44 protein-coding genes, 2 tRNA genes, 3 pseudogenes and 1 riboswitch (1 of these 50 running past the window's edge) are annotated in these 57,671 nt (G+C 60.5%); of the genes and pseudogenes, 27 read left to right on the top strand and 22 right to left on the bottom strand.

The window, feature by feature from the left end:
- Positions 1–631: the final stretch of an ABC-F family ATP-binding cassette domain-containing protein gene (locus LKG04_RS02445; protein ID WP_291759664.1), read on the top strand. It extends 1,493 nt beyond the left edge of the window; the window shows 631 of its 2,124 coding nt (coding positions 1,494–2,124); the start codon falls outside the window, past its left edge; its stop codon occupies positions 629–631.
- Between the two features lie 217 nt (positions 632–848).
- Here the strand turns inward: LKG04_RS02445 and ilvN are convergent, their stop codons facing one another.
- The 7 genes and pseudogenes from ilvN to coaD all read right to left on the bottom strand — a co-directional run bounded on the left by ilvN (position 849) and on the right by coaD (position 6,928).
- Positions 849–1,403: an acetolactate synthase small subunit gene (gene ilvN / locus LKG04_RS02440; RefSeq protein WP_291759662.1), complete on the bottom strand. Its 555-nt coding sequence runs from the start codon at positions 1,401–1,403 to the stop codon at positions 849–851.
- Between the two features lie 103 nt (positions 1,404–1,506).
- A pseudogene (locus tag LKG04_RS02435) lies at positions 1,507–3,435 on the bottom strand (acetolactate synthase large subunit); the annotation flags it as partial.
- Between the two features lie 293 nt (positions 3,436–3,728).
- Positions 3,729–4,637: a ribonuclease III gene (gene rnc / locus LKG04_RS02430; RefSeq protein ID WP_291759659.1), complete on the bottom strand. Its 909-nt coding sequence runs from the start codon at positions 4,635–4,637 to the stop codon at positions 3,729–3,731.
- An 89-nt stretch (positions 4,638–4,726) separates the two neighbouring features.
- Positions 4,727–4,921 (bottom strand): 50S ribosomal protein L32, encoded by a 195-nt coding sequence (gene rpmF, locus LKG04_RS02425; protein ID WP_291759656.1) that lies wholly within the window; start codon positions 4,919–4,921, stop codon positions 4,727–4,729.
- A 99-nt stretch (positions 4,922–5,020) separates the two neighbouring features.
- Positions 5,021–5,659, bottom strand: coding sequence for a YceD family protein (locus LKG04_RS02420; protein WP_291759653.1), 639 nt, complete (start codon positions 5,657–5,659; stop codon positions 5,021–5,023).
- 4 nt (positions 5,660–5,663) lie between these two features.
- Positions 5,664–6,434 carry a cell division protein gene (locus LKG04_RS02415; RefSeq protein WP_291759650.1) on the bottom strand — a complete coding sequence of 257 codons (771 nt, stop codon included), beginning with the start codon at positions 6,432–6,434 and terminating at the stop codon, positions 5,664–5,666.
- Positions 6,434–6,928 carry a pantetheine-phosphate adenylyltransferase gene (gene coaD / locus LKG04_RS02410; protein ID WP_291759647.1) on the bottom strand — a complete coding sequence of 165 codons (495 nt, stop codon included), beginning with the start codon at positions 6,926–6,928 and terminating at the stop codon, positions 6,434–6,436. The genes LKG04_RS02415 and coaD overlap by 1 nt, the downstream gene beginning before the upstream one ends.
- A gap of 694 nt (positions 6,929–7,622) precedes the next feature.
- Here coaD and LKG04_RS02405 point away from each other — a divergent pair.
- Positions 7,623–7,922 (top strand): DUF3039 domain-containing protein, encoded by a 300-nt coding sequence (locus tag LKG04_RS02405; protein WP_291759921.1) that lies wholly within the window; start codon positions 7,623–7,625, stop codon positions 7,920–7,922.
- A 70-nt stretch (positions 7,923–7,992) separates the two neighbouring features.
- Here LKG04_RS02405 and LKG04_RS02400 read toward each other — a convergent pair whose 3' ends face one another.
- Positions 7,993–9,345, bottom strand: coding sequence for a nicotinate phosphoribosyltransferase (locus LKG04_RS02400; protein ID WP_291759645.1), 1,353 nt, complete (start codon positions 9,343–9,345; stop codon positions 7,993–7,995).
- 194 nt (positions 9,346–9,539) lie between these two features.
- Between LKG04_RS02400 and LKG04_RS02395 the strand changes: the two genes are divergently transcribed.
- Positions 9,540–10,235 (top strand): non-canonical purine NTP pyrophosphatase, encoded by a 696-nt coding sequence (locus tag LKG04_RS02395; protein ID WP_291759642.1) that lies wholly within the window; start codon positions 9,540–9,542, stop codon positions 10,233–10,235.
- A 52-nt stretch (positions 10,236–10,287) separates the two neighbouring features.
- Here the strand turns inward: LKG04_RS02395 and LKG04_RS02390 are convergent, their stop codons facing one another.
- A complete protein-coding gene (locus LKG04_RS02390; RefSeq protein WP_291759918.1) occupies positions 10,288–11,289 on the bottom strand; it encodes an AEC family transporter in 1,002 nt (333 codons plus the stop codon).
- Positions 11,290–11,637: 348 nt separating this feature from the next.
- Here LKG04_RS02390 and LKG04_RS02385 point away from each other — a divergent pair.
- From LKG04_RS02385 to cydC, 6 genes are all read left to right on the top strand, one after another.
- Positions 11,638–11,721 (top strand) — tRNA-Leu (locus LKG04_RS02385).
- Between the two features lie 423 nt (positions 11,722–12,144).
- Positions 12,145–13,320 carry an NAD(P)/FAD-dependent oxidoreductase gene (locus tag LKG04_RS02380; protein ID WP_291759639.1) on the top strand — a complete coding sequence of 392 codons (1,176 nt, stop codon included), beginning with the start codon at positions 12,145–12,147 and terminating at the stop codon, positions 13,318–13,320.
- 130 nt (positions 13,321–13,450) lie between these two features.
- Positions 13,451–14,956 (top strand): cytochrome ubiquinol oxidase subunit I, encoded by a 1,506-nt coding sequence (locus tag LKG04_RS02375; protein WP_291759636.1) that lies wholly within the window; start codon positions 13,451–13,453, stop codon positions 14,954–14,956.
- Entirely contained in the window at positions 14,953–15,984 is a 1,032-nt protein-coding gene (cydB, locus tag LKG04_RS02370) for a cytochrome d ubiquinol oxidase subunit II (protein WP_291759633.1), read from the top strand. Before LKG04_RS02375 ends, cydB begins: the two co-directional genes overlap by 4 nt.
- A gap of 476 nt (positions 15,985–16,460) precedes the next feature.
- Positions 16,461–18,428 (top strand): ABC transporter ATP-binding protein/permease, encoded by a 1,968-nt coding sequence (locus tag LKG04_RS02365; protein ID WP_291759630.1) that lies wholly within the window; start codon positions 16,461–16,463, stop codon positions 18,426–18,428.
- Positions 18,409–20,223, top strand: a complete 1,815-nt coding sequence (cydC, locus tag LKG04_RS02360; RefSeq protein ID WP_291759628.1) for a thiol reductant ABC exporter subunit CydC — start codon at positions 18,409–18,411, stop codon at positions 20,221–20,223. Before LKG04_RS02365 ends, cydC begins: the two co-directional genes overlap by 20 nt.
- Here the strand turns inward: cydC and LKG04_RS02355 are convergent, their stop codons facing one another.
- Positions 20,224–21,189, bottom strand: coding sequence for a polyprenyl synthetase family protein (locus LKG04_RS02355; RefSeq protein WP_291759625.1), 966 nt, complete (start codon positions 21,187–21,189; stop codon positions 20,224–20,226).
- Positions 21,190–21,410: 221 nt separating this feature from the next.
- Between LKG04_RS02355 and LKG04_RS02350 the strand changes: the two genes are divergently transcribed.
- On the top strand, positions 21,411–22,445 hold the full coding sequence (locus LKG04_RS02350) for a YdcF family protein (RefSeq protein WP_291759622.1): 1,035 nt from the start codon (positions 21,411–21,413) through the stop codon (positions 22,443–22,445).
- Positions 22,446–22,592: 147 nt separating this feature from the next.
- Here the strand turns inward: LKG04_RS02350 and LKG04_RS02345 are convergent.
- A tRNA-Thr gene (locus LKG04_RS02345) sits at positions 22,593–22,668 on the bottom strand.
- A gap of 178 nt (positions 22,669–22,846) precedes the next feature.
- Here LKG04_RS02345 and LKG04_RS02340 point away from each other — a divergent pair.
- Positions 22,847–23,995, top strand: coding sequence for a mannose-1-phosphate guanylyltransferase (locus tag LKG04_RS02340; RefSeq protein WP_024464394.1), 1,149 nt, complete (start codon positions 22,847–22,849; stop codon positions 23,993–23,995).
- Between the two features lie 155 nt (positions 23,996–24,150).
- Positions 24,151–25,848, top strand: coding sequence for a glucose-6-phosphate isomerase (gene pgi / locus LKG04_RS02335; protein WP_291759615.1), 1,698 nt, complete (start codon positions 24,151–24,153; stop codon positions 25,846–25,848).
- A 188-nt stretch (positions 25,849–26,036) separates the two neighbouring features.
- Here pgi and LKG04_RS02330 read toward each other — a convergent pair whose 3' ends face one another.
- Complete coding sequence (locus tag LKG04_RS02330) at positions 26,037–27,707, bottom strand: ABC transporter ATP-binding protein (protein WP_291759915.1); 1,671 nt, start codon at positions 27,705–27,707, stop codon at positions 26,037–26,039.
- Positions 27,708–27,917: 210 nt separating this feature from the next.
- Complete coding sequence (locus LKG04_RS02325; protein WP_291759613.1) at positions 27,918–29,675, bottom strand: ABC transporter permease; 1,758 nt, start codon at positions 29,673–29,675, stop codon at positions 27,918–27,920.
- A gap of 584 nt (positions 29,676–30,259) precedes the next feature.
- Positions 30,260–30,417: riboswitch (M-box (ykoK) riboswitch) on the bottom strand.
- 303 nt (positions 30,418–30,720) lie between these two features.
- On the opposite strand from LKG04_RS02325, the gene rplS reads away from it, so the two are divergent.
- From rplS to LKG04_RS02295, 6 genes are all read left to right on the top strand, one after another.
- Complete coding sequence (gene rplS, locus LKG04_RS02320; protein WP_291759610.1) at positions 30,721–31,086, top strand: 50S ribosomal protein L19; 366 nt, start codon at positions 30,721–30,723, stop codon at positions 31,084–31,086.
- A 405-nt stretch (positions 31,087–31,491) separates the two neighbouring features.
- A complete protein-coding gene (gene lepB, locus LKG04_RS02315; protein ID WP_291763206.1) occupies positions 31,492–32,289 on the top strand; it encodes a signal peptidase I in 798 nt (265 codons plus the stop codon).
- 118 nt (positions 32,290–32,407) lie between these two features.
- A complete protein-coding gene (locus tag LKG04_RS02310) occupies positions 32,408–33,172 on the top strand; it encodes a ribonuclease HII (RefSeq protein ID WP_291759909.1) in 765 nt (254 codons plus the stop codon).
- A 236-nt stretch (positions 33,173–33,408) separates the two neighbouring features.
- Positions 33,409–34,524: a LacI family DNA-binding transcriptional regulator gene (locus LKG04_RS02305; RefSeq protein WP_291759906.1), complete on the top strand. Its 1,116-nt coding sequence runs from the start codon at positions 33,409–33,411 to the stop codon at positions 34,522–34,524.
- Between the two features lie 297 nt (positions 34,525–34,821).
- Positions 34,822–36,240, top strand: a complete 1,419-nt coding sequence (locus tag LKG04_RS02300) for a polysaccharide biosynthesis tyrosine autokinase (RefSeq protein ID WP_291759606.1) — start codon at positions 34,822–34,824, stop codon at positions 36,238–36,240.
- A 195-nt stretch (positions 36,241–36,435) separates the two neighbouring features.
- Entirely contained in the window at positions 36,436–37,860 is a 1,425-nt protein-coding gene (locus LKG04_RS02295; RefSeq protein WP_291759602.1) for a hypothetical protein, read from the top strand.
- A gap of 46 nt (positions 37,861–37,906) precedes the next feature.
- On the opposite strand, the gene LKG04_RS02290 is transcribed toward LKG04_RS02295, so the two are convergent.
- The 6 genes from LKG04_RS02290 to LKG04_RS02265 form a co-directional block, all read right to left on the bottom strand.
- On the bottom strand, positions 37,907–39,193 hold the full coding sequence (locus tag LKG04_RS02290) for a hypothetical protein (RefSeq protein WP_291763203.1): 1,287 nt from the start codon (positions 39,191–39,193) through the stop codon (positions 37,907–37,909).
- 482 nt (positions 39,194–39,675) lie between these two features.
- Positions 39,676–40,851 carry a pyridoxal-phosphate-dependent aminotransferase family protein gene (locus tag LKG04_RS02285; protein WP_291759599.1) on the bottom strand — a complete coding sequence of 392 codons (1,176 nt, stop codon included), beginning with the start codon at positions 40,849–40,851 and terminating at the stop codon, positions 39,676–39,678.
- 745 nt (positions 40,852–41,596) lie between these two features.
- On the bottom strand, positions 41,597–42,376 hold the full coding sequence (locus LKG04_RS02280) for an energy-coupling factor transporter transmembrane component T family protein (RefSeq protein ID WP_291759596.1): 780 nt from the start codon (positions 42,374–42,376) through the stop codon (positions 41,597–41,599).
- The gene (locus tag LKG04_RS02275; protein ID WP_291759593.1) at positions 42,373–44,385 is read right to left on the bottom strand and encodes an ABC transporter ATP-binding protein; all 2,013 of its coding nucleotides are present in this window, start codon (positions 44,383–44,385) and stop codon (positions 42,373–42,375) included. The genes LKG04_RS02280 and LKG04_RS02275 overlap by 4 nt, the downstream gene beginning before the upstream one ends.
- 113 nt (positions 44,386–44,498) lie before the next feature.
- Positions 44,499–45,050 carry an ECF transporter S component gene (locus tag LKG04_RS02270; RefSeq protein WP_291759591.1) on the bottom strand — a complete coding sequence of 184 codons (552 nt, stop codon included), beginning with the start codon at positions 45,048–45,050 and terminating at the stop codon, positions 44,499–44,501.
- Between the two features lie 587 nt (positions 45,051–45,637).
- On the bottom strand, positions 45,638–46,369 hold the full coding sequence (locus LKG04_RS02265) for an MIP/aquaporin family protein (protein ID WP_291759588.1): 732 nt from the start codon (positions 46,367–46,369) through the stop codon (positions 45,638–45,640).
- A gap of 298 nt (positions 46,370–46,667) precedes the next feature.
- Here LKG04_RS02265 and LKG04_RS02260 point away from each other — a divergent pair.
- The 6 genes and pseudogenes from LKG04_RS02260 to LKG04_RS02235 all read left to right on the top strand — a co-directional run.
- Positions 46,668–46,817: pseudogene (locus tag LKG04_RS02260) on the top strand (LacI family DNA-binding transcriptional regulator); the annotation flags it as partial.
- Positions 46,818–47,000: 183 nt separating this feature from the next.
- On the top strand, positions 47,001–47,771 hold the full coding sequence (locus tag LKG04_RS02255; protein ID WP_291763212.1) for a LacI family DNA-binding transcriptional regulator: 771 nt from the start codon (positions 47,001–47,003) through the stop codon (positions 47,769–47,771).
- Positions 47,772–48,018: 247 nt separating this feature from the next.
- Positions 48,019–49,296, top strand: a complete 1,278-nt coding sequence (locus LKG04_RS02250) for an extracellular solute-binding protein (protein ID WP_291759581.1) — start codon at positions 48,019–48,021, stop codon at positions 49,294–49,296.
- A 5-nt stretch (positions 49,297–49,301) separates the two neighbouring features.
- The gene (locus tag LKG04_RS02245) at positions 49,302–50,219 is read left to right on the top strand and encodes a carbohydrate ABC transporter permease (protein WP_291759578.1); all 918 of its coding nucleotides are present in this window, start codon (positions 49,302–49,304) and stop codon (positions 50,217–50,219) included.
- Between the two features lie 14 nt (positions 50,220–50,233).
- Complete coding sequence (locus LKG04_RS02240; RefSeq protein WP_291759575.1) at positions 50,234–51,115, top strand: carbohydrate ABC transporter permease; 882 nt, start codon at positions 50,234–50,236, stop codon at positions 51,113–51,115.
- Positions 51,116–51,129: 14 nt separating this feature from the next.
- On the top strand, positions 51,130–52,320 hold the full coding sequence (locus LKG04_RS02235) for a glycoside hydrolase family 1 protein (RefSeq protein ID WP_291759572.1): 1,191 nt from the start codon (positions 51,130–51,132) through the stop codon (positions 52,318–52,320).
- A 251-nt stretch (positions 52,321–52,571) separates the two neighbouring features.
- On the opposite strand, the gene LKG04_RS02230 is transcribed toward LKG04_RS02235, so the two are convergent.
- The 3 genes from LKG04_RS02230 to trxA form a co-directional block, all read right to left on the bottom strand.
- Positions 52,572–53,270: an SDR family NAD(P)-dependent oxidoreductase gene (locus LKG04_RS02230; protein ID WP_291759569.1), complete on the bottom strand. Its 699-nt coding sequence runs from the start codon at positions 53,268–53,270 to the stop codon at positions 52,572–52,574.
- Between the two features lie 138 nt (positions 53,271–53,408).
- Positions 53,409–54,434, bottom strand: a complete 1,026-nt coding sequence (locus LKG04_RS02225; RefSeq protein ID WP_291759566.1) for a G5 domain-containing protein — start codon at positions 54,432–54,434, stop codon at positions 53,409–53,411.
- Between the two features lie 379 nt (positions 54,435–54,813).
- Positions 54,814–55,188, bottom strand: a complete 375-nt coding sequence (gene trxA / locus LKG04_RS02220; protein ID WP_291759563.1) for a thioredoxin — start codon at positions 55,186–55,188, stop codon at positions 54,814–54,816.
- A 300-nt stretch (positions 55,189–55,488) separates the two neighbouring features.
- On the opposite strand from trxA, the gene LKG04_RS02215 reads away from it, so the two are divergent.
- The 3 genes and pseudogenes from LKG04_RS02215 to LKG04_RS02205 form a co-directional block, all read left to right on the top strand.
- Positions 55,489–56,115 (top strand): NUDIX hydrolase family protein, encoded by a 627-nt coding sequence (locus LKG04_RS02215; RefSeq protein ID WP_291759560.1) that lies wholly within the window; start codon positions 55,489–55,491, stop codon positions 56,113–56,115.
- A 172-nt stretch (positions 56,116–56,287) separates the two neighbouring features.
- Positions 56,288–57,187 (top strand): alpha/beta fold hydrolase, encoded by a 900-nt coding sequence (locus LKG04_RS02210; protein ID WP_291759557.1) that lies wholly within the window; start codon positions 56,288–56,290, stop codon positions 57,185–57,187.
- Positions 57,187–57,671 (top strand): annotated as a pseudogene (locus tag LKG04_RS02205) (hypothetical protein); the annotation flags it as partial. The gene LKG04_RS02210 and the pseudogene LKG04_RS02205, both read left to right, overlap by 1 nt.

Below are 57,671 nucleotides of genomic sequence, written 5' to 3'. Positions count from 1 at the left end.
AGCGCAGCTGATGACGCCGATCGGCGACCTGTCGGGCGGCCAGAAGCGACGCATGCAGCTGCTTCTCATCCTGCTCGACGAGCCGAACGTGCTCATCATGGACGAGCCTGGCAACGATCTGGACACCGACATGCTCGCCGTGATGGAAGACTTGCTTGACACCTGGCCGGGCACGTTGATCGTAGTTTCGCACGACCGGTATCTGCTCGAACGCGTCACCGACCAGCAATTCGCGCTCATCGGCGGCAAGGTGCGCCACCTGCCCGGCGGCGTGGACGATTATCTTGCGATGATCGAGGCGGCGCAGGCGGGTTCTGACGCGAACGCTTCTGCGGCCGGCCAATCGTCGGGGAATGCGGGAATTGACGATGTGCCGGGCGATGAGAATGGCGAAGGCGATGAGAAGCTCAGCGGCAGGGCCTTTCACGACGCCACCAAGCGCATTTCGGCCATCGAGCGACGGCTGGCCAAGCTCGAAGAGAGCAAAGCCGACATCGAAAGTCTCATGGCCGCACATGACCCCAGCGATTTCCAAGGGCTCAACGAACTCAATGGGCAACTGGGCGACGTGCGGAACGAGACTCAATCTCTGGAAGACGAATGGATGGAGCTCTCCGAGCAGGTCGAGTAGTCGCGTTGTTGCATGACGTATTTTTCGTTGTGTGACGTTGTCAGCGGAACAGGAATGCCGGGTTTTCAACGTTTCTTGTTTTCTGAATACGTCGCACAACGGATCAAAACGTCATTCGGCGACCGAATGCGTCACGCGATGACGAAACGAATGCGGGCTTCGGGCTGGATCTCGGCTCGTCGAAAGAGACGGGAGCGTGAGCGCGCCACGACTCGGTCTATCGCCCGGTGATCTCCGAGCCGATGACCTTCTCGCTCAGCGCGCGCGGGCCGCGCGTCACGGCAACAGCGCCCGAGCGGACGAGCTCGATGACGCCGTATTGGCCCAAAAGGCCAAGCAACGCGTCGATCTTGCCTTCGGCCCCGGTCGCTTCGATGGTGAGCGATTCGGTGTGCACATCGACCACGCGCACGCGGAAGAGACGCACGATCTCGAGCACGTCGGAACGGCTCGACTCGTCGGCGGCCACTTTGATAAGCACCAGTTCGCGCTCGACAGTGGTGTCCGAATCAAGATCGACGATCTTGAGCACATGCAGCAGTTTGTTGAGCTGCTTGATGATCTGCTCAAGCGGCACGGCTTCCACATCCGCGGTGACCGTGAGCCGGGAGATGTCGGGGCGCTCGGTGGGGGAGACCGACAGCGAGTTGATGTTGAAGGACCGGCGGGCGAACAGCCCGGCGATGCGGGCGAGCACGCCCGGGCGGTTCTCCACCAGCACCGAAAGCGTGTGGCGCTCGGGACCGGGCTGCGAAGCGGGATAATTAGCCATGGTATATGCTCCTTGTCGCCTAATTGCGCGCAACCGGTTTGGCGCTGCGGACGGTATGTGCGGAATCCTTGCCGCTGTCGGCAGCGTGCGCAGGACCTGGCTGGGCGGCGGAAGACTGGGCGGCGGCGGCCCGATCATCGCCAACCCGCGCAGTCCCTGACGCAGCCGTGTCGGCACCCTCGCCGCTGTTTTTCAGCGGCGTGATGCCGGGCATATACACCACTTCGTCATTCGAAGTACCGGCGGCGACCATCGGCCAGACCATCGCATCCTTCCAGACGCGGAAATCGATGAGCACCGGCCGATCATGAGTCGCATTCGCCTGCTTGATCGCCGCGATCGCCTCATCCTTGGTGTGTGCGCGCAAACCCACGCACCCATAGGCTTGCGCGAGCGTGACAAAGTTGGGAACATCGTCCTCTTCGGGTATATCGTCGCCGTCGAACAGGTCGGTCTGCGAATAATGCTGTTGGTAGAACAGCGTCTGCCATTGGCGTACCATGCCAAGCGTCGAATTGTTGAGGATCGCGATCTTCAACGGCATGTGCTCAAGGAATGCGGTGGCCAGCTCCTGCGGATTCATCTGGAAGCTGCCGTCGCCGTCAATGAGCCAGACGGGCTTCTTCCCTTCGAAATCGCGTTCCGAGCCGACGCATGCGCCGAGGGCCGCAGGCAGTCCATAGCCCATCGTGCCCAAGCCGCCGGAGGATATCCAGGAATGCGGGTTGCAGAAATCGATGAACTGCGAAGCCCACATCTGATGCTGGCCGACGCCGGAGACCCAGATGGTCTGCTCGCTGGCCTGCGCTGAAATCTGCTCAATGACCCATTGCGGCGCCAGCGAGCCGTCGGTCGGCTTGACGTATGTGCTCGGGTATTCCTCGAGCCACTGGTCGAGCTGCCGCCACCACGAGGCGCGTTCCGGCCGGCCTTGGATGGCTTGCGTGCGTGCTATCTCGGGGATCAGATCCTCCAGCACGGTGCTCACATCGCCGACGATAGGCACATCCGGCTGGCGGTTCTTGCCGATTTCCGCCGGATCGATATCGATATGGATCACATGCGCGCTCGGCGCGAAGGCATCGAGGTTGCCGGTGACGCGGTCGTCGAACCGTGCGCCGATGGCGACTAGCAGATCGGAACGTTGGATCGCGCCGGTCGCCGCGATCGTGCCATGCATGCCCGGCATGCCCAGCACTTTCGGATCGCGGTCGGAAACAAGTCCGCGTGCCGGCAGCGTCGTGACGATAGGCGCATCGGTCAGCTCGGCAAGCGCCTTGACCTGCGCTCCGGCGTTCGATCGGACCGCGCCGCCGCCCACATACAGCACCGGTCGATACGACTGGGCGAAAAGCTTCGCAGCCTCGGCGAGGACATGGCCGTGAGCCTTGGTGACTGGATTGTAGCCGGGCAGGATCATGCGTTGCGGCCACGAGTAGAACATCGTTTCGCGCTGCGCGGTCTTGGTCACGTCCACGACGACAGGGCCGGGCCGGCCCGAGCCGGCGATGTAGTGCGCCTCGGCAAGGACGCGAGGAATGTCTTGCGCGCGGGTCACGAGGAAGGAGTGCTTCGCGACCGGGTAGGTGATGCCGACGATATCGGCTTCCTGGAAGGCGTCCGTGCCGATCGCATCCACATTCACCTGGCCGGTGATGACCAGCAGCGGCACCGAATCCATGTTCGCATCGGCTATGGCGGTGACGACATTGGTCGCGCCCGGACCCGACGTGACGATGCACACGCCGACGCGGCCGGTCGCAATGGCATAGCCTTCGGCCGCATGCCCTGCGGCTTGCTCGTGCCGCGTGAGAACGAAGCGGAAGCCGGTGTGATCGTTAATCGCGTCGTAGACGGGCAGGATCGCGCCGCCTGGTATGCCGAAAACGTCTTGGACGCCGAGATCCTCCAGAGAGCGGACCAGCGCTTGGGCGCCGGTCATCTTCTCCCCGTCGACGATGGTCTGCTGGCGCGCGGGCGAATCCGCCTTGGGCACACCGCTGAATGCTTGGAGAGGCGTTGGAAGCACCATGATCCCTCTTACATGCTCGTATCTGTTCACAATCTCGGCCTTGGCGACGCTGGGTCGCGTCGCGAGCCGGACAAAAACACGTCGAGCCGCGCGGGCGCTTGTGGCGTCGTAGCGACAGGACGTGATTGCCATCATGGTAACGGTAGGCTATGGCAAAGGCTTGTGTTTCGCCCACATGGTGGCGGATGATGCCGGCGCTGTCCTCGATCCGGCGTGACCGGCACGGTATTGCCACGTAGCAGCCGCTCGATCCTGCAGCCGTTCAGCTTCGCAGCAGCCCGCCTTTTGACGGCTCAGCCTGCTGAACCGTCGCGGTGATGCCCGCCGTGACGCCCGTGCTTGTCGGAATCGCGCGCATCCAGGGTCTCCCACGCCTCCTGCGCCGCGGCGAGTTGCGCCTTGCGCTTGCTGGTGCCCGAGCCGGTGCCCAGCACCTCGTCGCTGCTAGGCAGCACTGCGCGTGCAGTGAACGTCTGCGCGTATTCCGGCCCGTCCACCGCCATGCGGTAGCGCGGATCCTCCAAACCCATATCGTGGGCCTTGACCGTCAGCGAGGTCTTCCAATCGAGGGCGGGGCCTTCATGCGAAACCTCTTCGAGGGTATCGTCGATCAGGCGATGGACCACCGGCCGCGCGCCCTCGATGCCATGCTCGACGAATGTCGCGCCGATCAACGATTCCACGATGTCGCACAGGATCGAGCTTTTGCTCGACCCGCCGCCTTCGGTTTCGCCATGGCCTAGGAGAATATACGGTCCGACGTGCAATTTTTCGCGCGCGATCTGCGAAAGCGCCTCCTCGGATACGGCCTTGGCCCGCATCTTGGCCAGCTGCCCTTCGTTCATGTCAGGATGCAGCCGATAGAGCGTCTCGGTCGCGATGAGCTCAAGCACCGCATCGCCGAGGAACTCCAGCCGTTCATAGTTCAGCGCACCCGGATGCTCGTGCGAGAACGAACGGTGGGTGAGCGCCTGCACGAGGATTTCCGGGCTGAGTGTCGTGCCAAGCGCGGCGAGCAGCTCGTCGGCGGGCGTGCCTGGGCTGAGTGCGGGGCTGGAGGAATGGTCGGCCGCGTGGCCGGCGGCGTCGCACGGCCCGGCCGGGTGTCCCTCGGGACTGGAGCTGGGGAGCCGGGCGGGCTCAGTGGTTGCGGGGCCGGCTGCTGGCGCAGCGGAAGCATGGTTCTTGGCGGTGAAGGTCATCGCGCAGGTCCTTTCTGAATACACAAAGACCCCGCCACCCGTCGATGGCAGGGTCTTCATTTTTCGAGACTATTGACGTCCGGAGCCGATCACTTGGTGTGATTGGCCTGGATGGCCTCGCGGTAGACGCGGCCGCGGAAGGATCCGCAGCTCGGGCAGGCCATATGCGACAGCGTCGGAGCGCCGCAATTCGGGCAGGCGAAGGTCTGCGCCGCTTGCGCCTTCCAATTCGCGCGACGCGAATGCGTGTTGGCGCGCGAAGTCTTGTACTTAGGCAATGCCATGATAATTCCTCTGTTTCGTTCGAACGATTGAGCTTAAGCGTCCTACATATTAACGCGACCACCATACATTGTCCATTGTGTGGCGTCGTCTTGCGGATGTTAGGACTGGGCAGAAGCTTTCCGGCCATTTTCTTCCTGCTCCAACTGTGCTTTCAGCCCGGCCAGAGCGGCGAAACGGATGTCGGTGATGTCGTGGCGGTGGTCCGGATGCTCGTTGAGATTCAATCCGCATTGCGGGCACAGCCCGCGGCAGTTGGGCCGACACAGCAGCTGCAGCGGCAAGTGCTCTGCCAGCGCATCGCGCAGCAGCACCTGGATGTCGGCGAAGGCGCCGTCGGGACTCAGCGGGTAGGAATCCTCGGTCTCTTCCTCGCCTGCGACAATCTCCACCTCCTCTTCCGCGGCGGCACGCGCGTTGTGGTGCATGGCGCCCTCGCGCTTGGGGGAGTAAGGGAAGAAGGCCGTTGCCTGGACGTTCCAGTCGCGCCTGACGGGCGTAAGGCAGCGGGTGCATTCCGCGTGCAGCGGGGCGGTGACGCGGGCTTGGAAGATCAGCCCGTCAACAATGGAATCGAAGGAGCCTTGTACGTGCAGGCCCGTGCCTTCCTTGACCCCCACCACCGCGTCTCCGATGCCGTCCGGCGCGGGGAACCGCGCATCGACGTCCTTGTGCTGCCCTGCGCGCGATGAGAGCTGCGCGACGGGGATGGCCCACAGGGAATCTTCTGGACGTGACATGCTATCAGCCTTCCGGGTAATCATTGCGTTCAAGATGGGGCAGCTGCTCGTCGGCGTCTTGGCGACGTTCGTCCAGCACATTGAGGCCGGCCTGCACATCGCGTCCGAGCTTGTCGAGCTGCTCTTGCAAACCGCCCATTATAGCGGCGCAATATTCGTTCGCGCCCTGCGTAAGCTTGTCGGACTTCGCCTGCGCCTGATCGAGGATGGCATGGGCCTTCTGCCTCGCCAGCTCGGTGACGTTCTCCTGGCCGGCCAGGAATTGTGCCTGCTCCTGCGCGTCCTTGACCATCTGCGCGGCGCGGCTCTGGGCCGAGGCGATGATCGCATTCGACTGGCTTTGCGCACTTTCCAAGCGCCGTTCCGACTCGCGCATCAATGACGATGCGCGCTCTAGTTGGACGGGAAGCTTGTCTTTGAGCTCCTCGATACGATCTTCGAATTCCGCGCGGTCGATTTTCACCGTAGCGGGGGAGAATAGGCTGCCCTTGGCCTCGTGCAGCGCCTGTTCGAGATGGTCGAGAATGTCGTAGACCGTGGTGAACTCGGCCCTGCTTTTGCTTTCCGCGGCAGTGGCGTCCTGCGATCCTTCGCGCAGATCCGGCATCGCAGTCATCGGAAAAAGCTCGTGCACGCGCCCCGGCGCCGGCGCATCCTGGGCGGTGGCGTTGATGACCGGCTGCCCGCCCGCATGCTGGACTGCCGAACTCGCAGTATCGTCGTCAGACTCGGCCGTGTTCCTGGTGTCGTTCTCGGCATATGGTGCATCGGGCATTATCGACTCTTTTCTTGGTTAAGGGCGTTGGCCAGCATCGGCACGACATCATCGGGGACCATGCCGGTCACGTCGCCGCCGTGACGTGCCACATCCTTGACGATGGAGCTGGAGATATGTTCCAGCACAGGGTCGGCGGGCAGGAACAGCGTTTCCACATGGGCGAGTTTGCGGTTGACGAGCGCCATGCCCAGCTCGGCTTCGTAGTCGCCGTTCTGTCGCAGCCCCTTGACGATCACGGTCGCGCCGACCTTTCGGCAATAATCCGTGATCAGCCCGTCGGTGGAATCCACCTGGACCTGCGTGCAACCATCCTTGTCCAGCGCGCGGCGGATCACATCCACCCGGGTGTCGACGGAAAACATCGGCGTCTTCGCCGCATTGACAGCCACCACCACATGCACCTGCTCGAAAAAGCACGCGCAGCGCTCGATCACATCCAAATGCCCGGCGGTCACGGGATCATACGATCCGGGGCACACTGCGATAGTCATAGCCTCTAGGGTAACTCGCCGAGCAGTCAAGTGCCGCGGCTGATCCCGTCGCCGTTTCACAACGAATGCTCAGGAACCACATAACTGACCTGTATTATCGTGTGCCCGTTTATCTTCGTGCGACATATTCGCCAAGTCAGGAATGGCAGAATTCCATGGTTTCCTGTTTCCGCAAACCGCGCACAACAATATTTACGGCACACGACGAAGTACAACGTCACACGACGAAGAGGCTGGCGCTCCGCACTAGGTGGAAAATCCGCACTACGTTCCCGGCCGTCCGCTCCGTGCCCTTGGCGGGCGCTCGCTTCGCCGGCGGAAGCCCAAAGGGCCTTCCGCTTAATGGCTCGGCAGCGGAGATTCTGCGCCGAAAGCGTGCGTCAGGGCGTGTTCGGCCTATCGTCTCCTATGATGGTGCGTACATACGCCGCGCCGTTGGCGTGACATTGCCGGCATGACCGCATGGCGACGAATGCCGCCTCGGGCGCGGCGCGCAAGGCGCGGCGGCTGCAATACGCGGCGGCACAGGCCGCGAAGACGGTATCCACATTGAAGGACGGACACTATGCTGGGCGAACTGACGGATGCGTCGCACGACACGCAAGACAGCCGTGCAATCGTGCGAGGGTGGGCAACGCGTGAACAGGCAATGAGCGAACAGGTCATGCCGGGGCAGGTCGCGCGTGGACGGATAATGCGAGACGCGGCGCGCAACGAGACCGATCCAGTCTCCCCGCTCTCCAATCCGGATGCCAATACCGGCACCGCCGTCCTGGAACGTTCGCAGACCGAAGAGCAGACGAGCAAATCGGATGACGGCGACGCCGACCGCTTTGCCCACTACGTCTCCAAGGACCGCATCATGGAGTCGCGCATGACCGGTCGGCCCGTGGTGGCGTTATGTGGCAAGATCTGGGTGCCCAGGCACGATCCGTCCCAATACCCCGTATGCCCAGACTGCAAGCGCATTTATGAGGAGATGACCGGCAAATAGGCCAGGGCCGTTGCATACGGCGCCTGCAGCCCAATCGGTTGCAAGCGCCGTCGAGTCCAGCGCCATCGTGCTACAGCACGGTGATTTCGGTCGGGATCGCTGGGTCGCCTTTCATCAGCGACTGCGCGGCGATGGGCAACTCAGCCAGAGACTTTGCGCGATACGCCTGTGCGTTCATAATAGCCTCATGGCCTTGGTACTGCGCGTCGGCGGTTCCATGATCGACATAGCGCACCAGCAGATCCTTCCACCCGTCGGGCGCCTGATAATCGGCGAGTTCGTGTTCCGAACCGGAAATCACATGCTCGCATTCGGCGAGGCTGTATTCGTACGAACGATAGGCCAGCTTGCGGCCGGGCACGCTCGCCTTGTCCTGGGACTTCTTGGCCACGGGCTGCATCACGCCCTCGCTGTTCTCGCGTTCGGCGAGCTTGTAGACCATCGCGCAGGTCGGCGCGCCGGAGCCGGTGACGAGCATCGTGCCCACGCCGTAGGAGTCCACAGGAGCCGATTGCAATGCCGCCAGTGCGTATTCGTCCAAATCGTTGGTCACGGTGATCTTCGTGTTCTTAGCTCCCAAGGCGTCGAGCTGGTTGCGCACGCGCTGTGCGAGCGATGCCAGATCGCCCGAATCGATGCGCACGCCACCCAGCTCAGGGCCAGCCACTTCGACCGCGGTTTTCACGGCTTCCTCGATGTTGTAGGTGTCGACAAGCAACGTGGTGTTCTTGCCCAGCGCATCGATCTGCGCCTGGAAGGCGTCGCGTTCGGAGTCATGTACGAGCGTGAAGCAATGGGCGGCGGTGCCGATCGCTTTGAGATTGTACCGCTGCGCGGCCAGCAGATTGGCGGTGCCTTGGAATCCGCCGATGACGGCGGCGCGTGACGCCGCCACCGCAGCCGACTCGTTGGCGCGGCGTCCTCCCATATCCATGCACGGGCGTTCCCTGGCCGAGGTGACCATGCGCGAGGCTGCGGAAGCGACAGCCGAGTCATAGTTGAGAATCGAGAGGACCAGTGTTTCCAGCAGCGTGCATTCGCCGAAAGTGCCCTCCACTTGCAGGACCGGGGAGTTCGGGAAGAACATCTCCCCCTCGCGATAGCCGGTGATTGATCCGGAGAATCGGAAATGCTCGAGCCAATCGCGTGTTTCACGGCTGACGATGCCGCGATCGGAGAGGAATCTGAGTTCCTCGTCGCCCAGCTGGAAGTGCTCAAGCGCGTCTAGGATGCGGCCGGTGCCGGCTACGACCCCGTAGCGGCGGCCTGCGGGCAGATGCCTCGTGAATACTTCGAAGACGCATGTGCGCCGGGCGGTGCCGTCGCGCAGCGCCGCATCGAGCATGGTGTATTCGTACATATCCGTCATCAGTGCCGTTGAACCCGGCGCTGCCGAATAATCTGCTGTCGAGGAGTCAGCCATCGTCGCCCTTTCGTCGTGCGTAGTCGCGCGCAGTTGCACATGGCGTGGTGAATCGAACGCCGACCTCAAGTCTAACCGTTCGCTCTGCACACGTTCGATTCCGATTGTACGATGGGCTGAATCACGGTGGAATCGGGCGCGATCCCGGGTCACTAGGCCGTGCATCTGATTCAGGCCGAGAAGGAGCAATAATCATGAGAATCGTGGTCGCGACGCATAACGAGGGCAAGCTCTTCGAAATCCGCCGCATTATGCAGCAGGATCTGGGTGATTTAGCGCAGAAGGTCGAACTCGTCTCCGCCGGGTCGTTGGGATTGCCGGATCCAGTGGAGACCGGCGCAAGCTTCGCGGAAAACGCGTTGCTCAAGGCGCGTGATGTCGCTGGCCGCACCGGCCTGCCCGCCCTCGCCGACGACAGCGGGCTGATCGTCGACGTGCTGGGAGCCGCGCCTGGCATTCTTTCGGCACGCTGGTCAGGCGTCCACGGCGATGACCAGGCGAATAACGCTCTGCTGCTGGCCCAGCTCGCGGATATACCCGATGTGCATCGCACGGCGCGCTTCCGCTGCGCGGCCGCGCTCGCAGTGCCGGAAGCCCTTGCACGCAGCAATGCCGAGGTGCAGGTTGAGGCTGATTCGGTCACGTATGACATCGCGGTTCAATACGTGGAAACCGGCGATATGCCGGGCAGGATCATCCGCTCGCCGCGCGGCGAACACGGCTTCGGCTACGACCCGCTCTTCGTGCCGGACGACCAGCCGAATCGCACGAACGAGCAGGGCGAGCCGTTGACCAGCGCCGAAATGGTTCCGACTGAAAAGAATGCGATCTCCCATCGCGGCAAGGCCATCGCCGCCCTGATGCCCGACATTGAACGCCTGTTAGGCTGAGGATGCCTCGCGCATGTGTTGTTTTCGCGGAAAAGGTGTCGGCCGCGCCGCATCATGCACCGACGAGCAAATGGAATCCCATCATCATGATGATGGCGATCACGGCCGTCACGGATAGCGTGAAGCCTGCGAGCCGAGCGTTGCCCAGCACTTTGTCTGTGAACATCGTGGCGAAAATCGCCGTGGGGGCGAGACAGCACAAGGCTACGGCCTCGCGCACGATCGGGTCGAAAGGGAGCAGGAACCAAGCTGCGGCAGCGAACGCCAGCGAACAAGGCAGCCGCCAGCCGATGATCTCGAGAACGGCCTTGATGTCGTGCATATCCCGGGGCAATTCGGTGAGCATGCCGACCATGAGCATCGAGCAGAAGGCATTGGCGGAGTAAAAGGGGCTGGCCACCGTCGTGATCCAGTCCGGCAGCGTAACGCCAATCAGCATGAGCAGCACCATCAGGATATACGTGTCGAATGAGGCCGAAGACAGGAACCCGCGCGCCACATTGCGATACAGGGCGCGACGTTGCAACCGCCGGGCGTCATGATCCATTGGGCGCATGTACGGCAGCGTCGGAGACTGCCCAGCGTGCTGCTGCGCCAAGGTTTTCCCCGGTTCGATGTGCAGCAGCGTCTGCATGATGACATTGGTTCCTGCCGCGACCATGACGCTGTTGCCAATATCGAACATCGCTGCGGGGACAAGCGCCGGAGACCCCAACAGCGACTGAAGAACAGGGAAGCAGAAGCAGCCGATGTTGAAACCGGATCCATTGAGCATGAGAAACGCTCGGTCGCTCACCGGGCGGTGCCGCGAACACAGGTAGATCAGCAGCGAAGGCAGCAGGGCGGCCGTCAGCGAAAACGCCGAAACCGCGAGCAGACTGACATCGTGCGGGTTGGTGGCGAAAGAGTAGGCAATGGCGCCTGGCAAGATCAGATTGAATTCCGCGGTCTGCACAATGCGATAATCGCGCGAGCCAAACAGGTGCATGCGTTTGAACAGGTAGCCCGCCAGAATGATGAGCACCAGCGTCGCCGGTTGGATGATCGCGGACATGACTTCCTCTTCGTAGGTCTGGCGGCGGCCTTCGCGTATGGCGCGCCACCGCCATGATAAGTCGTGGCGCCTATTGATGCCGGCGCCCTCCGTGTCGTTCTTGCCCAGCGGCGTTTCACCCAGTGCCATCCTCGCTCAGCGTCGTTATCATTCCGATCCGTCGCATTCCCCGCGCTAGGGTTCGATTAGTGCGAGGGTAGTGATGACTGAGTGGTCTCATACAGCGCATCCCCACATCAGGACCGAGATAGTGCCAGATCCGCGTCATCGCATGTTCGCCGGTTCGTCACTCCTGCAGGCATGCTAGATTAATGAAGGCCCTGCGACTGTCGCGGTCGCAGGGCTGTTGCACACATGGCGGAATTGGTATACGCGCAGGATTTAGGTTCCTGTGGCCTTGCGGCCTTGAGGGTTCGAGTCCCTTTGTGTGCACAACGGAAACAAGGGACGGGGGGTACTGGGAAAAGAAAGATTCGCGCTGCCTTCGAAATCTGTTTTGGGCACGTTTTGGTCGCATACCTGAGAAGAATGCCATTCAGGGCTTCGCTCACGCCATCAAGATCATCATCGAACGGATCCGCGTGCGCATCCGGCGTCATCGCCGCGTCCGTATGCACCAGCTGCTTCTGCACGGCTTTGACGGCTGCGCCGCATTTTCGCGACATCGTGTCTTCGAAATGTGATATTTCCCTCATAATCGCCCGAATAGGGCGTGCGTTGCGCTTCGGGACTGTTGCGAAAGCCATCGGTATATATAATGAATTCGTAATTTGGGCGGAGGTTCGACGCGGCGCGATGCGGCGTCGTTTGACGCTGCCCATGGAAGAAGAGATCTCATCATACGAAGGTGGCATTATGGCGACAATTGCTGTTCTAGGCGCGGGTTATGCGGGCATGCGCACAGTCAAGCGGCTGATCCACGAGAAGGTCGATGCCCGCATCGTCCTGGTCAACGATCACCCTTACCATTACGAATCCACGCAGCTGCACGAGGTCGTGGCGGGAAACAAGGAACTCTCCGACATCACGTTTGACATCCGTGACACGGTTCCGGACACGGTTGACGTGGTCATCGACACGGTCGAGCGCATCGACCGTGAGCATAGCCAGGTGATCCTCAAGAAGGGCGAGCCGCTGGCCTATGACTATCTGGTCAATGCGCTGGGCTTCGAATCCGAAACCTTCGGCATCCCAGGCGCCGAGGAGAACAGCATGTCGTTTAATAACATCGATTCTGCGCTCGCGGTGCGCAAGCATATGGAGAAGACGCTGGCGAACTATGCGACCAGCCATGACGAGAACGATTTGCACATCGTGGTGTGCGGGGCCGGGTTCACCGGCATCGAGCTGCTTGGCGAGCTCACATGGCGCTTGCCGCAGCTGGCGAAGGAATATTCGCTGCCTGAGGATCTGATTCAGCTCATCTGCATCGAGGCGTCGCCGAAGGTGCTTGGAATGCTGCCCGAGAATCTGGCGACTTGGGCGCTCGACTATCTCACCGGCAAAGGCGTCGCCATGCATACCGGCGTGGCGATCACTGAAGTCCGCCCCGGCGTCGTGGTGGCAGGAGACCAGGAATTCCATGCCAACACGATCATCTGGACCACCGGTGTGCGCGGCAGCCACGTGATCTGCGATTCCGGCTACGAGCAGCGGCGCAACCGGGTCATGGTCCAGCAGGACCTGTCGGTCAAGGGCCACCCGAACGAGTTCCTCGTCGGCGACGTCAGCGCCGTGCCGGATGCACAGTCGGGCCGGCCGTATCCCACGACCGCGCAGATCTCGATCGCGCAGGCCGACGCAGCCGCGGCCAACATTGCGGCGAAGCTGTCCGGGCGCGAAACGGGCAAGTTCGTGTTCAAGAGCGTGGGCACGGTCTGCTCGCTCGGCCCACACGCCGGCGTGGCGCAAATCAATATGATGGGCCACTGGAAGCTCAAGGGCCGCAAGGTCGGCATGGTCAAGCGCTTGGTCAATGACCGCTCGGTGCTTGAGCTCGCGCATGTGAAGGAAATGCTGGAAAGCAACTGATCCGCTGACCTGCTGCCGCATTGATCGGGCCGTGCATTGAATATGGGCCACGGCCCGGCCAATGACACCGTACGATCGGTAAGGTGCGAATTGCCATTGTGCGAGGCAGCGTTCGAAAAGAGGCATAATCGTGGGACTATCCATTCTGGGGCTGTCGCGATTCCAATTCGCGATGACGACCATCTACCATTTCTTCTTCATCCCGGTTTCTATCGGGCTGGCGCTCGCCGTGGCCATCATGGAGACGATGTACGCGGCGAACAAGAAGCCCGTGTACCTGAAAATGGCGAAATTTTGGGGCAAGATCTTCCTGCTGAGCTTCGTCGTGGGCGTGGTCACCGGCATCATCCAGGAGTTCCAGTTCGGCATGAACTGGTCGAACTACTCGCGTTTCATGGGTGATATCTTCGGAGCCCCCTTGGCTATCGAGGCGCTGCTCGCCTTCTTCATGGAGTCGACCTTCATCGGCGTGTGGATGTTCACCTGGGACCGCTTCAAGCCTGCCGTGCACGCGATATTCATGTGGCTGACTTGGTTGGGCTCGACCCTCTCGGCTATCTGGATCTTGGCGGCCAATAGCTTCATGCAGCACCCGACCGGCTTCGAGATCAACAAGGCGACCGGGCACGTGCGGCTGCGCAGCTTCATGGATGTGGTCGCAAACCCGCAGCTGTGGCGGGCCTTCCCGCACGTCATCTTCGCGGCGGTGATGACCGGCGGCATGATCATCCTGGGCATGAGCGCCTTCGGGATGCTGCACAAGCGCACGCAGCAGCACGACGGCGACAAGGCCTTCTTCACCAAGTCGATCCGCTTCGGCGCGGTCGTTGCGCTCGTCGGCGCCATATTCGCTACGTACGCCGGCGACTTGCAGACCCAGTTCATCATCAGGGACCAGCCGATGAAATTCGCGGCGACCGAGGCCATATACGACGACACCAGCGACCCGGCCCCGTGGGCCGTCGTCTCGCTGATCAACGAGAAGGACAAGACCGCCAACAGCATCGAGATCCCCTATATGCTCTCGTTGCTCTCATATCACAGCACATCAGGCTCGGTCAAGGGCATGAACACGGTCAACAAAGAGCTGCATGAGCAGTACGACGCGAAGTTCGGCAAGGACATGAACTACTATGTGCCGGTCACCACGCTGTTCTGGAGCTTCAGATTCATGGCGCTGTCCGCGGCAATAGCGGGGCTGGCGTCGATCCTGGCGCTATGGTTCACGCGCAAAGGCAAGGACACGCTGATGAACTACCGCTGGCTGCTGTGGATTATGGGGGCGTGCACCTTCACACCGTTCATCGGCACCACCGGCGGCTGGCTCATCACCGAGCTCGGGCGTTACCCATGGATCGTCTACGGGCTGCTGACCATCGCCGACGGCGTCTCGCCGACCGCGACCGTGCCGAGCCTGCTATTCACCAACATCGTCTACTTCCTGCTGTTCCTGCTGCTCGGAGCGGTGATGATCTTCTACTCGCGCCGGGTGCTCTACCAAGGCCCCGACGGCGAGGGCGAGCTGCCGGCCGGCAAAGCCAGGGCGGCTGAACGCACATCGCCTGTGTCTGCTCAATCAACTGGTTCGATTTCTGGCAACGCAGGTGGTACTGAAAGGAGCGTGGCACTCTCATGAATTTCCTGGAAGGCTTATGGTTCATCGTCATCGCGCTGTTGTTCGCGCTGTTCCTTGCGTTTGACGGCCTCGACTTCGGCGTCGGCATGGCCACGCGCTTTATTGCGGAGAATGGCCGCGAGCGCAGCCTGTTCATGCGTGCCATCGGCCCGCATTGGGATGGCAACGAAGTGTGGCTCATCACCGCCGGCGGCGCCATGTTCGCGGCGTTCCCGCTGTGGTATGCCAGCCTGTTCTCCGGCTATTACATTCTGCTGTTTCTGGTGCTCGTCGGACTCATTCTGCGCGGCGTATCGTTCGAATTCTCCGCGCATGCGCTCACCGACCGCGAGCGTTCGGTATGGCAGTGGGCGAATTTCGTCGGCAGCCTCGCCGCGCCGTTCTTCTTGGGGATGATGCTCACCAGCCTCATCCAGGGTGTGCCGATGGACAGCGATGGCAACGCATGGGCTGGCTTCTTCGACGTATTCAACTGGCTGTCTGTGATCGGCGGCGTCGCCGTCGTGTTCTTCTGCTTCGTGCATGGGCTGCATTTCCTGAGCCTCAAGCTCGACCGCGTCATGTCGCGCAAGATGCTCAATGTGACGCAGAAGGCCTATTGGATCGCCTATCCAGCGCTCGCAGCGTTCGTGGTGCTTGCGCTGATCTTCACCGATTTCTATGCGGTGCGCCCGGTTTCGAGCTGGCTGATCACCGTGGTGATACTCGCGGCGACCATCGCCGGGCATGCTTCCGCGCTCGCCCATCGCGGTGGCTGGGCCTTCATTTCGTCGGCCGTGACGCTGGCGGGGATCATCGCCTTCATCTTCAATGGTCTCTTCCCGCGCGTGATGATCGCGACCGATGCGGCCAATGATCTGCTCATCAAGGATGCCGCGGCTTCTCCGTACACCATGGCCATCATGACCGTCGTGCTGTGCGTGCTGCTGCCGGCCGTCGTGGCGTACTTCGCGTGGAGCTACGCCATCCAACGCAAGCGTCTGCCCGCTGTCGATGCGCCTGACGCCAATCTGAAATACGCGGAGTAACAGCGGCTGAGGGCGGGCTGGGCTGTCGAAGGCTGCGTCGGCATATGCCGACGCAGCCTTCGAACGAGCTGCAGCTAGCTGCGTCCAGGCGGCGCGCAAATAGCTGGTTTTGAATGGCGGAATACTTCGAATAAACACCATGTGGCATGTATCTGCGCTGGTTGAGACGCTAATCTCATGACACCTCGAGCCTTGGTAGAAAAATGACGATTTCCAGCAGCCCGATACATGATGCTCGCGAAATAACGCCCTGCACAACGCAGATAGATCTCCGCAAGAGTTGATTATCTCCTCACATAGCGCAGGCAGGTCGCTGTTGGCAGGGAATATCCGCGTGCGGCCAGATTACGATTGCAATGGCTGCAGCGATGCACGCATAGGCGTCGGCGATGTACGGCCTAAAAGGCATACAGGTTTTCCATGTGCATACGTACAGCAGTGTCGCGGTTCACTGCAATGAGACAAGAAGGCGTGCGATGATCGACAAAAGACTGTTCCGATTTCCCGGGTTCAGAAGGACCACGGGTTTGCTGGCGGTGCTTTCGCTGGCGCAGGGCGCCAGCATCGTGGCGCAGGCCTATGGCCTGACACGCGCGTTGGTGGAGATCTGGCAGCGGCATGCCATGGCGTCGCTGCTGTTGCCCGTGGCGATATTCGGCACGGCCTTCGCCTGTCGGCAGCTGTGCGAAGTGGGCAAGCAGCGCGTCGCCACGTATTATGCCGGTGGCGTTGTCGATGAGCTGCGGCCGCAAGTGCAGCGCAAGGTCTTCCGGCTCGGGCCGGCAGCATTGGCCAAGCGGGGAACGGGCGCATCGGTGACCATGCTGATCGAGGGACTCGACCAGACCAAGACCTACATCCGGACTGTGCTGCCGAAGATGATGGATATGTCGTTCATCCCGGCCATCGTGCTGGTCGCCGTTTGGTCGCAAAGCTGGCTCAGCGGCCTCGTGCTGCTGCTCGTGCTGCCGCTGCTGTTCTTCTTCATGGCTATCCTGGGCATCGCGGCCCGCGACAAATCCGACAAGCAATACGCCGAATTCCGCGCGCTGAGCAACACGTTCGTCGACACGATTCTGGGCCTGCCGACCCTGCGGATGCTGGGCGTCGACAAGGAGTACGAGCGCACGGTCGCCAGCGCCAGCGATCGCTTCCGCAAGCGCACGAACAGCGTGCTCAGAGTAGCGATGACCTCCACCTTCGCGCTCGACTTCTTCACGACTTTGGCGATTGCGATCATGGCCGTAGCTCTGGGCAACGCGCTGATCAACGGCACGGTAGTGCTGTTTCCGGCGCTGTTTTCGCTGATTCTCGCGCCGGAATACTTCCTGCCCATCCGCCAGTTCGGCGACGACTATCACGCGACGCTCAACGGCAAGAACGCACTGCAAGACATCAACGGACTGCTCGGTACGCCCGAACCTGAACAAGACGACGGCCTTGACTGGCCAGGCTGGGGGAACGGCAGCACGCTGAAGGTGCGCGGGCTTGCGTTTGTGTATGAACACAGCGTGTATGAACACAGTGTGCATGAACGCCGTGCGCATGATGCTAACGGTGGCGCAACCGGCGCAAAAGGCAGTGACGACGCCAACGACGCCGGCGGCAAGGTCAGCGATGAGAATAACGGCGCGGATGAGGCTGATACCGGTATTTCCAGCAACACGGCCAGCGTCGCAATCGCCACAGCGGGTGCCGTCGCAGCCAGTCAACCCGGTGATGCCCATCCCGCGTTGCACGACCTGTCCTTCACGCTGCACGGCTTCGAGAAAGTCGCCATCATCGGCCGATCGGGCGCAGGCAAGTCAACGCTGATCAATATGCTGGCCGGTTTCAACATTCCCCAGCAGGGGGACATTGAACTTGATGGTCAGCAGCGCGCGCACTTCAACGCGCCCGCATGGCAGCGGCATATCAGCTATATTCCGCAGACGCCGTATATTTTCAGCGGCTCCATCGCTGATAACATCCGCTTCTACAACCAGTCAGCGGGCGCCGACGATGTGCGCGACGCCGCCGAGCAGGCCGGACTGGGCGATTGGCTCGGCATGCTTCCCGATGGTTTGGACACGCTGATCGGCGAGGGCAATCGCGGCATCAGCGGAGGGCAGGCCCAGCGCATCGCCTTGGCCCGGGTCATCGCCGACGGATCACGCTCTATTCTGTTGTTTGACGAGCCGACCGCACACCTGGACATTGAGACCGAATACGAGCTCAAACAGACCCTGCTGCCGCTTATGCACGATCACCTGGTGATATTCGCCACGCACCGTCTGCACTGGCTGGCGAATGTCGATAAGGTGCTCGTGCTTGACGAAGGCCGCATCGTGGATGCGGGCGCGCCAACGCAATTGCTTAACCGGGAAGGCCCGCTGCGAGAGCTCATCGATGAGATGGGAGGCAACCAGATTGAAGGATGTTTCAATGGGCAACGCCGCGAATAATGGCATTGACGATGGCGCTCCACGCTCCAGCGGCTTCTCACGTTATCTGCGCATCTGGCGCAACGACCACTGGTTCTGGCCCTACTTGCGGCAGCACCGCCTGCTGCTGGCCGGGATTTTCCTCGTTGGCGCGCTTACTTTCGTATGCGCCGCCGGACTGATGTTCACCTCGGGATTTCTCATCAGCAGATCGGCCCGTCACCCGTACAACATCTTCGCGGTCTACGTGCCCATCGTGCTCACGCGCGCCTTCGGCATCGGCAGGCCGTCGTTCAAGTACCTCGAACGCATCGCAAGCCACGACTGGGTGCTGCGCGTGGTCTCCAAGCTGCGCGTGCAGCTGTACCGCACCCTGTCGCGTGATGCCGCATTCCTGACCGAACACGAGCGGACCGGCACAGTGCTGGGCCTGTTGGCCGACGATCTGGACCATTTGGAGAACTTCTACCTGCGCACAATTTTCCCCACGATCGTGGCCTATATCATGTGGATCGTCGTCACGATAGCCGTCGGCGTCTTCTCGTGGCAGACCAGCCTGATTCTGTTCCTGCTCTTCGCGCTGGTGCTGATCGCCGTGCCGCTGATGTCGCTGGCGTTCTCCGATGCCCGCTACGCACGCGAAAAAGCGGCGCAGCAGCACGAATACACGGCCGTGACCGAAAGCTACCTAGGCTTAAGCGACTGGTTCATCACGCATCGTGGCGAGGAATTCGGCGCGACCGGGGCCGAACAGTTTGCGCAGATTGGCGCAAGTCAGGCCGAGCAGAAGCGGTTCGAGCGCTGGCGCAACTTCGCCATCCAGATGATCTTCGCTGTGATGGCGGTTGGTCTGCTGGCGGGCTCGGCGCTGTTCCTGACATCCAGTACGAGCCGAGCGGATTTCGCGGCCGCCGCGGTGCTGTCGTTGTTCCCGCTGATCGATTGCTTCATCGTCGTCGCGCAAGCCTTCGCCGAAGTGCCGCTGTACAACGATTCCCTGGGGCATCTCAATGCGCTGACCGAACGCGTCGAGGCGCACCAGCCGGACGAAGTGGTGCAGCAGCAGCTTGTCGGGCCGCTGCGCGCCATTGATTTCGACCACGTGACGTTCTCCTACGGTCCCGACCAGCCCATGCTGCTCGACGATTTCAGTCTGCATATCGAGGCTGGCCGGAAAGTGGCGCTGCTCGGCCCCAGCGGCGAAGGGAAGACCACGATTCTGCAGCTGCTGCTCGGTGATCTCCTGCCTCAGCGCGGCGAGATCCGCGTCAACGGCATACCCGTGCGGGCATTGCAGGCCGAACGTGCGCGGCTGTTCGGCTACCTGAATCAGCAGGCCTTCGTGTTCAATACGACCATCGGTGACAATGTGCGGCTCGGCCGGCCCGACGCGTCGGATGGCGACGTCTGGCAGGCGCTGGATGACGTGCAGCTCGGCGACTTCGTCCGCAGTTTGCCGAATCAGCTTGCCGAGCCGGTCGACGAATCGGGCCGGCGGCTCTCCGGCGGCCAGCGCCAGCGCCTTGCCTTGGCCAGGGTGCTGCTCAAGAACACGCCGGTGATCCTCTTGGACGAGCCGACCATCGGTCTCGACCCGATCACTGAACGCACGCTAATGGCCACGATTTTGCGTGTGAGCCGGCAGCGCACGCTGCTGTGGGTGACCCATCACTTGCAGGGTCTCGAGGACGCGGACCGCGTGGTATTCCTCGAATCCGGGCGCATCGCGATGCAAGGTGCGCCCCACGAGCTCTATCGCAGCAACGCGCGATTCCGCGAACTCTACCGGCTCGACGTCGGCGAACTCACGGCATAGCTACAGTTGCCCGCGGATGCGGCGCAGCACATCCCTGATCTGTCGGATCGTCGCCGATTGGAAGGCGTCAGCCGATCCGGCGAGGCATGCGTCGGCCTCGTCGAGATGCCGCATGGCTTCATCTTGGGAACGCCGGATCAGCTCAGGATGCAGCTGGAGATAGTCCTCCACAAGTTTTGGGTCGTTGCGGCTGAGCAGCCCGGCGACATCGGGATCATCGCGCAGCGCCAGCAGCACGGGAAGCGTATAAATGCCATCCGACACGTCTTCGAGCTTGGGTTTGCCGGTATCGTGCGCGAGATCGAAATCGGCGATATCGTCCATGATCTGGAAAGCCATGCCGACGTGATCGCCGAAAGCCCGCGCGGTCTCCAGCAGCGCTGGGTCGAGGGCCTGCGAGCCCAGCCGCACTCCGGTGAGGCAGGCGAGTCGGAAAAGCGCGGCGGTCTTTCCGCCGATGGCCTTGCGATAGTAATCGAGCGTCGTTTCGGCGTTATGGCGCGCCGCTTCCTGCAGCAGCTCGCCGCCGACGATCTCGCAGACGGTCGAGGCCTGCTCGCGCAGGAAATCGGTGCTCGGGGCGATTTGTGCCATGATCTCCATGTAGCGCGACAGAATCAGATCGCCAAGATATATTGCCGCCTTGTTGCCGGCGGTGGTGTGCACAGTGGGCTGATTGCGCCGGATAGGAGCAGAGTCAAGCACATCGTCGTGCACGAGCGTGGCCAGATGCAGCATTTCGATCGCCGCTGCGCCAGTGATGACCTGGCCATCGAGCTTGCCGGCGTTGCCGCCGGCTGCCCGGCCGAACAGCACGACGAGCGTAGCGCGAATCATCTTGCCGTGATTGTCGAGCAATTGGCGGTACTCGCGGCGGTACGGGGCGACGCTGGCCTCCTCGCCGTGAAGCGTCTCGACGACGCGGCGCATATCCGACTGCAACGTTATTTCCTGCTGTACTGACATGCGCCCCGCTCTCGTTCTTCGGCTATAAACCATACCAATATATCAATGTTTGGCGCATCCGCGACCGCCCTGTTGATTTCAGGCGGCGCCGAACGCACGATAGCTGCGTGCAGCGTGCGCATGCCGCACGAGCCCTGTACAGGTGCCCAGCGGGTCAGCCCGCTAAGATGGATTGCAGTGTCTGCGCGCAATACCGACGCACAGCGAAAGAAGGGGAGGACATGGGTCTGAATCCTTGGGCGGTCGCAGCGCTGTTCGCGCCTGCGGCCGTATTCGCGGCGGTGTTCCTCGTATCATTTCTCAACGAGCCTAGGCAATTCCGCAACGCCATCTGGTTCATGCTTTTGCAGATTTCGCTGATCGGCGCAGGGCTGATAATCTCCGAGCAGGAATGGCTTATCGTCTTGGCGATCGTAGCGGTTGGCTTTGCGCCGTTCCTGGTGGTTCTTTTTCTCATAGCAAATTCGGTGAGCGTCATCCGGCGAGAGGGGTTGTCGCCCGCCACCATGTTGCCAGGCGCCTTGGCCTTCGCCATCGTTCTTTTCCTCGCGCTGTTCATATGGGGCCTTGGCGCCGGCCCGCGCTGGCTGACGAACCTGATCGGTCTGGCGCTGCTCGAGGGGCTGTGGTTCTTCTTCTCGTTCGCCGCGTTGCTCGTATATTCCTGGGTGTACCGCACCCTGCCGCGCAAACGCCGCTATGACTACATCATCATCCATGGCGCGGGTCTCGATGGCGACAGGCCGAGCCCGCTGCTGCGCGGCCGGGTCGACAAGGCCGTGGAGCTGTGGCAGCGCCAGCAGCGCCATGGCGTGCTCGTCGCATCCGGAGGGCAAGGCGGCGACGAGGTTGTCAGCGAAGCTGCGGCCATGCGCAAGTATCTGATCGAGGAATGCCACGTCCCGGAGGGCAGCATCCTGATGGAAGACCGTTCCACGACGACGATGGAGAATCTCGCATTCTCGAAGAAGATTATGGATGCGCGCAGCGGCTCTGGACCACGCGCCTATCGCGCCGCGCTCGTGACCAGCGACTACCACGTGTTCCGCGCCAGTGAATATGCGCATAAGCTCGGGCTGAATGCCGATGGCGTAGGCAGCAGCACCAAGGGATATTACTGGCCGGCCGCATTCATCCGCGAATTCATCGCCGTCAGCCGCTCCCACCTAGGGCCGTATATCGTCATCGCGATCCTGTGGCTCCTCCTTATCCTCGCCGACCATGTGCTCATCCCGTGGTTCGCGGGCGGGTTCTGACGTACTGCCTCGTGACTGGGGTTCCGGAGCAGTGTTCCGAACAGGGCCTCGGCGCATTTCCCGTGAAAGTGTTGGGCAACGGTCTGAAAAGGACGGAGAACAGACGGGAAACCTGAACTTCGCAGGAACATTCGATTGGGGAAACAGTGGAGCCGCTTGACAGAATCGAACTGTCGACCTTCTCATTACGAGTGAGACGCTCTACCAACTGAGCTAAAGCGGCATTGGCCCGAGCGGCGTTCGCCACCCGCGCACAAGATGATGAGTGTACTGGATGGCCTCGAATTTGTCCAATGCACCAGCTGCATCGACCGTGTCATTCGGCTGCGGCAGCTGTCGTCGGCTGTCGTCGGTGTGCTCGTGCCACGCGCTTGTTCGGCCGCTGCGCGACAATGGAGGGCATGGGCGAGACGAACGATTTGCACGATTTTCATGTGATTATTCCGGCGGGCGGCACCGGCACCCGGCTATGGCCGCTCAGCCGCGTCGCCCGGCCGAAATTCCTTTTCGATCCCCTTGGGCAGGGGAGTACGCTGCTGCAATCGACCTTCGACCGCTTGGCGGCGATCGCAGGCAAGGACCACGTCGTGGTGAGCACCGGCTGGCGCTATATCCAGCAAGTGCGCGAACAGCTGCCCGAACTGGGCGCCGAGAACATCTTCGCCGAACCGGTTCCACGGGATTCCACGGCTGCGATTGCCTTGGCCACTGCCGTGCTCGCGCGGCGCCACGGCGGGCAGACGATCGTCGGATCCTTCGCCGCCGATCATGTGATACGCGGCGCCGAAGCCTTCGCCGAATCGGTCCGGCAGGCGGTGGCGACCGCGCGCGCCGGCTACGTCACGACCATTGGCATCGCCGCATCGCGCCCATCCACCGCGTTCGGATACATCCACCAAGGGCCTTCGCTCGCCGCGCGCATTCCCCAGGCGCCCAGCGCGCGCGAGGTGGAGCGCTTCGTGGAGAAGCCCGATGCCTCGACTGCGCAGGCGTACCTGTCGACCGGCGAATACCGCTGGAACGCCGGCATGTTCGTCATGCGCGCGGACGTGCTGCTGGGACATCTGCAGGCGGGCAATCCTGCGATGTTCGAGGCGATTTCGCATATCGCCGACGCGTACATGGCGCCGCCGGAAACCAGGGATGAGGCCGTGGACGAGGCCATGGCCCGCTATTGGCCGAGCATCGAGAAGATCGCCTTCGACTACGCCGTGGCCGAGCCGCTGAGCATGAGCGGGGGAGTGGCGATGATCCCGGGAGACTTCGGCTGGGACGACATCGGGGATTTCAACTCGGTGGCCGCCTTGCTGCCAAGCGCGAACGAGCGCAATGTCAAGGTCATAGGAGACGCCGACCAAGTGGTGTGCCTCGACTCCGCCGGCGATGTGGTCGCCCCCGCATCCGGGCGCACGATCGTGCTGCTCGGGGTCAACGACATGGTCGTGGCCGACACCCCGGACGCGCTGCTCGTCGCACCGCGCGCCCGCAGTCAGGAGATCAAGTCCGTCGTATCGCAGCTCCAGGATGAGGGGCGTGACGCGATCCTGTAGCAACGGGTGGTGCTTTTGACTGAGGGCGCTGCGCAGCGCCCTGTCCAATTTTGTGAGTACCTTGTGAAATGAAGGAATCAGTGCAACCGCGCTGCACGGTTCGCAGCCGTCCGTATGCCGTGCGCTGATTCATAGCGATGATGAAAGGACCATACATGGCCATCAATCCTCCTATTGACGCGACGCAGACCCAAGAGTGGGCCGCGCTGCAGCAGCATTTCGACGAACTGCAGGCCGAGGGCGTCGACCTCAAGACTTGGTTCGCCAATGACTCGTCGCGCGTCGAGAAACTCAGCTTCGACGCGGGCGACTTGCATTTCGACCTCTCGAAAAACCTGATCAAGCCCGAGACGCTGTCGCTGTTCGCTGATCTTGCCAAGGCGGTCAAGCTCGACGAACGCACCAAGGCGATGTATACCGGTGTGCATATCAATAACACCGAAGACCGTGCCGTGCTGCACACCGCGCTGCGTCGCCCGGCGGAAGACGAAGGCAAGGTCATCGTCGATGGCCAGGACACGGTTAAGGATGTGCGCGAAGTGCTTTCGCGCATTTACGCCTTCGCCGACAAGGTTCGCTCCGGCGAGTGGACTGGCGTGACCGGCAAGAAGATCACCACCGTCGTCAATATCGGCATCGGCGGCTCGGACCTTGGCCCCGTCATGGTGTACGAGGCGCTCAAGGCCTATGCGGACGCGGGCATCAGCGCACGCTACATCTCCAACATCGACCCCAATGACATCGCCGAGAAAACCAAGGGCCTGGACCCGGAGACTACGCTGTTCATCATCGTCTCCAAGACCTTCACCACGCTCGAGACGCTCACCAATGCCCGCGAGGCACGCACGTGGCTGCTCGAAGGCCTCAAGGCTTCGGGCGCCGTCGACGGCTCGGACGAGAAGAACGCCGAAGCCGTGAGCAAGCATTTCGTGGCTGTCTCCACCAATTTGGAGAAGGTCGCCGAATTCGGCATCGACCCGAAGAATGCCTTCGGCTTCTGGAACTGGGTCGGCGGCCGTTACTCGGTCGATGGCGCCGTTGGCACCTCGCTGGCTGTGGTCTTCGGGCCGGAGCGCTTCGAGGAGTTCCTGCACGGCTTCCATGCGATCGACGAGTACTTCGCCACCACGCCGTTCGAGAAGAACGTCGTCGTGCTGCTCGGTATCTTGAACGTCTGGTACCGCAACTTCTTCAAGGCCGCCTCGCACGCTGTGCTGCCCTACGACCAGTACCTGCACCGCTTCCCGGCCTATCTGCAGCAGCTGACCATGGAATCCAACGGCAAGTCTGTGCGCTGGGACGGCACCCCGGTCACCACGGAAACCGGTGAGATCTTCTGGGGTGAGCCGGGCACGAACGGCCAACACGCTTTCTACCAGCTGATCCATCAGGGCACGCAGCTCATCCCGGCCGATTTCATCGCTTTCGCCAACACGCCGAACCCGGCCAAGGACGGTGACCAGGACGTGCATGAGCTGTTCTTGGGCAACTACCTCGCACAGACCAAGGCGCTGGCCTTCGGCAAGACCGCTGACGAGGTGCGTGCGGAAGGCACGGCCGAAACGATCGTGCCGGCCCGCGTATTCACGGGCAACCGCCCGACCACTTCGATCTTCGGCGATGCGCTGACCCCGTTCTCGATAGGCGAGCTGATTGCGCTTTATGAGCACATCACCTTCGTCGAGGGCACGGTCTGGGGCATCGATTCCTTCGATCAGTGGGGCGTGGAGCTGGGCAAGCAGCTCGCCAAGCAGATCACCCCGGCGATCTCGCAGGATGACGATGCGCTCGCGCAGCAGGATGCCTCGACGCAGGGCCTGATCAGGTTCTACCGTGAGCATCGCAAGGCCTGATTACGTTGCCGGCGCGGCGCTGATGCGCAGGCGTTGACAGGTCACGTCAATCCCGGCAACTCCCTCGTCCCGGGCGCCACGAATCCCGCACCGTCGCAATGATGGTGCGGGATTCGTGCTGTCTGGAGACGGCTATACGGCACATAATGCCCGCACCGGCCTCGGGATGATGCGGGCATTATGCGCCGTCAGCGATTTTCCTCGTCAAGGACGAGCATATCGTCGTCGGCGTCGTAATCGAACAGTTCGCCGTAGCGCCCCCAGGTAACGGCGATGTGGAACTGCTGGCGTGCCTTGGCATCCTCATGACGGTTGCGCAGCAGATCGAGGATCAGCTCACCACGCAGGTGGCCGGACTTCGACTGCTTGAGCGCGTGGTCGATCGTGCGCACAAGCGGCGCGTGCTGCAAGGCCAGGCGCGCGAACACCGTCTTCGAACCGAGGATGTCGGCATCATGCCATTCCCAACCTTGTTTGGTGAGCTGCGCGTGGCCGTCGTGGACATTGAGGACTTCGAGCATCATGCCCGCATCGATCAGCGGGAACAGATCATCCACTTCGAAGGAGAGCAAACCGGCCAGGTCGGCCAGATCGATGCCGTCAGGGTTTTCCGCGAGCACATCGAGCAGGCCCGCCAAGCCGCCCGGCGTCGCGTTCGGCATGAACTGCTGGTCGTTTGATATCGGCTTCGGTTTGGATGCCGGTGCGGCGGCAGTCGGCGCCGCAGGTGTGCCGGGCGCGTCGGATTCATCGGCGAATGCCGTGCCCATGCCCCGTATGGCGCTCGCATCACGATCATCGTCTTGTCTGCCCTGAGCGTGTTCGGCGCCGGACTGTTGATTTTCCGGGGTCACCGAGGCCGTCGGCGGCTCTGTTGCCGGCTGCGTTGGCAGCAATACTGCCTCGGCATCAGTCTTAGCTGCCCCCGGTCTGGCCGCAGTGCTCGGCGAAGGTTTTTGCCGCGGTCTCGCCGACGGTTCTCCTGCGGCTTCGACGGCGCTGTCTGTTCGGGCACTTTCGCCAGCCGCGTTAGCAGCGTCGTCCTCTTCTTGCCGCGCGCCCGTCATCACCGAATACAGGTAATCGACGCGCGCTTCGAAGTCGGCGCTGTGCCGATCGCGCGGACGACGCAAGTTGACCGGCACCTGTGCAATGATCCGACCCGGATGCGAGCCGAACACGATGACGCGGTCGGCCATTTCCACAGCCTCTTCGATATTGTGGGTAACCATCAGGATGGAACGGATGCTGTGGTCCTTGTCGCTCCACAGATTGAGCACTTCCTGGCGCAGATTCTCCGCGGTCAGCACGTCGAGCGCTGAGAACGGTTCGTCCATGAACAAGGCGTCGGGATGCAATACGAGTGCGCGCGCGATGCCGACGCGCTGGCGCATGCCGCCGGAAAGCTCTTTCGGATAGGCTGATTCGAAGCCGTCCAGGCCGATGGAATCAATGGCCGCAAGGGCCACTTTGCGCCGCTGCCCGCGCGGCATGCCGCGCGCCTCAAGCCCGAGCTCGACATTGGCCTGGACCGTGAGCCACGGCATAAGCGCAAAGGTCTGGAATACGAGCGCGACGCCTGGGTTTGGACCGGCCAATGGATCTCCGCGATAATCGACGTTCCCTTCGCTGGGCTGCACCAGCCCGGCCAGAACGCGCAGGAAAGTAGATTTGCCGGCCCCTGAGCGGCCGAGTATCGCGACGATCTCATTGTCGTACAGCGTGAAGGAGATGTCGTCGAGCACGGTGAGATCCGCGCCTTTGTCTGTGACGAAGCGTTTGGTGATGTGCTGCGCGCTGATAATGCTGTCATCCCGATTGGCATTGAGACCATCCAGCGTGCTGCGGCTTTTGGTCATGGCGTTCCTGATGGTGAGGCTCATATTCCCGGCTCCTTATTGTGATGCAAAAGCTTTCGTATCCATTGTCATTGTTCGTATTCCGCATTAGGCCGCGTGCGGCATGCGGCTGTCTGCCCGGAACGGCGCATCATCGGGTGCCGACCTGCGGGCCGCGACCTGTTGAACAGCGGCTGCGCCGACCGGCCGGCGAATGAGGCAGCCGGCACATCAGGCGACCAGCGTGAACCGCTTGGCGGCGTACCGTTCCACCGGCTCCCAGAACAGGCGGTTGACGGCGACCACGAACAAGCTCATCACCACGATGCCGACCAGCGTTTTCATCGCGTCGCCCGCCGCCGTCGCCTCGGTGATATATGACCCTAGGCCTGTGGCAACCAGCGTATGGTCGCCGGAGCGCACGAATTCCGCGATGATCGAAGCGTTCCAGGCGCCGCCTGCTGCGGTGATGCCGCCGGTGCACCACGAGCCCAGCACCGAGGGCAGAATCAGGCGCTTCCAGCGCATCGTGCGCGTCAGGCCCATATTCGTGGCCATTTCGACCAGATCGCCGGGGATCTGGCTGGCTCCCGCGATCACGTTGAACAGGATGTACCACTGCGTGCCCAGCGCCATGAGCAGGATCGACCCCCAGTTGATATCGATATTCCATGCGAGGAACCATATGGTCACGAAAGGAAAGAGGAAGTTGGCTGGGAAGCTCGAGAAGACCTGCACGACGGGCTGCATGATGCGCGAAAGGCGCGGATTCATACCGATCATCGCGCCGATCGGCACCCAGATGATTGAGCATGCGACAGTCAGCAGGGCCACGCGCAGGAACGTCAGCCCTCCCAGCGCGACGATACGGCCGGTCTCAGTGAACCCGATGCTGCCCTTGATGGCGAGAAACAGCTCGACGGTGCCGGCGAACAGCGCCACGGCGACGATGATGTTGAATGCGATATCGCCGGCGCGCTGACGGCCGGGTTTGGCTGCTCGAAACGAACCGGTGCGGCCCAGCGGGCGCGTCATCAGTTCCAGCGTGTCGCCGACGGGCCGCAGCAGCCTGCCGAGCCATTCATCGATGTGGGACTGGCGGATGATGGTGAGCACCAGGCTCGTGGGATGCATGTCGGATTCGCTTTGGGTTATGCGGAATTTTTGTGACCAGGCAGTCAGCGGCCGCCAGACCAGCACGTCAATGGCGAGCACCACGACGACCATCGTGACGATTCCCCAGCCGACTTTGCCGAAGTCGCCTTGGTCTGCGGCCTGGGCTACGAAACTGCCGATGCCAGGCAGCGCATAGGTGCGATTGTTGACCGAGATCAGTTCCGAGGCGGTCAGGAAGAACCAGCCGCCGCTCACGCTCATCATACAGTTGTACAGCATGGGGATCGCGGCATTGGGCATGTCCAGTTTCCAGAACCGCTGCCAGCGCGTGAGCCGGAACATGCGTGCGGCCTCGTCGAGCTCCGCCGGTTCGCTCAGCAGCGAACGGTGGAAGGCGAAGGCCATATTCCACGCTTGGCTGGTGAAGATCGCGAACACCGATGCGGCCTCCACGCCGAGCATCGAACCCGGGAACAGCGCCAGCCACATGGTGACGGTGGCCGAAAGAAAACCAAGGATCGGCACGGATTGCAGCACATCGAGCAATGGAATGAGCACTTTTCCGGCGCGGCGCGAACGAGCCGCCGCCAGCCCGTACAGCACCGAGAACACGAAAGAGAACCCCAGTGCGACGGCCATGCGCAGCACCGAGCGCAGTGCATCATAGGGCAGTTCGTGCAGATCCGTGGATACTGCCGATGGAATGCCTTGAGGGCCGACGGGTTCGGCGATATTCGGCGCCAGGTAGGCCAACACGCCGAACACGGCGAGGATACCGGCCGCCACCAGACAGTCGGATACAATACGCCTGCGTGCTGTGGCCAAGCCTAGTGTCTGCGGCGCCTTGGTCTGTGGAACAGTGAAAACAGTCATGATAACATTCCTTTGTCTTGACAATGCCGGCCGGAGGCAACCGGATGCGGCATGATCGACGGAGCATATGATTCGAATCTGTTTCATCCCGGCCGCATGTCCATGAAGGCACACGCACATCGTCGGGGGCTCTGCGGGGCGCGTGTGCCGCAGAGCCCGCGTGCTGTGCCGACGCCGTAGGGCCGGGCGCTCAGCTCGGGAGGCTCGGACGCGGCATGATCCCGGGTATGCACGCGTGTGCACGGCGGGCATACCCGCCGAGGTGCAGTTGAGAACTCCCCAACCTCAGTGGAAGCGGAGTCGCAGCGTTATCGGCAGCGGGCGCCAACGGCAGCAGAAGAAACAGGATGACGGCGCGCGACCTGCTTGCGCACGCCGCATTTCGTTATGCGGCAACTATTACTGGGAAGTTTGTCGCTCATGTTCCCCCACCTCCTTGCGTCCTGTGCATGCTGCACCCAAGTGATTCATAGTCGCCCGGCATGCTTTATGCGTTGCTGTGCTGAGCGCCCGGGCATCCGGTCAACATCCATTGTCGACAGGTCGCTCGAAGCGGTTGCGGGGAGGCGGCGCAATGCCGGCCATCATCTCGTCATCGTTTGAGCTTCAGCCTCGCAGGGCGGTGGCACCGCATTAGTTCATGCCTTGACACGACAAGAACTGTTGGCCTGCGCACAGTGTCTCCACTGGTTTGCGGCAGCGATCCATATCCCTGCGGTAGCCTTACCTACCGATTCGACTTCAACGTAAAACCTGCGCTTGGATTTGTCAATCGCGGCGCGTCCGGAGTTTCGGAATGCTGTCTGCCGAATCGTCTACCATAGAATTTTGCTGTGTCGAGTGACAAGCCGCCGCATAGGCTTGCCGCTCCACTGGGGTTCAGCCGCGTTCCCGCAAGGGTTCTGCGGCGAATCGGCTGGCTTTCCAGGGCAACGCGCTGGGAATACAGATTGTCGGGCGCGCCGTCAATACGTTGGCAGAATAACGGATGACTGCGCAAGCCCCAAGGATGTGCGCTGATATGCGGCAGCGACAGGAGATAATCATGGTTAACGCCATCGAGGCATTCGATGCTTCTCATATGAAATCCGCCGACAGCATTCCGGAGTTCCGCTCCGGCGACACCGTCGATGTCAACGTCAAGATCCAGGAAGGCAGCAATTCCCGTATCCAGACCTTCACCGGAGTGGTGCTGGCGCGTCAGGGCGCCGGCGTGCGCGAGACCTTCATCGTGCGCAAAGTAAGCTTCGGCAACGGCGTCGAGCGCCGCTTCCCGCTGCATTCCCCGGTGATCGATTCGATCAAGGTGGTGCGTAAGGGACGCGTGCGTCGCGCGAAGCTGTACTACCTGCGCTCGCTGCGCGGCAAGGCTGCTCGTATCACCGAGCGTCGCGATAACAGCGCCAAGTGAGTGTGTTCGGCTGACATTCGTGTGTTTGCCAGTATGCTGGCGCAGTGGCCCGGCCGATCCTTGTGGGTCGGCCGGGCCACTGGCGTTTTCCGGCGTTCACCCGTTGGCCGTTCTTGGTCAAACCGTCATGCGCATAGGTTTTCCGTGATAAAACTACGAGAAACCGCGTCCGTTGGCTCGCCGCGGGGCGGCTGGCACCCGTGCAATCGGCATGCACAGCGGGCAGCGCACTTGCGCTGTAGGCTTCGACCGGTAAGATGACGCGCAGACGTGCGTAGACATGCAGCGGACGCGCACAGCGGCAATATGCAATAGCGCTGCGGCGTGGTTTGCTCATGCGGTGCCGGAGCCTTGGGCTTGAGTCTGGTATGCATCATGGTAAAGAGCGGTGGTTCGGAGGAATATATGCAGCGTTCCGATGCGATGCCCGAAGACGGTGATCTCCAAGATTCCCATATCCTCGAGGTCGCCGATCAAGGTGTCGATCCCGTTCCTGTTGCGCGGACCTATCGGCACAGCCCTGCGCACTCCGCACCCGCCGAATCGGGCGAGGGAGGCGTGGGATGGCGGGATACGCTGATCTGGTGCGGCATCCCCGTGCTGATCGTGATGCTGGTCCGCATTTTCCTGTTGGGCTTTTATACGATTCCCACGCAATCCATGATGGACACCATCATTCCGGGCGACCGCGTCATCACCACCAAGCTTACGCCGAGGATCTTCGCGCTGCACCGCGGCGATGTCGTCGTGTTTAAAGACCCGGCGCATTGGCTGCAGGATGAGAACAACCAATTCCTCGGCGACGATCTCATCAAGCGGCTTATCGGCCTGCCTGGTGACGTGGTGGCGTGCGAGGGCGCGGGCAAGCCGGTGACGATCAACGGCGTGGCGATCAATGAGTCGTCGTATATCCGTCCGGGGGTGGAACCCAGCGCCTTCGCCTTCCGCGTGCATGTGAGCGCGGATCATGTGTTCGTCATGGGCGATAACCGCTCCTCGTCCGCCGATTCTCGATTCCACCGTGACGATGGCGCCAACGGCTTGGTGCCGATCAGCGATATCACTGGTGTGGCATTGGTGACGTATTGGCCTTTTGACCGCATCGGCACGATGAGCGGACACCATGACATCTTCGCCGAAGTCCCCGCCGGCACGATGCAGAGCAGCGCGCGCAGCAGCGCGCCGAGCGGCCAGCGACAATGATATTGTGCGTATGCCGTGTGCCGATGGATTGGAAGATAGCGCAATGCCCGATGCAGCCGTGAATCCGGATACTGCCGTTGAACAGCCGGTTGCAGTGGCTCTCAGGCGCGGTGCAGCCGTGCGCGTGCGGCCGACGCTTGACCTCGAATGCGACTTGGCCATTCACGGTTTCGACCTTATCGTCGGCTTCGACGAGGTAGGCCGCGGTGCGCTGGCCGGACCGGTTATGGTAGGTGCCGCCGCGATCTGGGCCAAGGATGCGCCCGATCGTGAAATCCCTCAGCATTTGGCCGACTCGAAACTGCTGACCGCGCATATGCGCGAAACGCTGTTCGAACCGCTGCGGGCGTGGTGTGCGGCCGACGCGGTCGGTCAGGCGAGCAATGAGGAAATCGACGAGTGGGGCATCTCCCATGCGCTGGGCGTGGCGGCGTTGCGCGCGCTGAATCACGTCGAGCGCCAGCTCGAGTTGCATCATGATTCGTGCATGCCGAACACACCCGCTGCACAATCGGCAGCGCAGGCAGCAGCGCAATCGACTGTCGCTGCCGGATTCGGGCAGCCGAGAGTCGGCGCCATACTCGATGGCCCGAACGACTATATTTCCAAGGCGCTCAACACTTTCGACGCCCCGGCTTTGCCCGTGCCGGCCCACGTGGTCACCAGGATCAAAGCCGATCAGCAGTGCGCCACCGTAGCCGCCGCATCCGTGCTGGCCAAGGTGACGCGTGACCGGCTGATGGTCAGCATCGCCCAAGGCAACCCCCTGTACCAGCCTTACCATTGGGTGAGCAACAAGGGATACGGGTCTGCGGCTCATCGGGCGGCCATTGCGCAGTACGGCGTGACCGACCTGCATCGGCGCACGTGGCATCTGGCGTGAAGGCCGGCTTGGACGGGATGCTTCGCGGATATCTGCGGGTTTATGTCCTGGACACCATTCAAGGAGATAGTCGTCCGCTGAACGTCGATTGAGAAGCCAAGTCAGCGGCACACAGTCTCGCTGTGAGCGTTCACTGCGATGTTTGCGCACGCGGTAGGCTCTGGTATAGCGGCGTGCTGCGCGAAGTCTGAAGGCCGCTGTTCACGATACGGCAACGGGACAGGGAGATGGTAAGGATGCGCGGGTATCGCAGCGGTTCCAAACGCCCTTCGATGTTCGAAGTGGCCAAACTTGCGGGGGTAAGTCATCAGACCGTCTCAAGGGTGGTCAACGATTCTCCCGACGTCTCTGAAACCACGCGCACCAAGGTGCGCGAGGCTATAACCAAGCTCGGCTACCGGCCCAGCAACTCGGCCCGGTCTCTCGCCTCGCAGCGTTCGCATACCATAGGTCTGATCGCTGGGGGATTGCGATTCTACGGCCCGATCTCGGCGATCAGCGCCATAGAATCGGTGGCGCGTTCGCACGGGTTGTTCCTTTCGGTCTCGCTAGTGCACGATGCAACGTGCACGCAAGAGGAATTCGAGCGGCTATGCGAGACCTTCGACGAGCAGAACGTCGACGCATTCGTGCTTTTGACTCCCACCGACGTCATGTTCCGGGCAGCATGCCGAACCAGCTTCGACCAGCCTCGTGTGATGCTTACGTCCACCCACGGGAAGCTGAGCATGCGTGAGGCGGGTCGGTTGGAGCGACCTGACGATCGGCGTCATACCGCGCTTGTGGGCATCGACCAATGGAGCGCCATGCATGAGGTTGCGCGGCTCGTCGCGAGTTATGGGCACCGTTCGGCGTTGTATTTTGCAGGCCCTCAGGACTGGCGCGATGCAGTTACACGTGCGCTGGCGTGGAGCCGGGCGGCGCAGGCGCTGTCCATCGTCTCGCAGACGGTGCAATGCGAATCATGGGAGTCTTCGGAAGCGTACGGGCGCATGAACCATATTCTCGAGCGCTTCGGTTCGAGCGGTTCGAGACGTCCGACCGTCGTGGTCACCGCCAACGATGCACAGGCAGTCGGTGTCGTGCGCGCCTTGCACGAGCACCGGCTAAACGTCCCGCGAGACATCAGCGTGGTTGGTTTCGACGACATGCCGGCGATGAATGATCTGTACCCGCCGCTGACGACGGTGCGTCCCGATTTTGAACAGATGGGAACCGCCGCGATGCGTGAAGTGCTGCGGCTGCTTGGCGAGGGCGAGGAGACCGCGTTCGCCGCATCCGCTCATGGGGTGGGCCTCATTCCGGCACGGGTCATCAAGCGGGCATCGCTGGGCCGCGTGCCTGTATTCTGAAAATTACGGGAATTCGGGGGCGTTGAGGTTACTCGTGGCCGGTACCGGCCGATTCTCTCGCATGCCCTGTCTCACATAAGGGAACTGGCTTGTTCCGCACAAGGTCGTTGTATTTGTTATGGGCGATCAGCGCGCTGCGGCACGGACTGCAGCGAAGCGACGACGCAGTTCATTCTGGGATAGTCCGAATGACGACGATCTGAAGGTGCGCAATGAAATTCCATTCCAAGACATCGCCGATCCACTGTTAATGGTAACGTAATGGCGATTAAACGTTTTAAAGAGTAAGGGACTGCGTTGACCATCGTCGACCTTGTGCAGATCATCCGCAAGCGTATCGCCACAGTGATTGTGACGTTTTGCGTTGTATTCGCTGCGGTTGCTGCATTCACATTCATGTCACCGACAAAGTACACGGCGACGGCCGAGCTGTTCGCCACTTATACCGGGCAGGCGGATTCACCGCAGAATTCGTCGGAGATGAGCTCGGGCGCTTCATATCTATCCACGCAGATCAAAACCTACCCGCAGCTGATCAAGACGCAGGCAGTGCTGCAACCGGTGATCAGCGACCTGAATCTGAATATGAAGGTCTCTCAGCTGGCTGACATGGTCACCGCCACCAACCCGAGCAATACGTTCATGGTGGATGTGTCGGTGGAGGCAGGAGGTGCGACGCAGTCAGCCGACATCGCCAACAGCGTCGCGAACAATCTGTCCGAACAAATCTCCTCGGCGCTATATACCGATGGTGCGAGCAAATCGCCGATTCAGCTGTCGGTCGTGCAGAAGGCGGTGCCGCCGGAGTCTCCCAGTTCGCCCAAGACCGTGCTGTACCTCGCTGCGGGGGTTATTCTTGGCGTCATTGCCGCGATTGGTGCCGCGCTGCTCAAAGATATGATCAACACCAAAGTGGATGACACCGATGAAGTCAAGGAGCTCACTCATTCCGCATCGCTTGGCACCGTGCCGAGGTCCGACGTCTTCGACGACACCCGCCCGGCAGTCGTTGGCAATCCCAGCAGTCGCGAGGCTGAGGAATTCCGCAGGATCCGCACTAATATCGCGTTTCTGAACCCGGATGTGCACGACCGTGGGCACTTGCTTGTTATCACATCCACCGAACCCTCCGAAGGCAAGACCACGATTTCGGTCAATACGGCTGCCGCTATCGCCGAGGACGGCAAGACTGTGCTGCTGATCGATGCCGACCTGCGTCATCCCTCGGTGGCGAAGTCGCTGGGAATCGAGGGACATGTCGGCTTATCCCATATTCTTTCCGGACAGGCGACTCCGCGCGAAATCGTTCAGAAGTACTGGAAGCCGAACTTTCATGTGCTCCCTGCGGGCCGGCGCCCTGGCAATGCAAGCATCTTGCTCAATTCGCAGGTCATGCACGAGATGGTCGTGCAGGCGTTGCAGCAGTATGATTACGTGATTCTTGACACGGCTCCGATGTCAGTGTCTACGGATGCCGCGGTCTTCGGGCGTTTGGCCGATGGCGTCGTGATGGTGATCGGCAAGGGCGTGGCTGAGAAGAAGGAGCTCGAGGCCACTGTGCAATCGCTTGGCACCGCGGAGGTCCCGGTGCTTGGGTACGTCTTCAACTTGGCCGATCCGAAGAAGATCCATTCGAAGAACTACTACTATTACGAGGACGATAATTCCCATAAGGACGGCAAAACGAAGTCCAGGGACAAGAACAAGCGGCACTGAGACACTGGCGTTACACCGTTCGCGCTACGATACAGGGGTATCGGCAGGATTCGCGCGAGTCGTCATGCGAGGTTTGGATGGTCGTGCGTAGCGGCATAACCTGCACATGCCGGTTCGACGGCAGCAATGTCAGACACGTACAATGTGCACTGCGCATGAGTGCAACATTCGGGAGCGAGAGGGGCTGAAGGCTATATGAGTCACGGCGACGACCGGGGCGCGGGGCTGCAGTTCGACTTTCCCGTGGATTCCGGGCAGGCGGTCGAGCCAAAAGCTACGGCAGGGGACGGCGCGTCGTTCGTCTTCGCCGCTCCTGCTGGCGGCTCTTCCGCTGCGCCGACCGCTATTCTCGAAGCCCCGGCCGCTGCAGATGCTTCGGTTTCCGCAGATGCGCACCAGCTGATCGATTCGATACCAAGCCCTCCGCTGGCAGGCAATGATATCGTCGACACGTTCTGGGACATACCCGTGATCGACATCCCCTCGACCGAAACAATCGCAAGGCGTGAGAAAATCCAGGCCAAGCGCCAGACGGCATCCTCCAAGCCGTTGCCGTCAGGAGGCCTGCCGTTATTCCCCACGGGTTCGAATCGCACCGCCCAAGCTGCAACAGAACAATTCGCGTTGGAAGATTTCGACTTCGACTCCATCATCAGCGGATCGTCCGAAGCATTGGCTGCCAAACCTGGCAGGCATAGTGATGATCCCGATCTGGCACCCCGCTCGCGCGTCAGGCAGATAGTCGTCTCCACGATTGTGCTGGCTATCATCATTGCCATGACCATCGGCGGTCGCCTCATATGGAGGCAACACCGGGACACCGCCGATTATCGACAGGCCATGAGCGCCTGTACCGCGGCCACAGGCGCGTATGCGAAGGCCAATGCCGCAATGAACACCGTATTGCGCAACACGAAAATGATGCAAAACATCCCATCGGCTCAGGTCGCAGATATGGCAACGGTCACCAAGCTGCGCGACGCCGTGTCTGCGGCGAATCGCATAGGCGTCGCGGCAGGCTGCCCGGCCGCGATGTCGGCAACTGAACTGCGGGCAAGTGCCACAGATGCGAAGCGGCTCACGGCGATGCTTAACACGAGTACGGATAACGTCACCTCGGCCGCAAAGGCCGTAACGGCAAGCAAATCGGTTAAAGACGCTGCTGATGCCGCTGCGATCTTCGCGCATCTGAAGTCGGCGACCGCTGATGCACAAGCCTTGTTTGAGAACAGCCGCTACAATGTGGCGGATGATTCGACGCGTGTCACGCTCCAAAGCTCCCTGAAAACAGCGAACGGGCTGCTGTCGCAGGACAAGCCTGAAACCGCCGCCGTGCAGGATGCGCTGACCGGTTTGCAGAATGCGAGCGATGCCGTCAAGGCTTCGATGAACGACCTCGTGGTGCAGAATCAGATCGCCGCACGCCAGCAGGCGCAGGCTCAGGCGCAGGTTCAACGTCCGAAGCCGGTTAAGCCTGCTCCCACTAAAACGTCCCAGCCTGAACCTACTGAAACAACTGGGTCCACTGATACGCCTGATCCTACTGATCCTCCTAAACCTACTGATCCTCCTAAACCTACTGAAACGCCTTCAACTGAACCTCCTAATACTGAGCCCTGAGTGCCAGTGCTGAATTTAGTGTTCATATTTTACCTAGACATTACTCCTATTTTTCTGACGGCCCCTTTTCTTTTCGATAGGTGCTGAACGCCGCCGTAAAAATAAGCAGCCAGATGGCGTAGAAGGCATATGACTCGAACTGGATGTACAGGTAGGCGGTCAGCGTGAGCCAGCACACCGTCATACGGTTCCATGCACGGTGCCGGCTTATGTGAATGAGGATCATGACGACCAGCAGCGCGAACATGAGGATGCCGAATTCGGTGATGAAGCTGGAATAGGCACTCATCGTGAATGTGTCGGACGGGGGATTCGCCAGGCCGTCGATCTCTTGGTTCGGCACTCCGCCGTGCGAATCGAACCAGCGACGCGCGCCTGTGTAGCCGTCACGCACGGCGTTGGAGATATTGCCCGAGCCCCAGCCAAAAACGAAATGGCGAATATCGTGTTTCCACGACCACATCGGCGCAAGCATATGGAAGATCCTGGCCGACATCGAACCGTCGCCGGCCAGCAGACCGTGCGTCGCCAAGGCGTTGAGACGCGGTTCGAGAATGACAGCGGACAGTCCGCCGGCTGCAATGGCACAGGACCCGGCGAGGAAGCCCCAAGTGGCTTTGCGATTACGGAAGTTCACCGCGCTGAGCATCCATAAAAATAGTGCTACGGCCGAGTCGATGATGATGCGAGTGCCGGAGCCCATAGCGATCGCGGCAGCCGCGAAAACCGGAATCAGCACGGCGAAGCGTCTGTCGCGCGTCAGCCAGAAGAGCGGTAGCAAAATGCCGAAGAGATGCATGCCTATATATGACGGTTCGGCGAAGAGGAACTGCGGCCTGACCCGGATGTATCGGCGATACATCATGGCCGCAAAATAGTGCAGGCTCGTATCCGATTGCAGTTTGAGCGCGATGAATTGAGCGACTCCCACAGCGAAGGCGAACCAGTAGGCGCATATGACGACCGTGAGCGCCGCCCGGATTTGCAGATGCTTGCGTGCGAACGCGATGTCAAGCGATGCCAGGCAGGCGAGGCCGAGCAGCAGAGAGATAAATGACAGCGCGATCGCATTGCCGTGTACGGCTATCGTCTGCCAGCCATAAACCGACATCGCCGCTAGCAACACGGGGAACAGGAAGAACGGCAGGTAGATGCGCAGAGTCAATCGCAGATACCGCCAGTTCGACAGCGCGTAGGCCAGAAAGAACCATGGGGCGAGCGGAGTCCAATATGGCAGCGGGTAGCCCAGCAGGGTGCCATCCACAGGAAGCAGGGCCAGCGCGATATAGAACAGTATGTCCGACGGATCCCGTGCGATGGGGCGCGCCGCCATGCTTTGTGCCGCACTGCCGAAGTCGTGTGAACTAGGGAGCGGAAGCCCAGTCATAGCAGGCGGATCGTGCGGTGCATGAGATGCATTCACCGGCGACGCCATGGGTTGTATGAATGATGTCGACTGTGTCGAAGAGCCATGCTGTGCAGGAGAAGAAGACCTGTGCTGTGGTGCCATGCGGGCTAGCAACAAACGTCTTGACACAAAATCATTCACTATTCTGGGTTCCTTTCCCGGTCAGTCCACCTTTGATGTTGCCTGACCATGCGGATCCGTGGGTGCGGATGGGCAAGCAATCAACGATGAGCGAAACGAAGAGCGGCTCAATCGATGAATCGATGCTGCACGAATCGATGTTGAGCGCGGGGTGCGTTCTTGACCACTCTACCGCCTGGCGGTAAACCGGGCCCAATGTAACAGCTGAGCCAGGTTCCGGCTGGCCTGTCTCTCAAGCAAGAGGTCGAGATCGGAGAAATGTACGGTCAACGGCTGCTCCACACCTTGCGCAGCGCATCCAGCCCGGCGCTGGCATCGATTGGGTGGCCAAGATCGGCCAGTGCGCAAGCCAAGGCACCGAAGGCGGTGATCGTGCGTTGGCGGGTGGCAGTCGCGCCCATATGACCGATACGGATGAGCTTGCCGTCCATGGGGCCCAAGCCTCCTGACACACACAGGCCGTAACTCTCACGCAGCGTGGCGCGAAGTTCCCTGTCTGTTATGCCTTGTGGGATTGTTATGGCGGTGACGCTATGGGCGGCATGGGCTTCGCTGTCGACCCAAAGCTCCAGCCCGGAAGCGAGGACTGCCGCGCGCATGCCTTTCGCCGCAGCGGCATGCCGCGCTATCGTCTCATCGACACCCGCATCGAGGATGATATCCAATGCGGCATCCAAACCGTACACCAGGCTGATGGGCGCGGTATAGGGCAGTACGCTGTGCTCAAGCCACTTGCGCCGCCACGGTTTGAACGACAGATATGACCCGTCGTATCGAGGGCAGGCCATAATCGTGCTCCAAGCTCGGTTGCTCACGGAAACCAACGACATGCCGGCCGAGCAGGAAAGGCATTTCTGGCTGCCGGTCACGCAGATGTCGATGCCCCAAGCATCCGTTTCGACATTGCTGCCGCCAATGCCTGAGACAGAGTCCACGATGCTGAGCATTCCACGCCTGCGCGCCTCCATGCAGATCTCCTTGATCGGATTCTCGCTGGCGGACGGGGTCTCGGAGTGGACCATGGCGATGATCCTGGCTTGTGGGTTGCTGTCCATCGCCTCGAGCACCATATCCATCGTCACCGAACTGTTGTACGCCGCCCTGACCTCGATCACGTGCGCGCCGTAGGCCTTCAGCACCCGGCTGTAGCCGGCCCCGTATACGCCGGTTACGATGTTGATGCATACCTCGCCCGGCTGCACGAGATTGTACGCGGCCATCTCCAATCCGATGATCGACTCGCCGGCGATGGGCAGCACTGTGCCGGAGGTCTTGAACACCTGCGCGAGCTTGGTGGTCACCCCGTGCATTAGAACTGTGAAATGCGGATCATGGTGGTGCATGATCGGTTTTGACATCGCGGCGAGCACCTGCGGATAGATGGTGGTCGGTCCGGAAGCCATCGTGAGCTCGGGTATGCTGTCATCAAATTGTTGCGTCATTTCTTGCTCCTGCCATGGTGTCGGGTCTGTGACCGATGTCTGTTCCGAGTCGTCTGTTCCTCTGCTCGTCTGCTCACGAATGTATCGCGCACCTTATCCTTTGCCGAACATCGCCATGGTTGATGCAGCCAGCAGGGTTGTTGCGATTAGTGTGGCGACCGCTTGAGATTTCATTAGGCTAGCTAGCGTATGACTTGCATCCGTATGCATCATTGTGGCTGTGGATTGGCTCTCGGCGGCGAGCGCACTCACTGTTTGAAATCTATTAAGCACATTTGCACAAATCATGCGCCTATATCTCTAGAGTGACTCTGAGAAGGTTTCCAAAAATGGCGGTATTCCGCCAAATGTTCTGTGCTGGCATTAGTGGCTACTGCGCTAAGTGCTGAATAGACGAAAAAAGTGCTGAATAGACGTTCGGCAACCTGCAATATCGTCAGACGTATTTCAGATAAGCCCATTCGTGCCTGCATACGGTCGAATTCCCATCTATTCAGCACTTTTTTCGTCTATTCAGCATGTATACGAAGTATCATCTGAAACGCCACTCATCGAATTGTTGGAATGAAGCCGATCCGGCATGCGCGGAGGTGGCTCGGAGTCCTTATTTCATCAGTTGAGCGTCGAAAAGTGCTTAGTTAAGGACAAGCACAGAGAGTACGGGCAGGCCATACGAGGAATCCTCGTAAGCAGCGAAACCGATAATGCATGCGGAAAGCCGGGAATTGCATAGGCCAACATCACATTATGCGACTATCGCCAGCACAGCGACTGCCGCTGCGCATAGCATGCCTGCAGCGAGAATCGCCCAATCGGAGGGCCGCATGCGCAACTGGCGGTAGTAGCTGCGTCGCACGCCCTGCATGCCGAGACCGCGCGACTCCATGGCTCGGCCCACGTTCTCACCTATGGTGAAGCCCTGAATCAGAACGGCGATGATAACGGGGATGTAGGCGCGCACTCGTCGGCTGAGTTTGGCCTTGCCCGTCGTGAGATTAAGGCCGCGGGCCTGCTGGGCTTGCGAAATAGTGGAGAACATGACGAAGAATTCGGGTATGTAGCGCAGGCTGGTGGAGATCGTCAGCCCGATCCGATAGGGCACGCCCAGCGCCACGAGTCCACGCACGAGCATTGCCTGATCGGTGGTGAACAGCAGCACGAAGCAGGCAAAAGCAAGCGCAGGCACACGCAGCCCCATGACCGCCGCCATGACCAGATTCTGTTTGGTGAGTATAACGGGGCCAAATCCGAATAGCATATCCGCACCTGTGTGGTCGAAGAGCGGCCACATGACGACGATCATTACGATCAGTGGCAGCAGCATCTTCCATATCCGCAGCATATTGCGCAACGGGATCTTGGAGGTCATCAGCAGTACGTGCTCGATCAGTAGTGCCATCAGGATCACGCTGGTTTGGCGCAGGGCAAGCGTCAGGCCGAGCAGCAGCACAGTCAGCGCGAATTTGACGCGCGGATCGGCCCGATGCAGCCAGCCATCAGCGGGAACATAGAGATCGGCGGTCATCGCGGTGCTCCGGGATGATTGGGCAAGGATTGGTTGGATGCTGCGGGCACGAAACGCATGGCGAATTCGTCTGGCGTCAGCGCGGCCTCATACGGTTTGGCGACTAGCGCCTCACCATCCAGAGCAAGCGATGCCTGCACGGCGAAGGGTATGGCACAGCCCGCTTTCGACAGCAGTGCCGTATCGGTGAGGATTTCGCGCGTGGTGCCGAACTCCAACAAGTGCCCGGAGTCAAGTACCGCTGCGTGCGAGCAGGTGCGGGCCACGGCGCGTATGTCGTGCGAAACAATGATGACGGTGACGCCTTGCGCATTGAGATCAGCTAAAATGGCCAGCAGCTGATCGGCCAGTCTGCGGTCAAGTCCCGCAGTCGGTTCGTCGAGCACGATTATTCCCGAGTTCATGGCGAGCACAGACGCGATAGCCACTTTTTTGCGCTCGCCATATCCCAGCGTCGCCGGCGGCGCATCGCGAAGACTTTGCAAGCCGAACTGGCACATGGCGTTATCGGTCAATCGATGCACCTGTTTGTCGTCATAGCCAATTGACCTGGGGCCGAACGCGATTTCGTCGTGCACACTGCTACAGAAGATCTGATCGTCCGGATTCTGGAAAACCATGCCTACATGTCGGGCGAGTGCTCCAATCGGGTGCTTGCCGGTATTGAGTCCGTCAACAGTTACCGTGCCTGACGCAGGCGTCAGCAATCCGTTGAGATGTTTGGCAAGCGTCGTTTTGCCCGAGCCGTTGCGGCCGAGCAGCGCAAGGAACATGCCGCCGGTGATCTCCATGTTGACATCGTTGAGGGCGAGGGATTGGCCATAGCTGTAGCACAGATGGGAGATGGTGATGCCCGAGGAAAGCTGCCGGCCTGTAGAATTTCGGTGTGACGGATGCTGCCGGTTTGTGTTGACTGCCTGCTCTGGTTGTCCCTCCCGATTCGGCAGCTTGTGCTGCTCTGGCCGCAGTGCCTGGGCAGATCGTGTCGGTGTAAGTGGCCGGGGCAGCCTGGGCGGCATAGACCCGGTCGGCATCGGCCCGGGTCGCATAGACAGTGACGTTGGGAGTGATCGCGTGTGCAACGGGGCGGTAGCGTGGGGTTCGAAGGGCTGCCCGCCGAATGCCGTAAGCCGGCCATTGCCCAGTGTCCGCAGTGCCTCATGAGCCGTGGCGAAACGATAAGGATGGCAACCGTCTGCAGTGCCAGACCGGTGTGCAGTTTCGTTGAGCTTCCATGCGATCTCGCACGCCTCGGGAAGGTCGATGCCGTGGCTGAGGAATAGCTCCGGTTCGTCAGCGAACAAGGCACGACCGCCCTGTTCGATGATCCGGCCTTCATCCATAACGATGACTCGATCGGCACATTGTGCGAGCCGATCGGTTTTTTGTTCGGCAATGACGATGGTGATCGGGCGCTCGTCCCGTATCGTTTCGAGCGCAGCGAACACTTCCGCCTCACCTGCTGAGTCAAGTGCCGCAGTGGGCTCGTCGAGAATCAGCACATCCGGCTCGTTCACCAGTGCGGCGGCGATCGCCACGCGTTGCATCTGGCCGCCAGACAGTGCCGTTGGCTTGCGTTTGCGAAACTCGCTCATAGACACGAGGCTCAGCGCCTCGTCAATACGGCGATCCATCTGATCGTAAGGCATCCCCATGTTTTCCATCGGGAACGCAAGATCATCCTCGACGGTGATGCTAAAGAGCTGCTCGCGTGGTTCCTGCTGCACATAACCGACATGGCGGGCGATATCTGCTACGGCAACGCGGCTCGTATCCTGAGCGTTGATCAGCACTTGGCCGTTCATGATGCCGTCAACGGAATTGGGGATGAGCCCGGTCAACGCGAGGCACAGCGTGCTTTTGCCTGCGCCCGTCGGCCCGGTGATAGCGAGGAATTCGCCCTGCCGCACATCCAATGAGATATGGTTCAATGCCAGTATCGGCTGGCCGTCGGCTGTGATCGGCATGTAGTGCCAGTCTAGGCCATGTACCTCGATGATATTTGTCATATGGTCGTGGTCATGTTCTGGATGCGGTGCAGGTTGCGGCATGAAGCTGGGTACCGCCTTTCCGGACTACGTTCCGGGACCCGGTATGCCCTCAACCTGCTGCCTGTCATTCGCTACTTGCCATTCCTGGGCAGCGACACCTCGTAGCCGAGATTGCCGATGCGCACCAGCGGAGGATATGCTTTGCGGATGGCGGTGAAGAGCGCAATGCCGACCACCAGACCGCACGCGGCTTGAACACAGTTGCCCGGCACCTCAGTGAGTGCCGGGCCCCAGCCGGAGAGGAAGCTGCCCGCGACCAAGTAACCGATGACCTTCCACACCGCCGAGATCACGGAGCCGAAAATGAGATATGCAGGCTTGAACTTCTTTACGAGCACTCCCATGAGTACTGCCTGCCCGCCATCGATCACGAAGGTGAAAGCCGCCCACTGCGGGTAGCCGGAAATGAGGTCGGAGAGCGCCGGCCCGAGTCCGCCGATCACACCGCCAATCCATGGGCCGAAGGCCAACGACGAGAAGTAGATCATGGCATCCGAAAGATTGAAGTAGCCGCGCGTGGGAGCGGACGGGATGCGGACCGCAAAAGTAAGCACAGTAGTGATGGCTGTCATGACGGCGACCAGGGGAATAGTGCTCGCAGTGAGAATGCGTTTCCTTGCCATAGTTATCGACCTTTCATCGGATGCTCACAATGGCCATAATGCAATGTGGCGCACAACTGTGAAGCCTGACCTACTGTAGTGGATTGTAGTTTCATCGAAGGAACGCTGCCGTTAATTGGTTTAGCGTATATACGAGAGCAGTTGTCTGCTCGCGATCCCTCTCGCGCGGTCGCGAATCGTTGAGACTGATTATGCACTCGGGAATTCTGCAGCTCAGTTTCCGCAGCTGGGCGGAACGTGGAATACGGTCTGCTTATGAACGGCTCAACTTGGGGGCGAAAATGGTGTATTTGCGTTGTGTGAGGCGTTATCAGGCTGTTGCGGAGGTCTATCAGCGTTGTGTGAGGCGTTACTTATTGCAGAGTCGAGTATCACGCAGGCAAAACCGCCATTTTCAGACCTCGCTACTTGGCTCTTATGGATTTGAACGCCTCACATAACGCCGATAGACCTCCGCAAGGCATGATTAACGCCACATACAACGCAGTTATGGCCGAGGCTCGGGGGTTATATGTGTCCTGCAGCGCAAAATGTAGTTGATTGTGGTGACGGCTGACGAGCAAGCAGTCACCACAGTTGAGGCCGGTCTAGGCAAAGAGCAGCTTGAACAGCCACGCTCCTACGATCGCGCCTACTATAGGTGCCACAACCGGAATCCATGCCTCGCTCCAGCGTGAGGAACCTTTGTGTTCGATGGGCAGGACAGCGTGCAGAATGCGAGGCATCAGGTCGCGGGCGGGGTTCAGTCCCGGCCCGGTGGGGCCGCCCATGGAAGTCACCAGCCCCCATACGATGAAGCCGACGACGATGGACGCGGCGCCGAGATTCTTGGCGCCCCATGGGTCGGAGAGCGTACACAGGGCGCCGAGCACGAGGATAAACGTGCCGAAGAACTCGTTGATGAAGTAGTTGAAGCGGTTGTCTTCCGCATCGGTGGTGCAGAAGGTGGCGAGGATCGCCTCGGGCTCGGTGGTAGAGCCGTAATGCGGCAGATAGGTCACGTAGACGATGAGTTGGCCGGCCAGCGCGCCGAGCAATTGTGCCACAATATAGGGGAGCGCCTCGCCCCAGGGGAACATGCCGTTAGCCGCCTGCGCGAGCGTCATCGCAGGATTGATATGTGCCCCGGAGATGCCGCCGAACATGAGCACTGGAAACATCACGCCGAAGCCGTAGCCCATCGCAATGTTGAGCCAGCCGGCGTGGTGACCCTTGGTTTTGCTCAGCTCCACATTGGCGACGGAGCCGTTGCCGAAGACCATCAGGAGCATCGTCCCGATGAATTCTGCGGCCAATTTGGTTGATAGAGCGTATTCCACGGATGTCCTCTTCGTTCGCTTGGCGCATGCGCGACGGCGGGTCCACGGCTGCAAGTCGCCCGCTGCAGACCCGATGATGGTTGGTGGTGTGCGTTGCCATAGAGCGAACGAAACCGTATGAGAGTTTACGCTGAGGGCTGACTTTTGTCATTGGTAGCGTGTGCTCCGCTCGTGAAGTGTTTTTCGTTGATGCTGTTTTACCAACGCAATAGGAATCGCAATTGTTGCATTGAACAGATGACATTCTTGACGGTGCCTGACGATACGTCAGCGATCTGGGCCGTTCCCTGGCTCCACTATGGTTGTAACCATGCGAAGAGCGACGGTGTATGACGTGGCGGAGCAGGCGGGGGTGTCCACTGCCACGGTTTCGTTTACTTTCCATCATCCAGACAAAGTCAAGCCGGCAACGCGTGAGAAAGTGCTGCGAGCTGCGGAGGGACTCAATTATGTGCCCAGCGCCAACGCCCGAGGGCTGGCTCGTGGGCGCACTGGCGTTTTCGGCTTATATTCTTTCGACATGCTTATCGAGCGCCCGTTAGGCGATGAAGACGATGCGGTCATTTCCGACGTTGGGCAGGCCGATGCCGATAATCATGACGGGCCTGATGTCTTGGCTTACCCGTTGTACGTGGATGAGGTGCAGCGCGGATTCGAACTCGAATGCTGGCATCGTGGTCGCAATGTGCTGCTGGGCTCCGCTTCCGCCGCGAACGACGGAGCCGGTATCACAGATATTGCGGGCAGGGTGGATGGCCTCGCGGTGTTTCCGGGTCAGTTCGCCGACGATCCGTCTTTGTCTTCGCTGTGCCGCAGCATTCCGATCGTAAGGCTAAGTGAAGGTCGAGCTGGCGATCCGGCAGCTTATATCGCATGTGACAATGTATCCGGTATGAACCAGCTGATTGACCATCTCGTTGATGTGCATGGATTATGGAACATCGCGTTTATCGGCAAAAACGACAACTATGATATGCGTTCGCGGTTTGCCGCAATGCAGGGCAGACTGAGGTACCGAGGATTGCCCGTGCCTCAGCAGCCTTTGGACGAGAGTGACGCAATTTGCGAAGAGCATTTCGTGGCATTGTGCAGGGCAATTGACGAGGGTCGGTTGCCTCAGGCATTGGTCTGCACAAATGATCAGACGGCTTTCGATGTCATTCAGGTTCTGCATGATGCCGGCGTCGATGTGCCGCGAAACATTGTCGTGACCGGATTTGACGGTGTTCTCGCCGGTGGTCTGTTGTCTCCTGGCCTGACAACGGTTCGCCAACCCATGGAGGCCATGGGACGTATGGCTGCTCGGCTGCTCGATGAGCGCTCCGGTCGGCCGTGGGAGAATCCGGTGAATTTCGTCTTTCCGGTGCGGATGGTCGTGCGGGGAAGTTGTGGGTGTCAGTAGCTCAGCAAACGAACAGGAATAATCGTCAGGTCATGCGGGAAACTGGGAAAGTGCCTTTGGCTGAAGGCATGTGGATGCAGAACCAGGAAATGATCGGTTGGCGGCGGCTCCTGTAAAGGGTTGTCGGGCAATGGGGTAGAACGGTTGCGACGGCGTGTTGAGCAGGAGTTGACAAATATGGATCTAAGCGCTTAAATAGAAGGACATCTAAGCGGTTAGTTTGTAATGGAGTTCAAGGAGGAACGACATGAGGCATTCAATATCGAAGACGACGCTGGCTCTTGTGGCCAGTGTGGCAATGCTTGCTGGGGTTGCTGGTTGTGGCCGCACCAATAGTGGCTCCAGCGCCAGCGCAGACGAGATGATAACTATGGATTCAGGCAAGGCAACCGGAGACCTCACTGTGTGGGCGATGGGCAACGAGGGCGACCAGCTTGGCGGTTTCGTCAAAGGATTCGAGCAAGAGAATCCGGATGTGAAACTCAAGGTCACGGCCATTCCCTGGGCTTCGGCACACGATAAAATTCAAACCGCGATCGCTGCAGGAACGGTGCCTGATGTTATCCAAATGGGCACGACATGGATGGCTGACTTTTCGAATTCCTTTTCGAGGGTGCCTGAGAATTTCGATCTGACCGACTTCTCGGAAGGGCCGCTCGCTGCCGGAAAAGTTGATGGCGTCCAGTTCGGCGTACCTTGGTATGTGGATAGCCATGTGCTGTATTACCGGACTGATATCGCAGCGAAAGCAGGCTGGACGAAGGCTCCGCGAACATTGGATGAGCTCAAGCAGATGGCTACCGACACGAAAAAGGTCGATGGAGTAAAAAACGGCTTGTTTATTGCATCCTCCGGGGCGGATACCTGGCAAGGGACATTGTGGGCATATTACTCTCAGGGTGTCAAATTAATGGACGCGGCAGACGACAATTGGACGCTTGATACACCTGAAATGAAAAAAGCAACAGCATACATCGATGCTTTCTTCAAAGATGGCATTACCAGCACGACACTTGATGCGACGCCAGGCCTTCCAATTGCCCAGTTTGTATCTGGGGAGACACCAATCATGACTGGCGGTCCTACTGCGATCAGCCAGATCGCAGAACAAGGCGCAGACGTGCCCTATGCGACAGCAATGATTCCCAAGGGAACCAGTTCGACATCATTTGTGGGAGGCGCTGATTTCGTCGTTCCCACGGAATCAAAGAACAAGCAGGCAGCATGGAAATTCATCCGCTGGATGACAGAGCCGAATACCCAGATTGATTGGTTTGAGCAGGCATCGGTTCTTCCCTCGTCACAGCAGGCATGGTCATCGAAAACACTCAGTGGTGATGAGAAGCTCAAGGCATATGGTGAGCAGTTGAAAAGCACGATGTCTCCTCCCTCGGTTTCCACTTGGGCGCAGGTATCGGCAGCCGGGGATCAGATCATGGAGCAGATACACAAAGGCCAGCTCAGTGTCAATGACGGTCTAAAAAAACTACAAACCGAGGCTGATTCGATCGGCACGGGGAAGTAGGCACGATGTTCAGACGTGCATCAAGCAAGGCGAAGGGCACAGGCAGCGCCCTTCGCCGTCGCCAGACTGTGCTGGCATGGGGATTCGCGCTGCCTTTCGTTATTATCTTCTGCGTGTTCATGCTGATCCCTCTCATCTCTTCTACGGCAATGTCGTTCACCGACATCACATCTCGTGATCTGCGTACGCCATTCAATGTGAATTTTGTCGCGCTGAAACAATATGCGGCGCTGTTCAGCGATCCACGTTTCATGCATTCGCTGAGCGTCACGGGCGTCTTCGTACTCATCGGCCTGCCGATTACCATGGTGATCGCCTTGGCCTTCGCGGTGGCGCTCAACAAGGGGGCGCAGCATCTCAACGCATTCTTCCGCGCGTTGTTCTATGCACCGGTCGTTGCCAGCGTGGTCGCCGTTTCGGTGGTGTGGCGCTACATTCTGCAGGGCGACGGTCTACTGAATTCGCTGTTGGCGCTCGTGGGCGTCACCGGGCCCGACTGGCTTCATGACACAAGATATGCGTTGCCGGCACTGATGATCATGACGATCTGGCGCAATATGGGCACGCTGATGATCATTTTCCTTGCAGGCCTACAGGCTGTCCCTGAAGAGCTTACGGAAGCTGCCGCAATCGATGGTGCGAGCCGGTGGCGAACCTTTCGTTCTATTACCTTGCCGCTGCTTAAGCCGACCTTGTTGCTGGGGGCGGTGCTGCTTTCGGTCGCTTATCTTCAGTTCTTCGAGGAATCCTTCGTAATGACCCAAGGCGGACCGCTGGATTCTACGCTGTCCGCTGCATATTACGTGTACCAGAAATTCGGATTCGGTCAGTATGGCATCGCATCTGCCGCCAGCTGGGTGCTCTTTGTCATCATTGCCGTAGTGAGCATGGTGCAGTTCCGTATCCTTCGGTCTGAGCGCTGAAAGGGAGAGATATTATGAGTGCAACAAGGCCACCTATTCCTGTGCAGGTGCCGGAGAACAGGCTGCGGCTACGGCGCCGGTTTATGAAAGGCCGCGGATTGTCGTACATCGTATTGTCGATAATCGCAGTCGCATGGATATTCCCGTTCCTGTGGATGGCTTTGGGATCGTTGAAAACGCAGGGTGAGATTCTCGCCAGGCCTCCGAGGCTTTTGCCTGAGCATGCGACGCTTGCCAACTTTGCGCGATGGTTCACGCAGCTGCATTTCGGATCATATTTCACCAATAGCTTGGTCGTAGCCGTTATCACCGTGTTGGGGAATATGGTGTTCTGTTCAATGGTCGGCTATGCCTTGGCCAAAATGAATTTCGCGGGCAAGAACATTCTGTTTGGCGCAGTCATGGTCACATTGATGGTGCCAAGCGTCGCCACCTTTGTGCCTCTGTTCGTCATCATCTCGAACATGCATCTGGCCAACACCTATGCGGCGCTGATCCTCCCGTTCCTATGCCAACCTATAGGAGTGTTCCTGATGAGGCAATTCATAGCAGGCATTCCCGATGCCTTGATGGAGGCTGCGCGGGTGGATGGCGCGGGGGAGTTGCGCATCTTCTTCCAAGTCGTGATGCCGCAATGCGGCCCGCCGTTGGCGACGCTGTCTATTCTGACGTTCCTGTCCAGCTGGAATAACTTCCTCTGGCCGTTGGTCTCGGCACAGACCGAGGAGATGTATACGCTTCCAGTAGCCCTTTCGCTGTACTCCACCGGTCAGAACGCGACGAACTACAGTGTGCTGCTTGCCGGGGCGGTTCTTGTGATCACGCCTATCCTGCTGTTGTTCATCTTCCTGCAGCGCTACTTCATTCAGGGAGTAACGATGACGGGCATTAAATAATTGAAAGGAATCATATGACTTCCCCTGTTTTCGATTTTCCTGAGAATTTCATCTGGGGAGCCGCTACGGCTCCGCATCAGGTCGAAGGCAACAATGTCGCCAGCGACTGGTGGGCGCGCGAGCATTCGCCCCGCACTGACGTCAGCGAACCTTCCGGGGACTCCTGCGACAGTTACAACCGGTATGACGAAGACATCAAACTGCTCGCCGAAAGCGGGCTGGCAATGTATCGATTCGGCATTGAATGGGCACGTATCGAGCCGGCGGAAGGGTGCTTCTCCAAAGCGCAGCTGCTGCACTACCGACGGATGATCGACACCTGCCGCGAATGCGGAGTCGAGCCCATGGTGACGTTGTACCATTTCAGCATGCCGCTCTGGTTCGCCGCGAAAGGCGGTTGGGACAGGCCGGACGCACTCGAGAAGTTCGAACGCTATGTGCGTTACGTGCTGCAGATTCTGGATGATGTGACATGGATATGCACCATCAACGAGCCGAATATGGTCGCGCTCACGCAAGGCGGCACGCAGGGCACCGATTTCATTGCGGCCTCTCTGCCGGCGCCTGATCCGGTAATCTCCAAGGCGCTGGTATCGGCTCATCACATGGCCCGCGGCATTATCAAGGAGCAGCTGCCCGGATCCAAGGTCGGCTGGACCATCGCCTGCCAGGCTTTTCACGCTGTGCCGGGCTGCGAAAGGGAGATGGAAGAATATCAGTATCCGCGCGAGGACTATTTCACCAAGGAGGGGTCGGGCGACGATTTCATCGGCGTCCAGGCGTATCTGCGCACCTTTGTCGGCAAGAACGGCCCAGTGCCGATAGCCGACGCAGTGGAGCGCACCCTGACCGGCTGGGAGTATTTCCCGCCTGCGCTCGGCATCGCAGTGCGGCATACATGGGAGACAGCCGGGCATACGCCGATCTTCATCACCGAGAACGGCCTCGCCACGAACGATGATCGACGCCGCATCGACTATACCTTTGACGCGCTCGCCGGCGTGCATGAAGCCATGAAGGATGGCATCGCCGTGCTCGGCTACACGCATTGGTCCCTGCTCGACAACTACGAGTGGGGTTCGTTCAAACCCACATTCGGTTTGGTCGGTTGGGACAAGGAGACATTCGAACGCCGGCCGAAGCCTTCATTGGGCTGGTTGGGAGATGTTTCTCGTACTCATACGGTTTCGCATCCGTATCGATGAACTGATCATGGCCGCCAGCACGCCACCGGAACGCAGCGCACTGGCGGGGTGCTGGCGGACCATATCGTTGGCAGGCGCGAAGATTATCGCTGCATCGAACGGTTGGCGGCATGCCGTAGGTAACGCCAACGGATGAATATCAGGCTCACGCCAGCCGTCGGCTATTCATCCCTGCGGCTGAGCGCACGGACGCGCATGGTGCCACTGTACACACCCATTCCAGAGCCGCTGCGTTTTTGGCGGCAAGCGCATCACCTCGGGTTGCGGTCGATGCGGATGTCGGAGACGGTGAGATTGAGATCGTTGACGAGGTTGGCCAGGATGATGGAGGCGAGCTCGTCGGCGCGCATGAACGAGTGCTGTTTTCCGGGCGACACGTAATCGTGGCTGTCGCGGTAGAAGTCAGTGTCGATGCCGCCAGGATAGACGCCGACTATGCTGACGCTGCTACCCTTGTATGCTGCCTTGAGGCTTTCCGTGTAGCCGCGTTCGCCCCATTTGGCGGCGCAATATACGGATTCGTTCGCATTGCCGCGCGTGGCGGCGGTGCTCATCACATTCGCGATCTTGAGATCTTGTTCGCCGCAGGCCTTGAGCGTCTGCACGCACCACAGGATCATGCCGGTGAGGCCCTTGAGACAGCGAGCCACGTCGTCGGCCGTATACCCGGTCGGCTTCTTGAACGATGGCTGGCCGGCGTTGTTGATCAGCAGATCCACATGGCCGAGTCTGCTGATCTGCGCTAACGTTCGCTGTGCGAAGCATTCGTCGGTGATGTCTCCGACGAATGCGCGGAAATGCGCGGCATCGGATTCATCGGCGAGTTTGCGCATGGCGGTTGCATTGAAATCTACGCCGCACACCAGCCAGCCTTTGTCGATCAGCTGGCGCGTGAGTTCGTAGCCCAGCCCTGCCGCGCATCCGGTCACGATTGCGATTCCGTTCGCCATGGTGCTGCCTTTCCTGAGATGCCATTCCGATACGGTCATTTTCCGAGCCAGCATAGGCGCAAAGCACATCCCCCGGCCCAGGGTGATGCTGCTGAGGCAGGGCGTCGCATCACCGGCGCCAGCCGCAGGCCGGGCCGATCAGTAATTGTGGTGCGAAAGCCAGTACTGGTAGGCGCCCTGGACAGAGCCGTAGCGGCCTGCGCAATACTGCCAGAACCACCGGAGCTGCGTCTGATAGTTCGTTGCCCAGTCGGCGCCCATACTGCCCATCTTGCTGCCTGGCAGCGCCTGAGGCAGGCCGTAGGCGCCGGATGGGTTCATGGCGTTGACGCGCCAGCCGGATTCATGCGAAATAATGAAGACCGTGGCGCTGAAATCGGCTTCCGAATAACCGTTGGAGAGCATGTAGTCATGCGCCCACTGCTGCATCGCGCCTGCGGGAACGGTGGTGCCGATGCTGGCAGCCGCGGCACGCGCCGCCCCGCCGGCCGAGGCCGATCCGGAACCACTGGAACTCGTGCCGGTGCCGATGAGGATGACCTTGTCGACCGGTGCGGATTTGACGAAGGAAGCGAAGACATTCGAGTCAACGACCTTGCCGCCGGCCCGGGTGACGATGCTCGTGGTCTCCATCACGCCGGCCTTGCCTTCGGTCTCGACCTTCTGCTGTCCCCGCAGCAGTGCGGAGGTCTCCTTCTTCACGATGTTGAAGTCGATGGGAGACTGCGAGGTCTCCAGCCGCGCGCCCGCGCGACTGATGGTGATCACGGTGGATTCGGTGACTTTCGTGTTCAGCGCGGGGGAGACGGTGTCATTCGGTTCGAGGGTGATATCGCCCGTGTCGAGCACGGATTTAACATCGGTGAAATTATCGCCGAGCACGACGCGGGATTGGCCGTTCACCTTCACCGTGACATAGACGGTGTTGGCGTTGGCGCCACGCAGCGGTTCGCGGAAGGAGCCGCGGGACACCTCTTGCGCGTTGGCGTCGGTGGCGGAATATGCGGTGACATGCGAAGTCTGATGCTCCGCCGCATAGAAGCTGCGCGAGGCGACACCCGCACCGGAAAGCAAGCCTACGGCAACGAGAAACGCTGCGATTTTCGTCCACTGCCGTTTGCTCAGTGATCTCAGCGTGGGCACTTCCTTGCGGTGGTTGGCCATTATGCTCCTTGTTCAACCAATAATCCAGCGGCACGCCTGAGCGGTGCAATTCGTGCTCCTTGGAACCGCCGATCTCGGCCGAACCGCTGCTCGCGGTAACCAGTGGGTATGCGCATAGCCCACTACTATATAAAGTGGTGTGGAAGTCTTCACAATTCGCTGTGTCTGCACTGCCTGTTCTGCAGGCCACGGCACGAGCTGCGTCAATGTGGAATCCGCGCCGGGGCAGACATGGCAAGATGCGACGGAGCCGGATTTTTCCGCGGCTCCGCCGCATCTTGGTGTCGGGCTATCGAACCGCGGCATAGCCGTATAGGGACAACACCGATGGCGTCGAACTATGACTCGCGAACCATGCCACCGTGGGACATGGCCGAAGTCAGGCTTTCAGGCTCGGGGATTCGTCCTGCTTCTTCGCATTGGCGGCGTCCAGGTCGAGGCCCTTCGCTTGCGAGATAAGGTCATCGAGGTCGGAGGAGCGTAGTGCGCCCGCCTGCTTGAAGATGATCTGTCCCTTCTTGGCGATCATCAGGGTCGGCACGGCCTTGATATCGGCCGCAGAGGCGAGCTCCTGATTCTGATCGATGTCGACCTTGGCGAAGACTATGTCCGGATTGGCCTCGCTCGCCTTCTCGTACACCGGTCCGAACGCCTTGCACGGGCCGCACCACGTGGCCCAGAAATCCACGAGGACCAGTTCGTTGCCGGTGAGCGTTTGTTCAAAGTTCTGTGCGGTGAGAGCTGTAGTTGCCATTATTGGCTCCTTTCCATATATCTGTCGCGCCATTTACGCTTCCAGCATTCCAGCACCACTCAACAAACCCGCCTGGGATAAGCTCTTAGGCGAAAAGCGGGGTCGCGGGGAATAGCAGCAATGCGCTGCATCCAGGATTCGCCGCTCCCGGTGGCGTTTCGTTACAGGCCTCAAGCGTTGCGGCCTGTGTCATGTGCAGTTGCCTCATCCATGCGATGCGCAGGCAGCGCAGTGAGATATCCACAATTCCCACAGAATTCGCTGATGCGACGGTGATAATCCCGGGCGATAATAGGAGTCATGCAAGTCCTGAATGATGAAGTGCCTGATGACGATGACTTCGATGCGAACCGGCGCCGAGGGGCGTTCGACGGCATCACGCCCGAGGATTTCGTGCGCGGGTCAGCGCACGCGAATCCGCCCGGATGGCTTTCCCGCGAGGACATCGACCGAATCCGCCGCCAGATTCCCATCGTCTACGTGCAGATCGTCCCTGTGCGCACCGACGACCTGGGCCGGGTGACGCGGGTCGGCTCGCTGCTGCATGTGGGAGAGGACGGCTCCGTCGAGCGCACGTTGATCGCAGGGCGCGTGCTGTTCCATGAGACGCTACGTGAAGCGATTGCGCGCAATATTGCCAAGGACCTCGGCGATATCGCCATCCCTGATCTGCCAGTTGGCCTGCAGCCCTTCACCGTGGCCGAATTCTTTCCCACCCCGGGCGTGTCGCCGTATTACGACCCGCGCCAGCATGCGATCGCGCTGTGCTATGTCGTTCCCATCCCCGGCGACTGCAAGCCGCAGGACGAGACGCTCGATGTGGAATGGTGCGACCCCGAGGGAAATCAGATACAAGGGTGCATCGAACAGATGCCCAACGGGCAGGGCGACATCGTGCGCAAGGCTTTGGCTTGGGCCGGAGCATGAGCCGGCATGTGGGTCGGGGGAGCTGGGGGACGCGGTGTTTGCTGAGGCGTTTCGCTCAAACGCAACGCAAGACGATGAGCTGTGATCATGCGTCGCAATAGCTGCAACGGCGCCATGCGGCAATAGCGTGTGAAAAGAACGAATGGAAGAATGCCAGGAGGTTTTGAACAATATGACAATGACATTGAAAAACACCGTCTACCGCACCGGAACAGGCGATGCCGCACCGCTCGTGCTGGTGCATGCTTTCCCGGTCGACCACCGCATGTGGGACGATTGCGCGCCATTGATCGGGCGGCTTGCCGACGAGCGGGGACTGCCTCGATTCACGATCTGGGCTCCTGAAATGCCTGGTGCCGGAGACACCCCGATACCTGGCGCCGCGCAGAGCGGGACGGTCGAAGCTGACGGCTCATACCCGCAGGCCCTTGATCGCATGACGGATGCCTATGTCGATTTGGTGCGCCGCGCCGGATTCGAAAAGGCCGTGTTCGTCGGCCTGTCAATGGGCGGCTATGTGGCGATGGATATCGTCAAGCGCCATCCGGATATGCTGGCTGGACTTGCGCTGTGCGACACGCAGCCCGGTCAAGACGCGCCCGAAGCCCGCGCGAATCGGCTCAGGATCGCCACGCTGTGCGAGGAGAGGCACAGCGTCGAACCGGTGATGCATTTCGCGCTGCCCCAGCCGGGGGATTCAAGATTCAAGCGATCGCAGCAATGCGTCGAACTCTTCACCCGGTGGATCCACGGGCAGAGCCCGGCAGGCATCGCCTGGCGGCAACGCATGGCGGCGGGCAGGCCCGACTTTACAGATCAGCTCGCGACGATCACGGTCCCATCGGCTGTGGTGTGCGGGGCGCTGGATCCTTCGCTTCCTGCCATGCGCGATTTCGTGCCTTTGATGACAGGCACTGCAGTGGCTGCTACAACAATCGAGGATTGCGGGCATTTCAGCGCGGTCGAGCAACCGGCCGCTGTGGCGCGGGCGCTGGTCGATCTCATGCAACGCGTCGTGGAAAATCCTGCGGTAGAGCATGCGGCAGTAGAAAATACGGTGGTGAAGGATTGATGGCGGCGTTTTCTGCGTTGGCGCTCACCCAGGCGCTTCCGTTCCTGCCGTTGGCCCAGGGCGACACCGATTATGATACCGGGCGGAGGGGCGAGCCCGGACTCATCGAGACGCTGCTGGGCGGACCGGAGGCGCAATCGACTTCGGTCATGCTGGTGCGCGGCGGGAAAGTAGCGGTTCCGCGCGGGCAAAAAGTCTTAGGGGATTACGAGAACGCGCACATGCGGCTCGCCGAATTGCCGGGGCGCTACGTAGGCGCGGAGCTGGGCGACTACCCTGAAGTCATTGCGCTCTATCTCGGCGCCTACGGCCACGCCGATGCAGGACGTGCAGCCGCGCGGCCCAGGGCTGCGAACACCGACGGCGCCGATGGTGCCGGCGACGTCGGGCGCGACGGCGGTGCGGACAATGTCGTAGACCGTTTCGCCGATAACCGGCGGCATGTCATCGCCCTTGACCTGACGCGAATGTTCGATGGTTCGCA

Origin of the sequence: Bifidobacterium sp. (assembly GCF_022640935.1) — a bacterium.
In the GTDB taxonomy this organism is placed as follows: domain Bacteria; phylum Actinomycetota; class Actinomycetes; order Actinomycetales; family Bifidobacteriaceae; genus Bifidobacterium.
The sequence above is the reverse complement of the archived record's forward strand: the minus strand, read 5'-3'. Positions and strand labels throughout refer to the sequence as shown.

Coding starts and splice junctions, on each gene's coding strand:
- ilvN (WP_291759662.1), bottom strand. CDS start 1,403: ATGGCTAATTATCCCGCTTCGCAGCCCGGTCCCGAGCGCCACACGCTT.
- rnc (WP_291759659.1), bottom strand. CDS start 4,637: ATGACCTTCACCGCCAAGAACCATGCTTCCGCTGCGCCAGCAGCCGGC.
- rpmF (WP_291759656.1), bottom strand. CDS start 4,921: ATGGCATTGCCTAAGTACAAGACTTCGCGCGCCAACACGCATTCGCGT.
- LKG04_RS02420 (WP_291759653.1), bottom strand. CDS start 5,659: ATGTCACGTCCAGAAGATTCCCTGTGGGCCATCCCCGTCGCGCAGCTC.
- LKG04_RS02415 (WP_291759650.1), bottom strand. CDS start 6,434: ATGCCCGATGCACCATATGCCGAGAACGACACCAGGAACACGGCCGAG.
- coaD (WP_291759647.1), bottom strand. CDS start 6,928: ATGACTATCGCAGTGTGCCCCGGATCGTATGATCCCGTGACCGCCGGG.
- LKG04_RS02405 (WP_291759921.1), top strand. CDS start 7,623: ATGCGAGACGCGGCGCGCAACGAGACCGATCCAGTCTCCCCGCTCTCC.
- LKG04_RS02400 (WP_291759645.1), bottom strand. CDS start 9,345: ATGGCTGACTCCTCGACAGCAGATTATTCGGCAGCGCCGGGTTCAACG.
- LKG04_RS02395 (WP_291759642.1), top strand. CDS start 9,540: ATGAGAATCGTGGTCGCGACGCATAACGAGGGCAAGCTCTTCGAAATC.
- LKG04_RS02390 (WP_291759918.1), bottom strand. CDS start 11,289: ATGTCCGCGATCATCCAACCGGCGACGCTGGTGCTCATCATTCTGGCG.
- LKG04_RS02380 (WP_291759639.1), top strand. CDS start 12,145: ATGGCGACAATTGCTGTTCTAGGCGCGGGTTATGCGGGCATGCGCACA.
- cydB (WP_291759633.1), top strand. CDS start 14,953: ATGAATTTCCTGGAAGGCTTATGGTTCATCGTCATCGCGCTGTTGTTC.
- LKG04_RS02365 (WP_291759630.1), top strand. CDS start 16,461: ATGATCGACAAAAGACTGTTCCGATTTCCCGGGTTCAGAAGGACCACG.
- cydC (WP_291759628.1), top strand. CDS start 18,409: ATGGGCAACGCCGCGAATAATGGCATTGACGATGGCGCTCCACGCTCC.
- LKG04_RS02355 (WP_291759625.1), bottom strand. CDS start 21,189: ATGTCAGTACAGCAGGAAATAACGTTGCAGTCGGATATGCGCCGCGTC.
- LKG04_RS02350 (WP_291759622.1), top strand. CDS start 21,411: ATGGGTCTGAATCCTTGGGCGGTCGCAGCGCTGTTCGCGCCTGCGGCC.
- LKG04_RS02340 (WP_024464394.1), top strand. CDS start 22,847: ATGGGCGAGACGAACGATTTGCACGATTTTCATGTGATTATTCCGGCG.
- pgi (WP_291759615.1), top strand. CDS start 24,151: ATGGCCATCAATCCTCCTATTGACGCGACGCAGACCCAAGAGTGGGCC.
- LKG04_RS02330 (WP_291759915.1), bottom strand. CDS start 27,707: ATGACCAAAAGCCGCAGCACGCTGGATGGTCTCAATGCCAATCGGGAT.
- LKG04_RS02325 (WP_291759613.1), bottom strand. CDS start 29,675: ATGACTGTTTTCACTGTTCCACAGACCAAGGCGCCGCAGACACTAGGC.
- rplS (WP_291759610.1), top strand. CDS start 30,721: ATGGTTAACGCCATCGAGGCATTCGATGCTTCTCATATGAAATCCGCC.
- lepB (WP_291763206.1), top strand. CDS start 31,492: ATGCAGCGTTCCGATGCGATGCCCGAAGACGGTGATCTCCAAGATTCC.
- LKG04_RS02305 (WP_291759906.1), top strand. CDS start 33,409: ATGCGCGGGTATCGCAGCGGTTCCAAACGCCCTTCGATGTTCGAAGTG.
- LKG04_RS02295 (WP_291759602.1), top strand. CDS start 36,436: ATGAGTCACGGCGACGACCGGGGCGCGGGGCTGCAGTTCGACTTTCCC.
- LKG04_RS02290 (WP_291763203.1), bottom strand. CDS start 39,193: ATGGCGGCGCGCCCCATCGCACGGGATCCGTCGGACATACTGTTCTAT.
- LKG04_RS02285 (WP_291759599.1), bottom strand. CDS start 40,851: ATGACGCAACAATTTGATGACAGCATACCCGAGCTCACGATGGCTTCC.
- LKG04_RS02280 (WP_291759596.1), bottom strand. CDS start 42,376: ATGACCGCCGATCTCTATGTTCCCGCTGATGGCTGGCTGCATCGGGCC.
- LKG04_RS02275 (WP_291759593.1), bottom strand. CDS start 44,385: ATGACAAATATCATCGAGGTACATGGCCTAGACTGGCACTACATGCCG.
- LKG04_RS02270 (WP_291759591.1), bottom strand. CDS start 45,050: ATGGCAAGGAAACGCATTCTCACTGCGAGCACTATTCCCCTGGTCGCC.
- LKG04_RS02250 (WP_291759581.1), top strand. CDS start 48,019: ATGAGGCATTCAATATCGAAGACGACGCTGGCTCTTGTGGCCAGTGTG.
- LKG04_RS02245 (WP_291759578.1), top strand. CDS start 49,302: ATGTTCAGACGTGCATCAAGCAAGGCGAAGGGCACAGGCAGCGCCCTT.
- LKG04_RS02240 (WP_291759575.1), top strand. CDS start 50,234: ATGAGTGCAACAAGGCCACCTATTCCTGTGCAGGTGCCGGAGAACAGG.
- LKG04_RS02235 (WP_291759572.1), top strand. CDS start 51,130: ATGACTTCCCCTGTTTTCGATTTTCCTGAGAATTTCATCTGGGGAGCC.
- LKG04_RS02230 (WP_291759569.1), bottom strand. CDS start 53,270: ATGGCGAACGGAATCGCAATCGTGACCGGATGCGCGGCAGGGCTGGGC.
- LKG04_RS02225 (WP_291759566.1), bottom strand. CDS start 54,434: ATGGCCAACCACCGCAAGGAAGTGCCCACGCTGAGATCACTGAGCAAA.
- trxA (WP_291759563.1), bottom strand. CDS start 55,188: ATGGCAACTACAGCTCTCACCGCACAGAACTTTGAACAAACGCTCACC.
- LKG04_RS02215 (WP_291759560.1), top strand. CDS start 55,489: ATGCAAGTCCTGAATGATGAAGTGCCTGATGACGATGACTTCGATGCG.
- LKG04_RS02210 (WP_291759557.1), top strand. CDS start 56,288: ATGACAATGACATTGAAAAACACCGTCTACCGCACCGGAACAGGCGAT.